General features: G+C 68.5%; 50 protein-coding genes and 2 pseudogenes (1 of these 52 cut by a window edge). 40 read left to right on the top strand and 12 right to left on the bottom strand.

The genetic code is table 11. From position 1 onward, the window contains the following. Window positions 1-111: 111 nt before the first annotated feature. Window positions 112-3,249: an isoleucine--tRNA ligase gene (gene ileS, locus G6N07_RS11195; RefSeq protein WP_085187718.1), complete on the top strand. Its 3,138-nt coding sequence runs from the start codon at window positions 112-114 to the stop codon at window positions 3,247-3,249. A gap of 3 nt (window positions 3,250-3,252) precedes the next feature. Here the strand turns inward: ileS and G6N07_RS11190 are convergent, their stop codons facing one another. Next, entirely contained in the window at window positions 3,253-3,471 is a 219-nt protein-coding gene (locus tag G6N07_RS11190) for an RNA-binding S4 domain-containing protein (RefSeq protein ID WP_085187721.1), read from the bottom strand. 36 nt (window positions 3,472-3,507) lie between these two features. On the opposite strand from G6N07_RS11190, the gene G6N07_RS11185 reads away from it, so the two are divergent. After that, window positions 3,508-4,875: a DNA polymerase IV gene (locus G6N07_RS11185; RefSeq protein WP_085187723.1), complete on the top strand. Its 1,368-nt coding sequence runs from the start codon at window positions 3,508-3,510 to the stop codon at window positions 4,873-4,875. Between the two features lie 86 nt (window positions 4,876-4,961). On the opposite strand, the gene G6N07_RS11180 is transcribed toward G6N07_RS11185, so the two are convergent. Beyond that, window positions 4,962-5,894 (bottom strand): asparaginase, encoded by a 933-nt coding sequence (locus tag G6N07_RS11180; protein ID WP_085187725.1) that lies wholly within the window; start codon window positions 5,892-5,894, stop codon window positions 4,962-4,964. A gap of 84 nt (window positions 5,895-5,978) precedes the next feature. Here G6N07_RS11180 and lspA point away from each other — a divergent pair, with 84 nt between their 5' ends. From lspA to G6N07_RS11155, 5 genes and pseudogenes are all read left to right on the top strand, one after another. Further along, the gene (gene lspA / locus G6N07_RS11175; RefSeq protein WP_099050113.1) at window positions 5,979-6,596 is read left to right on the top strand and encodes a signal peptidase II; all 618 of its coding nucleotides are present in this window, start codon (window positions 5,979-5,981) and stop codon (window positions 6,594-6,596) included. 14 nt (window positions 6,597-6,610) lie between these two features. Then, entirely contained in the window at window positions 6,611-7,525 is a 915-nt protein-coding gene (locus G6N07_RS11170; protein ID WP_179959979.1) for an RluA family pseudouridine synthase, read from the top strand. A gap of 378 nt (window positions 7,526-7,903) precedes the next feature. Beyond that, window positions 7,904-8,479: a TetR/AcrR family transcriptional regulator gene (locus G6N07_RS11165; protein WP_235849509.1), complete on the top strand. Its 576-nt coding sequence runs from the start codon at window positions 7,904-7,906 to the stop codon at window positions 8,477-8,479. Window positions 8,480-8,491: 12 nt separating this feature from the next. Beyond that, window positions 8,492-12,043, top strand: a complete 3,552-nt coding sequence (gene dnaE / locus G6N07_RS11160) for a DNA polymerase III subunit alpha (protein ID WP_085187735.1) — start codon at window positions 8,492-8,494, stop codon at window positions 12,041-12,043. 138 nt (window positions 12,044-12,181) lie between these two features. Continuing rightward, window positions 12,182-12,552: pseudogene (locus tag G6N07_RS11155) on the top strand (SRPBCC family protein). On the opposite strand, the gene G6N07_RS11150 reads toward G6N07_RS11155, so the two are convergent. Further along, complete coding sequence (locus tag G6N07_RS11150) at window positions 12,549-12,779, bottom strand: hypothetical protein (protein WP_085187738.1); 231 nt, start codon at window positions 12,777-12,779, stop codon at window positions 12,549-12,551. The pseudogene G6N07_RS11155 and the gene G6N07_RS11150 sit on opposite strands and share 4 nt — an antisense overlap. Window positions 12,780-12,865: 86 nt before the next feature. On the opposite strand from G6N07_RS11150, the gene G6N07_RS11145 reads away from it, so the two are divergent. Both G6N07_RS11145 and ilvA read left to right on the top strand, forming a co-directional pair. Then, entirely contained in the window at window positions 12,866-13,303 is a 438-nt protein-coding gene (locus tag G6N07_RS11145; RefSeq protein WP_085187741.1) for a nitroreductase family deazaflavin-dependent oxidoreductase, read from the top strand. Between the two features lie 43 nt (window positions 13,304-13,346). Then, a complete protein-coding gene (gene ilvA / locus G6N07_RS11140) occupies window positions 13,347-14,627 on the top strand; it encodes a threonine ammonia-lyase IlvA (RefSeq protein ID WP_085187744.1) in 1,281 nt (426 codons plus the stop codon). Between the two features lie 74 nt (window positions 14,628-14,701). On the opposite strand, the gene treZ is transcribed toward ilvA, so the two are convergent. From treZ to G6N07_RS11120, 4 genes are read right to left on the bottom strand one after another with little or no spacing between them, the layout of a single operon-like run. Next, window positions 14,702-16,438, bottom strand: coding sequence for a malto-oligosyltrehalose trehalohydrolase (gene treZ / locus G6N07_RS11135; RefSeq protein ID WP_085187946.1), 1,737 nt, complete (start codon window positions 16,436-16,438; stop codon window positions 14,702-14,704). Then, a complete protein-coding gene (gene treY, locus G6N07_RS11130; protein ID WP_085187747.1) occupies window positions 16,431-18,722 on the bottom strand; it encodes a malto-oligosyltrehalose synthase in 2,292 nt (763 codons plus the stop codon). Before treY ends, treZ begins: the two co-directional genes overlap by 8 nt. Continuing rightward, entirely contained in the window at window positions 18,722-20,854 is a 2,133-nt protein-coding gene (glgX, locus tag G6N07_RS11125) for a glycogen debranching protein GlgX (RefSeq protein ID WP_085187750.1), read from the bottom strand. The genes treY and glgX overlap by 1 nt, the downstream gene beginning before the upstream one ends. 1 nt (window position 20,855) lies before the next feature. After that, a complete protein-coding gene (locus G6N07_RS11120; RefSeq protein WP_085187752.1) occupies window positions 20,856-23,006 on the bottom strand; it encodes an acetyltransferase SucT in 2,151 nt (716 codons plus the stop codon). A gap of 92 nt (window positions 23,007-23,098) precedes the next feature. Between G6N07_RS11120 and G6N07_RS11115 the strand changes: the two genes are divergently transcribed. The 4 genes from G6N07_RS11115 to G6N07_RS11100 all read left to right on the top strand — a co-directional run bounded on the left by G6N07_RS11115 (window position 23,099) and on the right by G6N07_RS11100 (window position 26,856). After that, on the top strand, window positions 23,099-24,397 hold the full coding sequence (locus G6N07_RS11115) for an adenosylmethionine--8-amino-7-oxononanoate transaminase (protein WP_085187755.1): 1,299 nt from the start codon (window positions 23,099-23,101) through the stop codon (window positions 24,395-24,397). An 82-nt stretch (window positions 24,398-24,479) separates the two neighbouring features. Then, the gene (locus G6N07_RS11110) at window positions 24,480-25,628 is read left to right on the top strand and encodes an 8-amino-7-oxononanoate synthase (RefSeq protein WP_085187758.1); all 1,149 of its coding nucleotides are present in this window, start codon (window positions 24,480-24,482) and stop codon (window positions 25,626-25,628) included. Between the two features lie 16 nt (window positions 25,629-25,644). Next, window positions 25,645-26,334 carry a dethiobiotin synthase gene (gene bioD, locus G6N07_RS11105; protein ID WP_085187761.1) on the top strand — a complete coding sequence of 230 codons (690 nt, stop codon included), beginning with the start codon at window positions 25,645-25,647 and terminating at the stop codon, window positions 26,332-26,334. Next, window positions 26,335-26,856 carry a 2'-5' RNA ligase family protein gene (locus G6N07_RS11100; protein WP_085187764.1) on the top strand — a complete coding sequence of 174 codons (522 nt, stop codon included), beginning with the start codon at window positions 26,335-26,337 and terminating at the stop codon, window positions 26,854-26,856. It abuts the gene before it with no gap. Here the strand turns inward: G6N07_RS11100 and G6N07_RS11095 are convergent. Continuing rightward, window positions 26,849-27,427: a TetR/AcrR family transcriptional regulator C-terminal domain-containing protein gene (locus tag G6N07_RS11095; RefSeq protein WP_085187767.1), complete on the bottom strand. Its 579-nt coding sequence runs from the start codon at window positions 27,425-27,427 to the stop codon at window positions 26,849-26,851. The two genes, G6N07_RS11100 and G6N07_RS11095, sit on opposite strands and share 8 nt — an antisense overlap. A gap of 21 nt (window positions 27,428-27,448) precedes the next feature. Between G6N07_RS11095 and G6N07_RS11090 the strand changes: the two genes are divergently transcribed. The 4 genes from G6N07_RS11090 to G6N07_RS11075 are packed head-to-tail and all read left to right on the top strand — an operon-like array spanning window position 27,449 to window position 29,434. Further along, window positions 27,449-27,598: a hypothetical protein gene (locus tag G6N07_RS11090; protein ID WP_163784175.1), complete on the top strand. Its 150-nt coding sequence runs from the start codon at window positions 27,449-27,451 to the stop codon at window positions 27,596-27,598. After that, entirely contained in the window at window positions 27,595-28,590 is a 996-nt protein-coding gene (gene bioB / locus G6N07_RS11085) for a biotin synthase BioB (protein ID WP_085187770.1), read from the top strand. Before G6N07_RS11090 ends, bioB begins: the two co-directional genes overlap by 4 nt. Further along, window positions 28,590-28,790: a biotin synthase auxiliary protein BsaP gene (gene bsaP / locus G6N07_RS11080; protein ID WP_085187949.1), complete on the top strand. Its 201-nt coding sequence runs from the start codon at window positions 28,590-28,592 to the stop codon at window positions 28,788-28,790. Before bioB ends, bsaP begins: the two co-directional genes overlap by 1 nt. After that, window positions 28,727-29,434 (top strand): DUF2567 domain-containing protein, encoded by a 708-nt coding sequence (locus G6N07_RS11075; RefSeq protein ID WP_085187772.1) that lies wholly within the window; start codon window positions 28,727-28,729, stop codon window positions 29,432-29,434. The genes bsaP and G6N07_RS11075 overlap by 64 nt, the downstream gene beginning before the upstream one ends. 229 nt (window positions 29,435-29,663) lie before the next feature. On the opposite strand, the gene G6N07_RS11070 is transcribed toward G6N07_RS11075, so the two are convergent. Further along, window positions 29,664-30,032 (bottom strand): hypothetical protein, encoded by a 369-nt coding sequence (locus G6N07_RS11070; RefSeq protein ID WP_133055513.1) that lies wholly within the window; start codon window positions 30,030-30,032, stop codon window positions 29,664-29,666. Between the two features lie 61 nt (window positions 30,033-30,093). Further along, a complete protein-coding gene (locus G6N07_RS11065) occupies window positions 30,094-30,765 on the bottom strand; it encodes an NUDIX hydrolase (protein WP_179960036.1) in 672 nt (223 codons plus the stop codon). A 65-nt stretch (window positions 30,766-30,830) separates the two neighbouring features. Here G6N07_RS11065 and nadA point away from each other — a divergent pair, with 65 nt between their 5' ends. From nadA to nadC, 3 genes are read left to right on the top strand one after another with little or no spacing between them, the layout of a single operon-like run. Continuing rightward, a complete protein-coding gene (gene nadA, locus G6N07_RS11060; RefSeq protein WP_099050110.1) occupies window positions 30,831-31,844 on the top strand; it encodes a quinolinate synthase NadA in 1,014 nt (337 codons plus the stop codon). Then, window positions 31,841-33,487, top strand: a complete 1,647-nt coding sequence (locus G6N07_RS11055) for an L-aspartate oxidase (RefSeq protein ID WP_085187780.1) — start codon at window positions 31,841-31,843, stop codon at window positions 33,485-33,487. The genes nadA and G6N07_RS11055 overlap by 4 nt, the downstream gene beginning before the upstream one ends. After that, a complete protein-coding gene (gene nadC, locus G6N07_RS11050; protein ID WP_085187783.1) occupies window positions 33,478-34,344 on the top strand; it encodes a carboxylating nicotinate-nucleotide diphosphorylase in 867 nt (288 codons plus the stop codon). The genes G6N07_RS11055 and nadC overlap by 10 nt, the downstream gene beginning before the upstream one ends. A gap of 92 nt (window positions 34,345-34,436) precedes the next feature. On the opposite strand, the gene G6N07_RS11045 is transcribed toward nadC, so the two are convergent. Beyond that, complete coding sequence (locus G6N07_RS11045) at window positions 34,437-34,820, bottom strand: nitroreductase family deazaflavin-dependent oxidoreductase (protein WP_085187786.1); 384 nt, start codon at window positions 34,818-34,820, stop codon at window positions 34,437-34,439. A 35-nt stretch (window positions 34,821-34,855) separates the two neighbouring features. Here G6N07_RS11045 and hisD point away from each other — a divergent pair, with 35 nt between their 5' ends. Genes hisD through hisI form a run of 8 tightly spaced genes read left to right on the top strand, consistent with a single transcriptional unit; the run spans window position 34,856 to window position 41,365 of the window. Continuing rightward, window positions 34,856-36,211 (top strand): histidinol dehydrogenase, encoded by a 1,356-nt coding sequence (gene hisD, locus G6N07_RS11040; protein WP_085187789.1) that lies wholly within the window; start codon window positions 34,856-34,858, stop codon window positions 36,209-36,211. Then, window positions 36,208-37,341: a histidinol-phosphate transaminase gene (locus tag G6N07_RS11035; protein ID WP_085187792.1), complete on the top strand. Its 1,134-nt coding sequence runs from the start codon at window positions 36,208-36,210 to the stop codon at window positions 37,339-37,341. The genes hisD and G6N07_RS11035 overlap by 4 nt, the downstream gene beginning before the upstream one ends. Then, on the top strand, window positions 37,338-37,964 hold the full coding sequence (gene hisB / locus G6N07_RS11030) for an imidazoleglycerol-phosphate dehydratase HisB (protein ID WP_085187795.1): 627 nt from the start codon (window positions 37,338-37,340) through the stop codon (window positions 37,962-37,964). The genes G6N07_RS11035 and hisB overlap by 4 nt, the downstream gene beginning before the upstream one ends. Window positions 37,965-37,966: 2 nt before the next feature. Continuing rightward, window positions 37,967-38,584 (top strand): imidazole glycerol phosphate synthase subunit HisH, encoded by a 618-nt coding sequence (hisH, locus tag G6N07_RS11025; RefSeq protein WP_085187798.1) that lies wholly within the window; start codon window positions 37,967-37,969, stop codon window positions 38,582-38,584. Window positions 38,585-38,630: 46 nt separating this feature from the next. Next, window positions 38,631-39,377 (top strand): bifunctional 1-(5-phosphoribosyl)-5-((5-phosphoribosylamino)methylideneamino)imidazole-4-carboxamide isomerase/phosphoribosylanthranilate isomerase PriA, encoded by a 747-nt coding sequence (priA, locus tag G6N07_RS11020; protein ID WP_085187954.1) that lies wholly within the window; start codon window positions 38,631-38,633, stop codon window positions 39,375-39,377. A gap of 8 nt (window positions 39,378-39,385) precedes the next feature. After that, the gene (locus G6N07_RS11015; RefSeq protein WP_085187801.1) at window positions 39,386-40,201 is read left to right on the top strand and encodes an inositol monophosphatase family protein; all 816 of its coding nucleotides are present in this window, start codon (window positions 39,386-39,388) and stop codon (window positions 40,199-40,201) included. Next, entirely contained in the window at window positions 40,201-40,986 is a 786-nt protein-coding gene (gene hisF, locus G6N07_RS11010) for an imidazole glycerol phosphate synthase subunit HisF (protein ID WP_085187804.1), read from the top strand. The genes G6N07_RS11015 and hisF overlap by 1 nt, the downstream gene beginning before the upstream one ends. Window positions 40,987-41,017: 31 nt before the next feature. Further along, the gene (hisI, locus tag G6N07_RS11005) at window positions 41,018-41,365 is read left to right on the top strand and encodes a phosphoribosyl-AMP cyclohydrolase (protein ID WP_085187807.1); all 348 of its coding nucleotides are present in this window, start codon (window positions 41,018-41,020) and stop codon (window positions 41,363-41,365) included. Window positions 41,366-41,384: 19 nt separating this feature from the next. Here the strand turns inward: hisI and G6N07_RS11000 are convergent. Beyond that, window positions 41,385-41,675: pseudogene (locus G6N07_RS11000) on the bottom strand (peroxiredoxin); the annotation flags it as partial. Window positions 41,676-41,733: 58 nt separating this feature from the next. Here G6N07_RS11000 and G6N07_RS10995 point away from each other — a divergent pair. The 12 genes from G6N07_RS10995 to G6N07_RS10940 form a co-directional block, all read left to right on the top strand. Continuing rightward, a complete protein-coding gene (locus tag G6N07_RS10995) occupies window positions 41,734-43,293 on the top strand; it encodes an anthranilate synthase component I (protein WP_085187957.1) in 1,560 nt (519 codons plus the stop codon). Next, the gene (locus G6N07_RS10990) at window positions 43,290-43,886 is read left to right on the top strand and encodes a TIGR02234 family membrane protein (protein ID WP_085187809.1); all 597 of its coding nucleotides are present in this window, start codon (window positions 43,290-43,292) and stop codon (window positions 43,884-43,886) included. The genes G6N07_RS10995 and G6N07_RS10990 overlap by 4 nt, the downstream gene beginning before the upstream one ends. An 84-nt stretch (window positions 43,887-43,970) precedes the next feature. After that, window positions 43,971-44,789, top strand: coding sequence for an indole-3-glycerol phosphate synthase TrpC (trpC, locus tag G6N07_RS10985; RefSeq protein ID WP_085187812.1), 819 nt, complete (start codon window positions 43,971-43,973; stop codon window positions 44,787-44,789). Window position 44,790: 1 nt separating this feature from the next. Further along, entirely contained in the window at window positions 44,791-46,053 is a 1,263-nt protein-coding gene (gene trpB, locus G6N07_RS10980) for a tryptophan synthase subunit beta (protein WP_085187815.1), read from the top strand. Further along, on the top strand, window positions 46,050-46,838 hold the full coding sequence (gene trpA / locus G6N07_RS10975) for a tryptophan synthase subunit alpha (RefSeq protein ID WP_085187817.1): 789 nt from the start codon (window positions 46,050-46,052) through the stop codon (window positions 46,836-46,838). Before trpB ends, trpA begins: the two co-directional genes overlap by 4 nt. Further along, the gene (lgt, locus tag G6N07_RS10970) at window positions 46,835-48,607 is read left to right on the top strand and encodes a prolipoprotein diacylglyceryl transferase (protein ID WP_085187824.1); all 1,773 of its coding nucleotides are present in this window, start codon (window positions 46,835-46,837) and stop codon (window positions 48,605-48,607) included. The genes trpA and lgt overlap by 4 nt, the downstream gene beginning before the upstream one ends. A gap of 122 nt (window positions 48,608-48,729) precedes the next feature. Further along, window positions 48,730-49,140 carry an NINE protein gene (locus tag G6N07_RS10965; protein WP_085187827.1) on the top strand — a complete coding sequence of 137 codons (411 nt, stop codon included), beginning with the start codon at window positions 48,730-48,732 and terminating at the stop codon, window positions 49,138-49,140. Then, window positions 49,130-49,543 carry a DUF2752 domain-containing protein gene (locus tag G6N07_RS10960; RefSeq protein WP_085187830.1) on the top strand — a complete coding sequence of 138 codons (414 nt, stop codon included), beginning with the start codon at window positions 49,130-49,132 and terminating at the stop codon, window positions 49,541-49,543. Before G6N07_RS10965 ends, G6N07_RS10960 begins: the two co-directional genes overlap by 11 nt. An 80-nt stretch (window positions 49,544-49,623) precedes the next feature. After that, complete coding sequence (gene gltB / locus G6N07_RS10955; RefSeq protein ID WP_085187832.1) at window positions 49,624-54,180, top strand: glutamate synthase large subunit; 4,557 nt, start codon at window positions 49,624-49,626, stop codon at window positions 54,178-54,180. Continuing rightward, on the top strand, window positions 54,173-55,681 hold the full coding sequence (locus tag G6N07_RS10950) for a glutamate synthase subunit beta (protein WP_085187834.1): 1,509 nt from the start codon (window positions 54,173-54,175) through the stop codon (window positions 55,679-55,681). Before gltB ends, G6N07_RS10950 begins: the two co-directional genes overlap by 8 nt. Before the next feature lie 27 nt (window positions 55,682-55,708). After that, window positions 55,709-57,127: a pyruvate kinase gene (pyk, locus tag G6N07_RS10945; protein WP_085187836.1), complete on the top strand. Its 1,419-nt coding sequence runs from the start codon at window positions 55,709-55,711 to the stop codon at window positions 57,125-57,127. Window positions 57,128-57,137: 10 nt separating this feature from the next. Beyond that, window positions 57,138-57,671 carry the 5' portion of an acyl-CoA thioesterase II gene (locus G6N07_RS10940; RefSeq protein WP_085187839.1) on the top strand. Its footprint extends 330 nt past the window's final position, so only the first 534 of its 864 coding nucleotides appear in the window; its start codon is at window positions 57,138-57,140; the stop codon falls past the right edge of the window.

Here is a 57,671-nt window from a genome sequence, read left to right as displayed (position 1 = left end):
CAAGCGGGGTGGTACCGCGGCGCTCACGCATCGGCGTGACGTCGTCCCCGTGCCGGATCGTTTCAGGCTTCCGAGGCCGGAGGCCGCAATTTGGCACAGGAGACAACGCGAGTGACCGCCTACCCCAAACCGGCCAGTGGAGCGCCGAACTTCCCCGAACTGGAAGCCGACGTCCTGCGTTACTGGGACAGCGACGACACCTTCCGTGCCAGCATCGCGCGGCGCGACGAGGCGCCCGAGTACGTTTTCTACGACGGGCCTCCGTTCGCCAACGGGCTGCCGCACTACGGACACCTGCTGACCGGGTACGTCAAGGACATCATCCCGCGCTACCGCACCATGCGCGGCTACAAGGTGGAACGCCGCTTCGGCTGGGACACCCACGGCCTGCCCGCCGAACTCGAGGTGCAGCGCCAGCTCGGCATCACCGACAAGGCCGACATCGACGCCATGGGCATCGAGAAGTTCAACGACGCCTGCCGCGCCTCGGTGCTCAGATACACCGACGAGTGGCGCACCTACGTCACCCGCCAGGCGCGCTGGGTCGACTTCGACAACGACTACAAGACGCTGGATCTCGGCTTCATGGAGTCGGTGATCTGGGCGTTCAAGCAACTGTGGGACAAGGGCCTGGCGTACCAGGGTGTGCGGGTGTTGCCGTACTGCTGGAACGACGAGACGCCGCTGTCGAGCCACGAGCTGAGGATGGACGACGACGTCTACCAGAGCAGACAGGACCCCGCGATCACCGTCGGCTTCCGGGTGGTCGACGGCCCGCTGGCCGGATCGCACTTGCTGGTGTGGACGACGACACCGTGGACGCTGCCGTCGAATCAGGCGGTCGCGGTCAACCCGGACGTGACCTACGTACAGGTCTGCGCCGGGGAGGGGCGCCGCTATGTCCTGGCTGAGGCCCGGTTGGCCGCCTACGCCCGCGAACTCGGCGAGCAACCCCAGGTGCTGGCCACCGTCACGGGCAGCGAACTGCTCGGCACCCGCTACCTGCCGCCGTTCCCGTACTTCACCGACGAGCCCGAGGCGCACAACGCCTGGCAGGTGCTGCGCGGCGACTTCGTCACCACCGAGGACGGCACCGGCATCGTCCACATGGCACCGGCGTACGGCGAGGACGACAAGGCGACCACCGACACCGTCGGCATCACCCCGGTCACCCCGGTCGATCCCAAGGGCAGGTTCGACGCAAGCGTGCCGGACTACCGGGGGCAGCACGTCTTCGACGCCAACCCACAGATCATCCGCGACCTGAAGAACGGGACCGGATCCGCCGGGGCGAACGGTGCCGTCCTGGTTCGGCACGAGACCTACGAGCACTCCTACCCGCACTGCTGGCGCTGCCGCAATCCGCTGATCTACCGGGCCGTGTCGTCGTGGTTCGTCAAGGTCACCGACTTCCGCGACCGCATGGTGGAACTCAACCAGGAGATCACCTGGTATCCCCAACACGTCAAGGACGGTCAGTTCGGCAAGTGGCTGCAGGGCGCCCGGGACTGGTCGATCTCGCGAAACAGGTACTGGGGCACGCCGATCCCGGTGTGGACGTCAGACAATCCGCAATACCCGCGGATCGACGTCTACGGCAGCCTCGACGAACTCGAACGGGATTTCGGGGTGCGGCCGACCAACCTGCACCGGCCGTTCATCGACGAGTTGACCCGGCCCAACCCCGATGACCCCACCGGGCGCTCGACGATGCGCCGCATCGAGGACGTGCTCGACGTGTGGTTCGACTCCGGGTCGATGCCCTACGCGCAGGTGCACTATCCGTTCGAAAACCGGGACTGGTTCGACGGCCGGGAGGGGCAGGACCCGCATTTCCCCGGTGACTTCATCGTCGAGTACATCGGCCAGACCCGCGGCTGGTTCTACACCCTGCACGTGCTGGCGACCGCGCTGTTCGACCGACCGGCTTTCAAAACCTGTGTGGCGCATGGCATCGTGCTCGGTAACGACGGCCAGAAGATGAGCAAGTCGCTGCGCAACTATCCCGACGTCACCGAGGTGTTCGACCGTGACGGCTCGGATGCGATGCGCTGGTTCCTGATGGCCTCGCCGATCCTGCGCGGCGGCAACCTGGTGGTCACCGAACAGGGCATCCGTGAGGGTGTGCGGCAGGTGCTGCTGCCGTTGTGGAACGCGTACACCTTCCTGGCGTTGTATGCGCCACAGAAGGGAACCTGGCGCACGGACTCCACCCATGTGCTCGACCGGTACATCGTCGCGAAGCTGGCGCACCTGCGTGACGACCTCACCGAGTCACTGGATGTCTGCGACATCTCGGGTGCATGCGAAGAACTGCGGCAGTTCACCGAGGCGCTGACCAACTGGTATGTGCGGCGCTCGCGTTCGCGGTTCTGGGAGGAGGATGCGGACGCGATCGACACGTTGCACACCGTGCTCGAGGTGACCGGACGACTGGCCGCGCCGCTGCTGCCGTTGATCACCGAGGTGATCTGGCGCGGGGTCACCGGTGAGCGTTCGGTGCACCTGACCGACTGGCCGTCGGCTGACGAACTGCCGAAGGACGCGGCGTTGGTCGCCGCGATGGACCAGGTCCGCTCGGTGTGCTCGACTGCGTCGTCGCTGCGCAAAGCCAAGAAGCTGCGGGTCCGGCTACCGCTGCCGAAACTGATTGTCGCCGTCGATGACCCATCTCAGCTGGCGCCCTTCGCCGATCTGATCGCCGACGAGTTGAACGTCAAGGCGGTCGAGCTGACCGACGACATCGACACCTACGGCCGCTTCGAGCTCACGGTGAACGCCCGCGTCGCCGGTCCACGCCTGGGTAAGGACGTGCAGGCGGCGATCAAGGCGGTCAAGGCAGGGGAGGGTGTGGTCAACGCTGACGGCACGCTGACCGCCGGCCCCGCGGTGCTCCAGCCCGGTGAGTACACCTCCCGGCTGGTGGCCGCCGACGCCGACTTCACCGCGGCGCTGCCCGACGGCGCCGGTCTGGTGGTGCTCGACGGCACCGTGACACCGGAGCTCGAAGCGGAGGGCTGGGCCAAGGACCGCATCCGCGAACTGCAGGAACTGCGCAAGTCGAGCGGTCTCGAGGTCTCGGACCGGATCAGCGTGGTGATGTCGGTGCCACCGGCGCACGAGGAGTGGGCGCGCACTCACCGTGACCTGATCGCCGGAGAAATCCTGGCGACTGCGTTCGAATTCGGCGAGCCCACCGACGGCGCGGAGATCGGCGACGGGGTGCGGGTGGCGATCACGAAGGCCTGACGGTCAGCCGCGCGTGACGCGCGCGGACTCCTCGCCCAGCGTCACGGTGTCACCTGGATGCAGTTGCCGTCCCCGGCGAACCTCTATGTCGCCGTTTACGGTGACATGCCCGTCGGCGATCGCCGATTTGGCGTCCGCCCCGCTGTCGATCAGCGAGGCAAGTTTGAGGAACTGCCCGAGACGGATCGTCTCGTCACCGATCGGAACCTCGCGCGCCGCCATGGAGGTCAGGCTAACAACGCCCTAGCATCGGCAGATGTGGACGCGCGCTGGGTCCTGCACCTGGACATGGACGCGTTCTTCGCGTCGGTCGAGCAGTTGACCCGGCCCACCCTGCGGGGCCGGCCGGTGCTGGTCGGCGGTCTCGGCGGACGCGGTGTGGTGGCCGGCGCCAGTTACGAGGCCAGGGTGCACGGCGCGCATTCGGCGATGCCGATGCACCAGGCCCGCCGCCTGGTCGGCGCCTCTGCGGTGGTGCTGCCGCCGCGGGGCGTGGTGTACGGCGTAGCGAGTCGCCGCGTGTTCGACACCGTGCGGACGGTTGTCCCGGTGCTCGAGCAGCTGTCGTTCGACGAGGCGTTCGGCGAACCGCAGGAGTTGGCCGGCGCGTCGGCGGCCGACGTGGAGATGTTCTGCGAGCGGTTGCGCGCGCGGGTACTGCACGAGACCGGGCTGGTAGCCTCGGTCGGCGCAGGCTCGGGTAAGCAGATCGCCAAGATCGCCTCCGGGCTGGCCAAACCGGACGGCATCCGGGTGGTTCCCCGCGGCGACGAGCGTCATCTGCTCGGCGGATTGGCGGTGCGTAAGTTGTGGGGGATCGGGCCCGTCGCCGAGGACAGACTGCACCGCCTCGGCATCGAGACCATCGGTCAGCTCGCGGCGCTCTCGGAGGCCGAGGTCGCCGACATCCTCGGTGCCACGGTAGGTCCGGCCCTGCACCGCCTCGCCCGCGGCATCGACGACCGGCCCGTCGCCGAACGGAGCGAGGCCAAGCAGATCAGCGCCGAATCCACCTTCCCGCAGGACCTCGTCACCCTGGATCAGGTCCGCGAGGCGGTCGGACCGATCGCCGAACACGCCCACCGGCGGCTGGAGAAGGACGGGCGCGGGGCCCGCACCGTCACCGTGAAGTTGAAGAAGTGGGACATGAGCACGCTGACCCGGTCGGCCACCCTGCCGTCGGCGACCACCGACGCGGCGACGTTGAGCGCCACTGCCCGCCGCCTGCTGATCGACCCCGTGGAGATCGGCCCGATCCGCCTTGTCGGCGTGGGCTTTTCGGGCCTGTCGGAGGTTCGTCAGGAGTCGCTGTTCCCGGGCCTCGAACTCGTGGAGGACGAACCCGCCGCCCGTCCGGCGGTGCCGCTGTCGGTGAGCCAGGCGGCCGCCGTGCCGCCGGCGTGGCGGGTCGGCGACGACGTCGCGCATCCGGAACTGGGGCACGGCTGGATCCAGGGAGCCGGCCACGGCGTCATGACCATCCGGTTCGAGACGCGCAGCACCGGGCGCGGGTTGGCCCGCACGTTCCCCGAGCACGTGCCGGATGTCGTGCGGGCGAATCCGGTGGACAGCCTCGACTGGCCGGAGTACGTCCGGCGCTTGGATGACTACCAGAGGCTGCCATAGGGGCGGAAACGGTGACACCGCGGCCGCTCGGCGGCTCCGCGACCTGCTCGTGTGCGCAGATCCATGGTCCCCACGGTGTCACGCCCTCAACCCCATTCGGCGAGTACGTCGGCGGCCGGTATGTCCGCCGCGAGCGCGGCCATCAGCAGCACCCGGGCCTGTGCTGGCCGCAGCGTCGGCACCATGAGCGCGCCGGCGTCGGCGAGGTCGCGGCCGGGCCCGTAGACCGGGCGGACCCGCCCGCCCGGCACCCGGGTGGACACCGCCACCACCACCCCGTCGGCGCAGAGCCGGCGTACCCCGTCGATCACCGGTTGGCCGGCGTTGCCGGTACCCAGCGCCTCGAGCACGACCGCTCGCGCGCCCGCGCCCGCGCAGGCGTGCAGGGCGACAGCGTCACCGCCCGGGTAGGTGGTGACGATGTCCACCCGCGGTGCGCGCTCCGCCGACAGGGCGCCGAGATAGGGGCGTCGTTTGGGCCCGGTGACGGTGAACTCGCCGTCGGCCACCCGCCCGACCACCGCTCCGTCGAATCCGTCCAGGTCGTCGGTCGCCACCTTGCGCACGCCGAGCGGCTGGCGGACGGCGCCGGCGAAACCGACGAGCACGCCGAGACCGCGGGCGTCGGCGTGGCCGGCGACCGTCAGCGCGTCGCGCAGGTTGGCCGGGCCGTCGGCGTCGGGGGCGTCGGCGCCGCGCTGGGCACCGGTCAGCACCACCGGGGCGGTGCCGTCGTAGGTGAGTTCGAGCCACAGCGCCGTCTCCTCCATGGTGTCGGTGCCGTGGGTGACGACGACGCCGTGGGCCCCGGTCTCCCGCACCGCGTCACGGATGCGGTCCCAGTCGGCAGGGCTGAGTTCGGAGCTGTCCTTGTTGAGCACGTCGACGACTTCCACGTCGGCGGCCGACGCGCCCACGCCGGCGGTCAGCTCGGCGCCGCGGCGAGTCGGCCGGCGCACACCGTCGGTGTCGGTGCTGGTGGCGATCGTGCCGCCGGTGGTGATCACGACGAGGCTCACGTACGGAATTGTCCCGTATCAGTCGTTTGGGACCCCGTATCAGTCGTTTGGGACCCCGTATCAGTCGTTTGGGACAATGATGTGGTGACTGACGAGACATCGGGCAAGGCATCGGACGAGCTGAAGCCCACGACCGACGCAGTGGAGCCGCCGGACGCCGGTGTCGACCCGGTACCCCGGCCGCGGCGACGCCTCGGATTGCTGCTGTCGGTCGCGGCGGTGGTGCTCATGCTCGACATCGTGACGAAGGTCCTCGCAGTGCGGCTGCTGACGCCCGGTCAACCGGTGTCGATCATCGGTGACACGGTGACCTGGACGCTGGTCCGCAACTCCGGCGCAGCCTTCTCGATGGCCACCGGGTACACCTGGGTGCTCACGTTGGTCGCGACCGGTGTGGTGATCGGGATCATCTGGATGGGCCGACGGCTGGTGTCGCCGTGGTGGGCGCTCGGCCTCGGCCTGATCCTCGGGGGCGCGATGGGCAACCTGATCGACCGCTTCTTCCGGTCGCCCGGACCGCTGCGCGGCCACGTCGTCGACTTCCTCTCCATCGGATGGTGGCCGGTGTTCAACGTCGCCGACCCGTCGGTGGTCGGCGGGGCGATCCTGTTGGTGGTGTTGTCGCTGTTCGGCTTCGACTTCGACACCGTGGGCCGGCGCCGGTCCGAACCGGCGGCCCGCGTCGAGGCCGACCCGTCATAGTGTCCATACGGTCGATGCCCGTGCCGGAGGGGCTGGGCGGAATGCGGGTCGACGCCGGCCTGTCGCGGCTACTCGGGCTGTCCCGGACCGCGGCGGCGGCGATCGCCGAGGACGGCGGGGTCGACATCGACGGCGCGCCTGCGGGTAAGTCGGACCGGCTCACCGCCGGCGCATGGCTCGAGGTGCGGCTGCCGGAGGCGCCGGCCGCGGTGGAGAACACCCCGGTCGAGATCGAGGGAATGGCGGTGCTGTACTCCGACGACGACATCGTGGCCGTCGACAAACCCCCCGGGGTGGCCGCCCACGCGACCGTCGGATGGCACGGACCCACCGTGCTCGGCGGACTCGCCGCGGCCGGCTTCCGGATCAGCACCTCGGGGATCCACGAACGTCAGGGCATCGTGCACCGCCTAGACGTCGGGACCTCGGGCGTCATGGTGGTGGCGCTGTCCGAACGCGCCTACACGGTGCTCAAGCGGGCGTTCAAGGAGCGCACCGTCGAGAAGCGATACCACGCGTTGGTGCAGGGCCACCCCGACCCAAGCAGCGGCACGATCGACGCTCCGATCGGGCGGCACCGGGGCCACGACTGGAAGTTCGCCGTCACCGAGGGCGGTAGGCACAGCGTCACCCACTACGACACACTAGAGGCATTCCAGGCGGCGAGCCTGCTCGACATCGAACTCGAAACCGGCCGCACACACCAGATCAGAGTCCACTTCGCCGCGCTGCACCATCCGTGCTGCGGCGACCTGACCTACGGCGCCGATCCGACCCTGGCCCGTCGCCTGGGGCTCGACCGCCAGTGGCTACACGCCCGCTCGCTGGCGTTCGCGCATCCAGCCGACGGTCGCCGGGTCGAGATCACCAGCCCCTATCCGGCCGATCTGCAGCACGCCCTCGACGTCCTGCGTCGACACGCGCGGTGACCGATACCCGCCGCGACGGCCTGCGCTACGGCATCGTGGGTCGACTTCCACCCGGCCACCCACTCTCACGTGGCGCAGCTAGCAAACACGTGGCGGAGGTGGCAAACGCTGTCCCGCTGCGGGTACGTCATCCACCAGCAAATGCTGAACTGTCGACAAGCTTGGGCAACGCCGACCGCGGAAACCGCTCGATCGTTTGCCGGACGAGTGTTTGCCTGCTGTAGAGCTATGTCATAGCGTTTGCTACGTGGACGGGAAGGGGCGGGCCAGGGCGGCGGCGCGCGCCCGGGGGCGTCCGGTCGGGGCCGATTCCGCGGAAACCCGTAGGCAGATCGTCCGCGCCGGGCGCGTGGTCCTGATCGAGCGCGGCACTCCGGAATGACCTTTCAGGCCATCGCCGAACGCACTGGTCTGAGCCGGCCGACACTGCACTACTACTTCGCCACCCGCCAAGAGGTCTACGAAGGCATCATCACGGAGGTGCGCGAGGTCGTCATCGACTGTGTCGAGCTCTCGCTGCAGCAGGACCGGTTACTCGACCGGTTGGCGGCTTTCGTCGCCGAGGTGCACCGGATAGACGCTCGGGATCCGTCGATCGTGCCGTCCCTGATCAGCGCACGCCTCGAACCGCAGCGCAATGCTGAGTTGCGGGCGTTCAGCGATTCGCCGGTCCGGGCGTTCCTGGTGCGGGTGGTCTCGGACGCGATCCGCCGGGGAGAACTCGACGAGGACACCGACCTCGAAGGTGTCTGCGACCTGCTCCACGTCATCCTCTACGGGATGGCGTTCTATTCCGGTTTCACCGACGGTCCCGCGGACCTGGGGTCGATTGCCATGCAACTGATCGAACTGTTCGCCCATGGCCTGGTCCCTGCGCAGCCCGGGATGGGACCCGCCGGGCGAGGCGGAGACACGCATCGCGACACGCCGAAGGGTGTCGGAAAGCGGTCCTAGACTGGCGACCCTATGAGTGCTTCCGATATGCGGTCCTCGGGGTCTTTTGTCCACCTGCATAACCACACCGAGTACTCGATGCTGGACGGCGCCGCCAAGGTCAAGCCGATGCTCGCGGAGGCCCAACGGCTGGAGATGCCCGCGATCGGCATGACCGATCACGGAAACATGTTCGGCGCCAGTGAGTTCTACTACGCGGCTACCGACGCCGGCATCAAACCCATCATCGGGATCGAGGCGTACATCGCACCGGCCTCGCGGTTCGACACCAAGCGGGTCCTCTGGGGTGATCCGAGCCAGAAATCCGACGACGTCTCCGGCAACGGCTCCTACACCCACATGACGATGGTCGCCGAGAACGCCACCGGTCTGCGCAACCTGTTCAAGCTATCGTCCCTCGCCTCGTTCGAGGGTCAACTCGGCAAGTGGTCGCGGATGGACGCCGAGATCATCGCCGAACACGCCGAGGGCATCATCGCCACCACGGGCTGCCCTTCGGGCGAGGTGCAGACCCGCCTGCGGCTGGGACACCAGCGGGAAGCGCTGGAGGCGGCCGCCAAGTGGCGGGAGATCTTCGGGCCGCAGAACTTCTTCCTCGAGTTGATGGACCACGGCCTCGACATCGAACGCCGGGTGCGCGAAGGCCTGCTCGAGATCGGGCAGAAGCTGGGTATCCCGCCGCTGGCGACCAACGACTGTCACTACGTGACCCGCGACGCCTCGCAGAACCACGAGGCACTGCTGTGCATCCAGACCGGTAAGACGCTGTCGGACCCCACTCGCTTCAAATTCGACGGCGACGGTTACTACCTGAAGTCGGCGGCGGAGATGCGCGCGCTGTGGGATGCGCAGGTGCCCGGCGCCTGCGATTCGACGCTGCTGATCGCCGACCGCGTGCAGTCCTATGCCGACGTATGGGCGCCGCGCGATCGGATGCCGACCTTCCCCGTCCCCGAGGGCCACGATCAAGCGTCTTGGCTGCATCACGAGGTGATGGCCGGCTTGGAACGACGGTTCCCGGGATCGGTGGGGCCGGACTACATCGAGCGAGCCCAGTACGAGATCAAGGTGATCTGCGACAAGGGCTTCCCGTCCTACTTCCTCATCGTCGCAGACCTCATCAACTATGCGAAGTCGGTCGACATACGCGTCGGGCCCGGGCGCGGTTCGGCCGCCGGCTCGCTGGTGGCCTACGCGCTCGGTATCACCAACATCGACCCGATCCCGCACGGTCTGCTGTTCGAACGCTTCCTCAATCCGGAGCGCCCGTCGGCTCCCGACATCGACATCGACTTCGACGACCGTCGCCGCGGCGAGATGCTGCGGTACGCGGCCAACAAGTGGGGCAGCGACCGCGTCGCCCAGGTCATCACGTTCGGCACCATCAAGACCAAAGCCGCGCTGAAGGATTCGGCGCGGGTCCACTACGGCCAGCCGGGCTTCGCGATCGCCGACCGGATCACCAAGGCGCTTCCGCCGCCGATCATGGCCAAGGACATCCCGGTGTCGGGCATCACCGACCCCACGCACGAGCGGTACAAGGAGGCCGCCGAGGTCCGCGCTCTGATCGACACCGATCCCGACGTGCGGACCATCTACGAGACCGCCCGCGGCCTCGAGGGTCTGGTCCGCAACGCCGGTGTGCACGCGTGCGCGGTGATCATGAGCTCCGAGCCGCTGATCGACGCGATCCCGCTGTGGCGCCGCCCGCAGGACGGCGCGGTGATCACCGGGTGGGACTATCCGTCGTGTGAGGCCATCGGCCTGCTGAAGATGGACTTCCTCGGCTTGCGGAACCTGACGATCATCGGCGACTGCATCGAGAACATCAAGGTCAACCGCGGTATCGACCTGGACCTCGAATCGCTGGCGCTCGACGATCGGAAGGCCTACGAACTCCTCGGCCGCGGAGACACCCTCGGCGTGTTCCAGCTCGACGGCGGGCCGATGCGCGACTTGCTGCGCCGCATGCAACCCACCGAGTTCAACGACATCGTCGCCGTGCTGGCGCTGTACCGGCCCGGCCCGATGGGCATGAACGCCCACAACGACTACGCCGACCGCAAGAACGGCCGTCAGCCGATCAAGCCCATTCACCCCGAACTCGAAGAGCCGCTCAAGGAGATCCTGGCCGAGACGTACGGCCTGATCGTCTACCAAGAGCAGATCATGTTCATCGCCCAGAAGGTCGCCTCGTACACCATGGGAAAGGCCGACGCCCTGCGTAAGGCCATGGGCAAGAAGAAGCTCGAGGTGCTCGAGGCCGAGTACAAGGGTTTCCGCGAGGGCATGACCGCCAACGGATTCTCCGAGGCGGCGGTGAAGGCGCTGTGGGACACCATCCTTCCGTTCGCCGGCTACGCCTTCAACAAATCGCACGCCGCAGGCTACGGCCTGGTGTCGTACTGGACGGCCTACCTGAAGGCCAACTACCCGGCCGAGTACATGGCCGGGCTGCTCACCTCCGTCGGCGACGACAAGGACAAGGCCGCAGTGTATCTGGCGGACTGCCGCAGGCTCGGCATCACGGTGCTGCCGCCCGATGTCAACGAGTCGGTGCAGAACTTCGCCTCCGTCGGCAACGACATCCGTTTCGGCCTCGGTGCGGTACGCAATGTGGGCGCGAATGTGGTTGCCTCGCTGGCGAACACCCGAACCGAGAAGGGCAAGTACGCCGACTTCTCGGACTACCTGAACAAGATCGACATCGCGGCGTGCAACAAGAAGGTGACGGAGTCGCTGATCAAGGCGGGCGCGTTCGATTCGCTCGGCCATCCCCGTAAGGGCCTGTTCCTGATCCACTCCGATGCCGTCGACTCGGTGCTGGGCACCAAGAAGGCCGAGGCGATGGGTCAGTTCGACCTGTTCGGCGGCGCCGACACTGCGACGGACTCCGTGTTCAGCATCAAGGTGCCCGACGAGGAGTGGGAGGACAAACACAAACTCGCGCTCGAGCGGGAGATGCTCGGTCTGTACGTGTCCGGACATCCCCTCAACGGGGTGGCGCACCTGCTGGCCAACCAGGTGGACACGCAGATCCCCGCCATCCTCGACGGTGACGTGGCCAACGACGCGCAGGTGCTCGTCGGCGGCATCCTCGCCTCGGTCAACCGCCGGGTGAACAAGAACGGACTGCCCTGGGCGTCAGCGCAATTGGAGGACCTCACCGGCGGTATCGAGGTGCTGTTCTTCCCGCAGACATACTCGGTGTTCGGCGCGGAGATCGCCGACGACGCGGTGGTTCTGATCAAGGCGAAGGTGGCCGCCCGCGACGACCGCATCGCGCTGATCGCCCACGAACTCGTGGTGCCCGACTTCTCCAGCGCGCAGACCCATCGGCCGCTGGCGGTCAGCCTGCCCACCCGGCAGTGCACGGTCGACAAGGTCACCGCGCTCAAGCAGGTGCTGGCCAACCATCCCGGCACGTCTCAGGTGCACCTGCGGCTGATCAGCGGGGAACGGATCACGACCCTTGAACTCGACCAGTCCTTGCGGGTGACCCCGTCGTCGGCTCTGATGGGGGACCTCAAGGCGCTGCTGGGACCTGGCTGCCTCGGCGGCTGACGGCGCGCTTCCCGAATTGGGCGAATCCGCGGCGGTGGATCGGTGACCCGGCCGCCCGGCCCCCGGTGTCCCGGGCGTGGTCTGCAGCTGCCCGTTGCAGCCCTGACGAATCGGGCTCGTGCGAAGCGAGAAATCTCGATGGTTGAGGACGGCGTGATGGACGGCGACACCGAGGTTTCCCGGCACATCGCGGTGTGGGCAGCCGGGCTGGCGCGGAGCGGGTTGCGACACAGTCCCCGCGGCTGGGTGGCTGACTCGCCGATGGGTGAGGTGGTCGTGGAGTTCTCGCCGGCCAACGAATTCGGCGTGCTCGACCACGTGGTGCGGATGCTGTCCGGGGATGCGGTTTACAACTCGTTGCGGGTGGTGCCCGCCGGCCCGGGGAGCAGCGTTGCGAGGTGGTGTTCAGCCTGCGGCGACGTGACGACATGACCGAGGAACAGTTCGAGGAGGACGCGGCGGCGGTGGCGGCCGATCTGGAGGCGCTGCGCGCTCTCGTCGAGGATTAGCGGCGGCTCGAGTACACGATGCCGAACGCCACCCAACTGACCGTGGCGGCTGCGGCACCCGACAGCACCGCGGTCGCGGCAGTCGTCGTCGCCACGCCCGCGAGCACGAATACGAGAATCCCGACGAACAGCGCGATCACCTTGTAGGCGGGCCATGGGACCCCGGCGACGCTCACGTCGCACGCCGCGCGAGCGACGGTCGATCGGAAGTTTCCGGCCATGGTCACATCGTCACGATACCTCTAAAGAATCGTTTCGGCTACCCGAAACTCCGGATCAGGACGATTTTCCGTACCCCGCCTAAACTGCTTTCATGCCACTCACCGGAGAATACGAACCCAGCACCATGGGCTGGGCGCGCGAACAGGCCGAGAAGTTCATGGAGTCGGGAGGCACCGAGGGCACCGAACTCAACGGCCGACCGATCATCCTGCTCACCACGGTCGGCGCCAAGACCGGCAAGCTGCGCAAAACGCCGTTGATGCGGGTCGAGCACCAGGGCGAGTATGCCGTGGTGGCATCGCTCGGTGGCGCCCCGAAGCATCCGGTCTGGTACTACAACATCAAGAAGAACCCGCGGGTCGAGCTGCAGGACAAGACCGTCACCAAGGAGTACGACGCGCGCGAGGTGTTCGGTCAGGAGAAGGCCGAATGGTGGGAGCGGGCGGTCGAGGCCTTTCCCGATTACGCCGACTACCAGAAGAAGACCGAGCGGGAGATCCCGGTCTTCGTCCTCACCCCGGTCGAGTGAAACCCGATTCACGCCCGAAACGCGGCAGTGGCACCATTGACCGGTGTCCGCTGAACTGAGCCAAACCCCCCGTACGTCGCCGATCACCGCGGCCGACATCGACGAGGCGGCTCAGCGGATTCTCGACGTCGTCGTTCGCACGCCGCTGCAGTACTCGGAGCGCCTGTCGGAGGTCACCGGCGCCGACATCTACCTCAAGCGCGAAGATCTGCAGGCGGTGCGGTCCTACAAGCTGCGCGGTGCGTTCAACCTGCTCGCCCAGCTCACCGACGAGGAGATCGCTGCTGGTGTGGTGTGCTCGTCGGCGGGCAACCACGCGCAGGGCTTCGCCATGGCGTGCCGGACGATGGGCATCAAGGGCCGGGTGTACGTCCCGGCGAAGACGCCGAAGCAGAAGCGCGACCGCATCCGCTATCACGGCCGCGAGTTCATCGAGTTGATCACCGTCGGGACCACCTACGATCTGGCGGCCGCGGCCGCGATCGACGACGTCGCCCGCACCGGCGCCACCCTCGTTCCCCCCTACGACGACGTGCGGACCATGGCGGGGCAGGGCACCATCGCCGCCGAGATCCTCGAGGACCTCGACGACGAACCGGATCTGGTGATCGTTCCGGTCGGTGGCGGTGGCTGCATCGCCGGCATCACGACCTATCTGGCCGAACGTACGACCGGCACCGCCGTGCTGGGCGTCGAGCCGGCCGGTGCGGCGTCGATGATCGCGGCGCTGAGTGCCGGTGAGCCGGTGACCCTGGACCACGTCGACCAGTTCGTCGACGGTGCGGCGGTCAACCGCGCCGGGCGTCTTCCGTTCGCCGCGCTGCAGGCTGCCGGCGACATGGTGTCGCTGACCACCGTCGACGAGGGCGCGGTCTGTACCGCGATGCTGGACCTGTACCAGAACGAGGGCATCATCGCCGAGCCCGCGGGCGCACTGTCGGTGGCCGGACTGCTCGAGACGACCGTCGACCCGGGTTCGACGGTGGTCTGCCTGATCTCCGGCGGCAACAACGACGTGTCCAGGTACGGTGAGATCCTCGAGCGCTCGCTGGTGCACCTTGGCCTCAAGCACTACTTTCTGGTCGACTTCCCGCAGGAGCCGGGTGCGTTGCGCCGGTTCCTCGACGAGGTGCTGGGTCCGAACGACGACATCACGCTGTTCGAGTACGTCAAGCGCAACAACCGGGAGACGGGGGAGGCGCTCGTCGGGATCGAACTCGGCTCAGCCGCCGACTTCGACGGGCTATTCAGCCGTATGCGTGACTCCGACATGCACGTCGAGGCGCTGGAGCCCGGTTCGCCGGCCTACCGCTACCTGCTCTGAGTGGGCTGGACGTGAGGTTGTGCGCGAGTTCGGCGTCAACCGAGGCCTAAGCACACGTCCGACGGAGATGACGGTCAGGCGGTTCGCAGCACCGCGAAGGAATGCCCATCCAACCGCGTCCCGTCGCCGTCGGCGGCCGGGTCGCCCCAGGCGAGCACCACCTCACCGCTGACCGGCACGGTCACCGCGTCGGCGCCGAGATTGCACGCGATCGACAGGTCGCCCCGGTGCATCACGATCCAACGCTGCGCCTCGTCGTGGTCGATCCGCAGATGGTCCAGCCACGGGTCGGCCAAGTCCGGCTCGTTGTGCCGCAGCGCGATCAGGTCCCGGTAGAGCGCGAGCAGGCGGCCGTGGTCCTCCTCGTCGACCTCGTCCCATTTCAGCTTCGAGCGCAGGAAAGTTTGCGGATCCTGGGGATCGGGGATCTCGTCGGCGTCCCACCCGTGTTCGGCGAACTCGCTCTTGCGTCCCTCGGCGGTCGCGCGGGCCAGTTCCGGTTCCGGATGGCTGCTGAAGAACTGGAACGGTGACGACGATCCCCACTCCTCGCCCATGAAAAGCATTGCGGTGTAAGGCGATCCGAGGGCAAGGGCGGCCTTGACGGCGAGTTGGCCGGTGTCGAGGTTCTGCGACGGCCGGTCGCCGACCGCCCGGTTGCCGACCTGGTCGTGGGTGAGGGTGTAGGCCAGCAGCCGCGTGGCCGGGATGGTGGCGGTGTCCAGTGGGCGGCCGTGGCGGCGCTGCCGGAACGACGAGTAGGTCCCGGCGTGGAAGTATCCGTTGCGCAGGGTCTGTGCCAGCGCCTCGACGCTGCCCCAGTCGCGGTAGTAGCCCTGCGTCTCACCCGACACCGCGGCATGGATGGCGTGGTGGATGTCGTCGTCCCACTGCGCGGTCATGCCGAGGCCACCCTGGTCGCGCGGCGTGATCAGGCGGGGGTCGTTCATGTCGCTCTCGGCGATCAGCGAAAGCGGCCGGCCCAGCTCGCGTGCCAGCGCATCGGTTTCGGCGGACATCTCTTCGAGGATGTGGATCGCGGTGGTGTCGACCAGTGCGTGCACCGCGTCCAGCCGTAGACCGTCGGCGTGGAAGTCGCGCATCCACCGCAGCGCGCAGTCCAGGATGTAGCGGCGCACCTCGTCGGCGCCGGCGTCGGCGAGGTTGATCGACTCGCCCCACGGATTGCTGCCCGACGACAGGTACGGGCCGAACTTGGGCAGGTAGTTGCCCGACGGTCCGAGGTGGTTGAACACCGCGTCGATCAGTACACCGAGCCCGCGGCGATGGCAGGCGTCGATCAACCGGATCAGCGCGTCGGGGCCGCCGTACGGTTCGTGCACGGCGTACCAGAGCACCCCGTCGTACCCCCAGCCGTGGCTGCCGCCGAACGCGTTGACCGGCATCAGTTCGACGAAGTCGACGCCGAGGTCGACGAGGTGGTCGAGTTTGTCGATGGCGGCGTCGAACGTGCCGTTCGGGGTGAAGGTACCCGTGTGCAGTTCGTAGATCACTTGACCTTTTTCGGACCCCTCGATGTTGCGGCCCGCCCAGTCGCCGTCGGTCCAGGCGTCGGGAGCCGGCTGCCACAGCTGGGACCGCCCGTGCACGCCGTCGGGCTGACGCGGCGAACGCGGGTCGGGCAGTACCTTCGGGTCGTCGTCGAGGACGAAGCCGTACCGGGCGTCGGGTGCGGCGTCCACCTCGGCGCGCCACCAGTCGTCGTCACCGCGCGTCATCGGGTGCAGCACGCCGTCGACGTCGAGCTGGACACGCTCGGGCAGCGGCGCCCACACCGCGAATTCAGGCATCATCACGCTCCAGCAGCACGGCGGGCAGTTCGGCGAACAGGTCGGCAGCAGTGGCGGTGCCGGTGAACGTGGCGCCGGTGATGCGGTCGGTCCAATCCCCGTCGGGAAGGGTCAAAGCGGTATCCCCCCACCCGGTCTCCCGTAACCGCACGGTGTGGCGGCTGACCGCGGTCAGCACGTCCCCGCCCCGCAGGAACGCGACCACGTGGTCGGCGGCCGCTCCGCGCGCGAGCAGCGGTGTATAGCCGCCCTCGAGGAACGTGGCCGGCCGGTCGCGGCGGGCGTGCAGAGCGGCGCGCATCACGCGCATCTTCGGATGTCGCAACGCCTGCAGTTCGGTGCGGCGAGCCGGGTAGTCGACCGGACGGCGGTTGTCCGGATCGACCAGGCTGTCCTCCCACAGTTCGGTGCCCTGGTAGACGTCGGGGACGCCGGGCCCGGTCAGCGCCAGGAGCTTCTGGCCGAGGCTGTCGTTGCGGGCATGCGGGTCGAGTTGTTCGACGAGTCGGGTGAGTTCTGTGCCGACCGGGCCGTCGATCACGCTGTCGAGCCACGCATGCACGCCGCTTTCGAACTCGCTGTCCGGATCGTTCCACGTGGTGTGGGTGGCCGCCTCGCGGATCGCCTTCTCGGCGTAGGCGTGTAACCGCTCACGAAGCTCGTCGGTCACGACACCGTCGACCGGCCAGACCCCGAAGATGTTCTGCAGCAGGAAAAGCCCCGTGCCGGAATCGGGCGGCGGAGTGCGCTCCGCCCAGGCTCGAACGTACTGTGCCCACAGCGAGGGCACTTGGGACAGCACGCCGATGCGGGCCCGCACGTCCTCACCGCGTTTGGTGTCGTGGGTCGACAGTGTCGTCATCGCATGCGGCCACATGGCCGCCCGGGTTGCGGCGCGCTGATGGAACTCCGCGGTGCTGACGCCGAACCACTCGGGTTCGCCGCCGACCTCGTTGAGCGAGACCAGGCGGGCGTCCCGGTAGAACAGGCAGTCCTCCATGGCCTTCGCGGTGGCCGCGCCGCACAACTGCTGGAACCGCACCGCGGTCTCCCGGCTACCGGACATCGCCGCCGACATGATCTGCAGGGACGGTGCGAAGCGTGGCTGCTCGGTAAGAGTTTCGGCGATCGCCACCGGTAGCACCGTCGCCAGCGCCGGATAGTCGGATCGGTACACGCCGAGGTGGCTGATCACCGCGGCGACCGCGTCCGGCAGGTCGTCGTGATCCTGACCGGTGGCGGCGACGATCGTGCGGCACAGTCGGGCCAGCTCACTGCCCAGCGTGGCGCTCACGGCCTGCACTTTGAGCGCCCGGGCGGTCCGCGCCATGTCGGCGTAGGCCACACCGGTGGACTCGTAGAGTGTGCCGAGCGCTTCGGCGCCGGCCGGGTCGACGAACACCCCGCCGACCTCGCGCAGCGCGTCGTACCCGGTGGTGCCCGCCACCGGCAGTGTCGGATCCAGCGGTTCGTCTACAGCGAGGATCTTTTCGATCACGATCCACGCTTGCGGGCCGACGAGTTCCCGCAGCCACCCCAGATAGCCCGGAGGGTCGGACAGACCGTCGGGGTGGTCGATGCGGATGCCGTCGACGAGCTCTTCGGTGAACCACCGCTTGACCTCGGTGTGGGTCGCATCGAACACCGCGCGGTCTTCCTGGCGCAGTCCCGCGAGGGAGGTGATCGAGAAGAATCGGCGGTATCCGCAGATGCCGCGTTTCCACCCGATCAGCCGGTAGTGCTGGTGGTCGTGGACATCGGGGCCGGCGCCCTCACCGGTGCCCGGTGCGATGGGGAACACCAGGTCGCCCAGGCGCAGCGTGTCGCCGTCCACGCTGAGATCCGCGACGTCGCCGTCGGACCCCAGCACGGGAAGCAGAATCCTGCCGTCCGGGTCCGCGGTCCAGTCGACGTCGAAGTAGTCCGCGTATGTGGAATCGCGGCCGTGGGTGAGCAGATCCCACCACCAGGTGTTCTGGGTCGGATCGTCGACGCCGACGTGGTTGGGCACGATGTCGACCACCAGGCCCATTCCACGAGCCTTCGCCGCCGCCGACAGCGACGCGAGCGCCTCGGCGCCGCCGAGAGCAGCCGACACCGTCGTGGGATCGGTGACGTCGTAGCCGTGGATCGAACCCTCGACGGCGGTCAGGATCGGGGACAGGTAGAGATGCGAGATCCCGAGGTGGTCGAGGTAGTCCACCAGGGCCTCGGCGTCCGCGATGGTGAAGGCGTCACCGCGCATCTGTAACCGATAGGTCGACAGTACCGGGCGGGCGGGCATCAGGCGGTCTTCCGGAGCACGAGCAGCGATCGGGGTTGCACCGAGATCTTCTCGCCGGCCGGGACGACGACGTCGGTGTTCCCGGTCGGATCGGCGGTGTCCAGGTCGGCGGTCCACATCTCGGCGTAATCGCCGTCGGGGGTAACGAAGTCCTGCGCGTGGTCGTGGGCGTTGAAGCACAACAGGAACGAATCGTCGACGACCCGTTCGCCGCGTTCGTTCGGGGTCGGGATCGCCTGGCCGTTGAGGAAGACCGCCACGCACCTGCCCAGGCCGGTGCCCCAGTCCTCGGGGGTCATCTCGGTGCCTGCGGGTGTCAGCCAGGCGATGTCATGGAACTGCCCGGCACTGCGGATCGGTTTACCCTCGAAGAACCGCCGGCGCCGGAACACCGGGTGACGCTTGCGGAACGCGACCACCTTGCGGGTGAACTCCAGCAGGTCGGCGTTCGTCTCGCACAGCGACCAGTCCATCCAGGACAGTTCGGTGTCCTGGCAGTAGACGTTGTTGTTGCCGTGCTGAGTCCGGCCGATTTCGTCCCCGTGGGCGATCATCGGGGTGCCCTGGCTGCACATCAGCGTCGCCAGCATGTTGCGCATCTGCCTGCCGCGCAACGCGTTGATTCTCGGATCGTCGGTGGGACCTTCCACCCCGCAGTTCCATGACCGGTTGTGGCTCTCGCCGTCGCGGTTGGCCTCGCCGTTGGCTTCGTTGTGTTTCTCGTTGTAAGACACCAGATCGTGCAACGTGAAGCCGTCGTGGCAGGTGACGAAGTTGATCGACGCACTGGGGCGCCGTCCGGTGGCCTCGTAGAGGTCTGATGATCCCGTCAGCCGGGAGGCGAATTCGCCCAGGGTTGCGGGCTCTCCCCGCCAGTAGTCGCGCACAGTGTCGCGATACTTCCCGTTCCACTCGGTCCACAAACCCGGGAAGTTCCCGACCTGATAGCCGCCCTCGCCGACATCCCAGGGCTCGGCGATGAGCTTCACCTGACTGACCACCGGATCCTGCTGCACCAGGTCGAAGAACGCGCTCAGCCGGTCCACGTCGTGCAGCTCGCGGGCCAGCGTCGAGGCCAGGTCGAAGCGGAACCCGTCGACATGCATCTCCACCACCCAGTACCGCAACGAATCCATGATCAGCTGCAGCGTGTGCGGGTGGCGGGCGTTGAGGCTGTTGCCGGTCCCCGTGAAGTCCTTGTAGAGTCGCAGGTCCCCGTCGAGCAGCCGGTAGTAGGCGGCGTTGTCGATACCGCGGAAGTTGACGGTGGGCCCGAGGTGGTTGCCCTCGGCGGTGTGGTTGTAGACGACATCGAGGATGACCTCGATACCCGCCGCGTGGAAGGATCGCACCATGGCCTTGAACTCGGCGACCGCACCGCCCGCGTGCTGGTTGGCGGCGTACTGGTCATGCGGGGCGAAGAAGCCGAAACTGTTATAACCCCAGTAGTTTCGCAACCCGAGATCGAGCAGTCGGTGATCGTGCATGAACTGGTGTACCGGCATGAGCTCGATGGCGGTGACGTTGAGCGACTCGAGGTGGTCGATGATGGCCGGGTGGCAGAGCCCGGCGTAGGTGCCGCGCAACTCCGCGGGGATGGCGGGATGCCGCTGGGTCATCCCCTTGACGTGGGCTTCGTAGATCACGGTGTCGTGGTAGGGGGTGCGCGGCGGGCGGTCGGAACCCCACTGGAAGAACGGGTTGATCACGACGCTGGTCATCGTGTGCCCGAGCGAGTCCATCCGTGGCGGAATGCCGCCCGAGGCGAGATCCTCGGCGTCGAGGTCGTAGGAGTACAGCGCCTGGCCGAAACGGAAGGCGCCGTAGAACGATTTGCCGTACGGATCGAGCAGCAGCTTGCTGGCGTCGCACCGGTGTCCTGCCCGCGGATCCCACGGTCCGTACACTCGGAACCCGTAGCGCTGGCCGGGAGTGACGGTGGGCAGGTACGCGTGCCAGACGTACCCGTCGACCTCGTCGAGGTTGACGCGTTCCTCGCTACCGTCCTTGGCGATGAGGCACAACTCGACGCGATCGGCGACCTCTGAGAAGAGCGAGAAGTTGGTGCCCGCCCCGTCGTACGTCGCGCCCAACGGGTAGGCCTCACCGGGCCAGACGGTGTGCGGGCTCACGTCACCACCAGCCGGTGGCGGCGGCGATCTGACGTCCCAGTTCGGCGGTCATGGTGCGCATGTAGGTCGTGGAGATGTGGTGAGCGTCGTGGTACAGCAAGACATTTCCCTCCACCACGCGGCAGTAGTCCTTCCGACACACCGCGTCGCTCATGTCCAGCGGTTTGAGCATCGGGAACCGGTTGACATAGGCAAGTGTCGGATTGTCGTCGGAGAGTACCTCGGAGCGCTCGATGCCGCAGGACACCGCATCACCGCCGTCGGCCAGGCAGTCCGCGGGGACGTACGGTTGGCCGTCGCGCACCAACCACGGAGTGTCTCGCATCGCCAGAATCGGGATGTTGTTCCTCGACAGGGCTTCCCAGATGCCGAGGTATGTCGACGGCATCACATCGCCGTCCTTGATGTTCCACGGCCGCGTCGAGGTGGTGAACACATAATCCGGTTTGTCGGCAAGCAGTTTCGGCATGACCCGCGAGTTCCACTCGTGGCACTTGGGATACGGCCGGTTGTCGCCCATCACCAGCGGCGTCTCCTCGGTGGTCAGCGGGCAGCCCATCTTGAGGTAGGTGACGACCTTGAAATCGTGGGTCCTGCCGAGCCGGTCGAGCGCGGTGATCCAGTGCTCGGCGTGGGAGCCGCCGGCCAGCGCGATGGTCCGCGGCGCCGTCTTGTCGCCGTAGGTGCAGTTGATGACCCCGACATTGTCGAAGTCGCTGATGCAGCCGTCGATGGTGCTGGCGGGCAGGTCCTTCTTGGCCTCGAGCACCGACGGGCGCATCGGCAGCTTGGCCACCCGAACCTTGTCGATCAGGGCCATCGCCCCCGGATAGTCCTGCGTGGAGAGGCTGACCAGTTCCTCACCGTTGGCGCGTTGGACGGTGACGTGCTCGCGCCAGGTGAACGACGTCGCGGTCAGCGCCACGCCCAGCAACGCGACCACCGAGCCCAGCGCGATCGTGGGTCTGCGCAGCCGAGCCCGCAGCGGTGCGGTCGCGACGGCGGGCGCGGGGCCGCGGTAGCGTAGTGGTTCCTCGATGTAGTGCATCGTCAGCCACGCCAACGCCGCGGACACGGCGAGCACCGCGGCGCCCTGCCAAAAGTCGACACGGGATTCCCCGGTGTAGGCCAGCCAGAAGATCAGGAGCGGCCAGTGCCACAGGTACAGCGAGTAGGCCATCGACCCCAGCGTCACGAATACTCTGGTGGCCAGTAACCGGTTGGGGGTCGGCAGGCGGCCGGCCGGCCCGCGGTTGGCGGCCGACAGAATGAAGGCGATGGCGGCCCCGACCGGGACCAGCGCCCACGGACCGGGGAACTCCTCGACACCGTCGACGAACCAGCCGCACGCCAGGATCGCCGCCAGCGCGACGGTGGCCACGATGCTGCGCAGCCACATCGGCCACCGGATGTAGGGCACGAGCGCCCCGGCCAGCGCACCGAGCAGCAGCTCCCACGCCCTGGCGAAGCTGTTGTAGTACGCCGTGGCCTGGTCGTCGTTGTGGGCGACGACGGCGTAGACGAACGAGGCGATGGTGAGCGTGGTCAGGAGCACCACCAGGATCGTGCGCAGGTGCCGGTGCAGAATCCGCCGAAACAGCAGCCCGACGGTGAAGATCAGGGCCAGGAAGGCGATGTAGAACTGACCCTGCACCGACATCGACCAGATGTGCTGCAGGGGGCTGACCGTCTCACCGGCCCGCAGGTAGTCCGACGAGGTGATCGCCAGCTCCCAGTTCTGGTAGTACCCGAGGCTGGCCAGGCTCTGGTCGGCGAACGTCTCCCACCGGGTCTCCGGCTGGATGAGGATGGTCAAGACCGCCGACGCCGCCAGCACCACCACCAGCGCGGGCAACAGCCGCCGCACCAGCCGGGACAATTCGGGGAAGGGGCGCATCGGGGCGCCCTGGGTCAACACCATGCGTAGCAACCGGCCGCCGAAGAAGAACCCCGACAGGGCCAGGAAGACGTCGACGCCACCGGAGACGCGACCGAACCATACGTGGAAGACCGCGACGAGCGCGATCGCGACACCGCGCAAACCGTCCAGGTCATGGCGGTAGAAGCCCGAAGACCGGGTCCCCGTCGCGGTGGGCCGGACGGTTCCCGCGTCGGTGCCAGCCGCCGGCCGGTGGGGGGCGAGGGTCATCATGGTCGGCGGCCAATTTACCGAATGACGCGGCACTCCTCATGCCACCCATCGTGGGGATGCCGCGGCGAGCAGAGGCGTTAGTGTCGATTCTCATGGCCGCGTTGACCCCCGACCAGATCAGCGCCCTGGATGCGGCGCATGTCTGGCATCCCTACAGCACCATCGGCGCCGGCGGGTTGACCCCCGTAGTGGCGCTGGCCGCCAAGGGGGCGTGGATCACCATCGCCGACCCTGCCGACGGGACCTCTTTGGACGTCATCGACGCGATGAGCTCCTGGTGGACGGCGATCCACGGCCACGGCCACCCGGTGCTGGACGCGGCGATCACCCGGCAGCTGTCCACGATGAATCACGTCATGTTCGGCGGCCTCACCCACGAACCCGCCGCCCGGCTGGCGCAGCTGCTGGTGCGGATCACCCCGCCGGGCCTCGACACCGTCTTTTTCTCCGACTCCGGATCGGTGTCGGTCGAAGTGGCCGTGAAGATGGCTCTGCAGTATTGGCGGGCCGCCGGACGGCCGGACAAGACCCGGCTGATGACCTGGCGTGGCGGCTACCACGGCGACACGTTCACGCCGATGAGCGTGTGCGATCCCGAGGGTGGCATGCACGAGCTGTGGACCGACATCCTGACCCGCCAGGTGTTCGCTCCGCCGGTGCCGCGGGACTACGACCCCGACTATGTGTCGGCCTTCGAGCGCCAACTCATCGAGAACGTCGACGAACTGGCCGCGGTGGTCGTCGAACCGGTGGTGCAGGGCGCCGGGGGAATGCGGTTCCACGATCCGCGCTACCTGCGTGATCTGCGGGCGCTGTGTGACCGGCATGGCGTGCTGCTGATCTTCGACGAGATCGCCACCGGTTTCGGGCGCACCGGCGAGCTGTTCGCCGCCGACCATGTCGGGGTGAGCCCCGACATCATGTGTGTCGGGAAGGGCCTCACCGGCGGCTACCTCACGCTGGCCGCGACATTGTGCACCGCCGAGATCGCCCACACGATCAGCACCGGTGAGGCCGGTGCGCTCATGCATGGTCCGACGTTCATGGCCAACGCGCTGGCCTGCGCGGTCGGCGTGGCGGCCGTCGAACTGCTGCTGGCCGGTGACTGGCGGGACACCATCGCGTCGATCCAACGCGGATTGGCCGAGGGTCTGCGGCCGGCGCGCGAGTTGCCGGGCGTCGCCGACGTGCGGGTGCTCGGCGCGATCGGCGTGGTCGAGATGGAACGTCCGGTTGACATGGCGACGGCGACCGCCGCGGCGCTGCGCCACCGGGTGTGGTTACGGCCGTTCCGCAACCTCGTCTACGTCATGCCGCCCTACATCTGCACCGCCGAGGAGATCGAGCAGATCACCTCCGGCGTCCTGGGCGTAGCGCGTGCACTAGCCTGAACGGTGTTCAATTGTCGGTTCACCGACGTGTTCAATTGTCGGTTCACCGACGTGTTCAAGTGTCGGTTGGAGGAGGGCGCCTGTGACCCGCGCCGGTCTGTCGCCACTGGCCTGGCTCGACGACGTCGCCGACCAGCGTCGCGCCGCCGGGCTGCGCCGCGCACTGCGCACCCGACCGGTCGGCGGCAGCGCGGTGGATCTGGCCTCCAACGACTACCTCGGCCTCTCCACTCATCCGCGCGTCGTCGAAGGGGGGGTACACGCACTGCGCCAATGGGGCGCCGGTTCGACCGGTTCACGGCTGGTCACCGGCAACACCGAACTGCATGAGGGCTTCGAGCGTGCGCTGGCCGCATTCACCGGCGCGGAGTCCGCGCTGGTGTTCTCCTCGGGCTACACTGCCAACCTCGGCGCCGTGGTGGCGCTGTCCGGCCCCGGTTCGCTCCTAGTCTCCGATGCCTTGACTCATGCGTCGCTCGTGGACGCCAGCCGGCTGTCGCGGGCGAGGGTCGTGGTCACCCCGCACTGTGACGTCACCGCGATCGAGGCCGCACTGGACGCCCGCGACGAACAGCGGGCCGTGGTGCTGACCGATTCGGTGTTCTCCGCCGACGGGGTGCTGGCGCCGCTGCGGGAGATGCACAAGGTGTGCCGCCGTCACGGCGCACTGCTCGTGGTCGACGAGGCGCACGGCCTCGGCGTGCGCGGCGCCGGTGGCCGCGGGCTGCTCGACGAGGTGGGACTCGCCGGCGCGCCGGACGTGGTGATGACCACCACGCTGTCCAAGGCCTTGGGCACCCAGGGCGGCGTCGTGCTCGGGCCCGCCGCCGTGCGCGACCACCTCATCGACGCCGCGCGCCCGTTCATCTTCGACACCGGCCTCGCGCCGGCCGCGGTCGGTGCGGCATGGGCGGCGCTCGAGGTGCTCATCGACGAACCGTGGCGTGCCCGCGCCGTGCTCGACCACGCCGCCGAACTGGCGCAGGCATGTGACCTTCCCGGGCGACCTGACTCCGCCGTCGTTTCGGTGATCCTCGGGCGACCCGAGGTCGCGCTGGCGGCAGCGACGGCGTGCCTCGAACAGGGCCTGCGCGTCGGATGTTTCCGGCCGCCCGCCGTGCCCCCGGGCACCTCCCGGCTTCGCCTGGCCGCGAGGGCGTCGCTGACCCCCGATGAGCTCGGCACCGCCCGACGGGTGCTGACCGACGTTCTGACGGAGGCCCGCCGATGAGCGTCCTCCTGGTGAGATGAGCGTCCTCCTGGTGACCGGGACCGACACCGGCGTCGGCAAGACCGTGGCCACTGCGGCGCTGGCCTGCGCTGCCCGCGTGGCCGGAATCGACGTCGCGGTGTGCAAGCCCGTCCAGACCGGGACCGGACCGGCCGGCGGGACGGGTGACGACGACCTCGTCGAGATCGGCCGGCTGGCCAGGGTCGGGGCCCTGCACCCGGGATGGCGTTACCCGGACCCGTTGGCGCCGGTGGCCGCCGCGCAACGGGCGGGCGCCGCTCTGCCGACGGGCGACGAGCTGATCGCCATGATCCGCGGCGTCGACGCGCCGGGACGGCTGACGCTGGTGGAGGGTGCAGGTGGGCTCCTCGTCCAACTCGGTCAGGACGGCACCACGCTGCGCGATGTCGCCGCCGAGCTGGCCGCTCCCGTGCTGGTCGTGGTCGCACCGGGACTCGGCACTCTCAACCACACCGCGCTGACCTTGGAGTCGCTTGGCGCTGAGCAGGTCCCGTGTGCGGGACTGGTGATCGGCGCGTGGCCCGCGCAACCGGGCGCGGCCGAGGTAGACAACCGCGACGCGCTGGCGCGGCTGGCTCCGGTGCGCGCGGCGCTGCCGGCAGGCGTCGGTTCGGTCAGCGCGGTCGACTTCGAACGGATCAGCGCGACCGCCTTCGACCCGAACTGGCTGGCGGGCCTGCTGTAGATGGTCCACTCGGTGGAGTTGCTCTTCGACCCCGACGCCGACGCGGCCGTGCGCCGGATCTGGGACGGCCTGAACGCCGTCGGCGTGCGCAGCCAGGCCGCCAACCGCTCCCCGAGCAACCGGCCCCACGTCACGCTCACCGTGGCCCAGGACATGGCGGAGGGGGTGGACGAGGCGCTGCGGCCGCTTCTGGACCTGCTGCCGTTCGACGGGCTGATCGGGGCACCGATGCTGTTCGGGGTCCGCGCGCTGATCCTCGTCCGCCTGCTGGTCCCGTCGGCGCTCCTGCTCCACGTGCAGCGTGAGGCCGACCGGGTATGCCGACCCTTCATCGCCACTGCACCGATGCCGCATACAGCACCCGGACAATGGACCCCGCACGTCACGCTGGCGCGCCGTCTGCCGCCCGAGCAGTTATCCGCCGCGATGGCCGTGCCAGGGCTGGGTACCGATATCCGCTGCCGGCTCGTAGGGCTACGCCACTGGGACGGCAACAACGGCGTCGAGTATCCGATCAGCTGACCTGTGAGATGACTCCCAGGCCGTCGATCAGTAGGCGCAGACCGAATCCGAAGCGACGATCGTGGTCGACGGTGGCCACCGACTCGCCGGAGTCGAGCACACCGGCGGAGTCCCATTGCATCTTCGACTGCTCATCCACGGTGAATCCGAGGACGTAGTAGATGACGGTGCGCGCGGCGAGTTCGGCCTCGGCGGGCGCGACGCCTGCGTCGGCGGCGGCGGAAGACAGGGCGGCGAGGATCTCACCCGCCGCCTGCGACTGTCCGGCGGCGAGACTGGCCGACACGAGTTCGGCCCCGTCGGTGTGTGACAGCAGCGCGTCGCGAAGCGCCGAACACACGGCCATGACGCGGTCGCGCCAGTCACCGGCGATGGGCACCTCGCGGGCCGGGATCAGGATCCGGTCGGCGACCGCGCCGAGAAGCTGCTGTTTGTTGGCGAAATGCCAGTACAGGGCGCCGGGGGAGACGTTGAGCTCGCGCGCGAGCCTGCGCATCGTCAGGTCGGTGATCCCGTAACAGTCCAGGATCGCCGTCGCGGCATCGACGACGTCGCGTTTGTGCAGCTGCACACCGCTACCCTAACCTGAACGGTGTTCAACTGTCGGCCCGCCGACGTGTTCAACTGTCGGCCCGCCGACGTGTTCAACTGTCGGCCCGCCGACGTGTTCAACTGTCGGCCCGCCGACGTGTTCAACTGTCGGCCCGCCGACGTGTTCAACAACTGGAAGGAGCCCGAGTGAGCGACATTCTGACGGTGGCGCGCGAACAGGTGCTGGAGGGTGGAGAAGGTCTGAACCAGGAACAGACGCTGCAGGTGCTGCGACTGCCGGACGATCGTCTCGACGACCTGCTCGCCCTCGCGCACGAGGTCCGAATGTCCTGGTGCGGGCCGGATGTCGAGGTCGAGGGCATCATCAGCCTCAAGACAGGCGGCTGCCCCGAGGACTGTCATTTCTGTTCCCAATCCGGGCTTTTCGCCTCACCCGTGCGCAGCGCCTGGCTCGACGTGCCGAGCCTGGTAGAAGCGGCCAAGCAGACGGCCAAGACCGGCGCGACGGAGTTCTGCATCGTCGCCGCCGTCCGGGGCCCCGATGAGCGGTTGCTGGCGCAGGTCGCCGCCGGCATCGAGGCGATCCGCAACGAGGTCGACATCCAGATCGCCTGCTCGCTGGGCATGCTCACCGCCGACCAGGTCGAGCGCCTCGCCGAGATGGGCGTGCACCGCTACAACCACAACCTAGAAACGGCGCGGTCCTTCTTCACCAACGTCGTCACCACCCACACCTGGGAAGAGCGGTGGGACACCCTGCGCATGGTCGGCGAGGCCGGTATGGAGGTGTGCTGCGGCGGCATCCTCGGCATGGGGGAGACCCTCGAGCAACGCGCCGAATTCGCCGCGAACCTCGCCGAACTGGACCCGCACGAGGTGCCGCTGAACTTCCTCAACCCGCGGCCGGGCACCCCGTTCGGGAACCTGGAGGTACTCCCCGGTGCCGAGGCGCTCAAAGCCGTCGCCGCGTTCCGCCTCGCGCTGCCCCGAACCATGCTCCGTTTCGCCGGCGGCCGCGAGATCACCCTGGGTGATCTGGGCGCCAAGAAAGGCATCCTGGGCGGCATCAACGCGGTGATCGTCGGCAATTACCTGACCACGCTCGGCCGCCCGGCCGAGGCCGACCTTGAATTGCTCGACGACCTGCGGATGCCGATCAAGGCGCTCAACGCCAGCTTGTGATGGTGCCGAAGTTCAACACCTACACTGGCGAACCCGCTGGCGGCGTGGTGCCGACCGCGGCTCAGATGGGTCTGGAGCCACCGCGCTTCTGCGCCGAGTGCGGCCGCCGGATGGTGGTGCAGGTACGTCCGGACGGATGGTGGGCGAAGTGCTCTCGGCACGGCGTCCTGGATTCGGACGACCTGGACACTCAACGGTGAATGCTGCGGCTCCGCGTTTCTCCCGCCGAAAGGCCGCGTCGACCACTGTCGCCGGCTTGGTGGCGGGCGGTGCGGTCACCGGTGCGTTGTGGTCGGTGCTCGCGCCGCCTGTGCACGGCGTCGTCGCGCTGACGCGGGCCGGTGACCGCATCCGCGCGTATCTCGGCAGTGAGGCCGACCACTTCTTCACCTCGGCGTTCCTGTTCGTCGGCATGCTGTCGGTGCTCGGCGTCGTGGCGGCGGTCTGGCTCTGGCAGTGGCGGGCGCACCGCGGTCCCGTACTGGTCACGGCGCTCGCGGTCGGTGGCGCGGGTGCGGCCGCGGCGGCGGCCGGCGTCGGGGCGGCGCTGATGCGCATGCGGTACGGCACGGTCGACGTGGCCGGCGCGCCCGTGACGCCTGAGCGCCGGGTGCACTACGTCGTCGAGGCGCCCGGGGTGTTCTTCGGACACACGCCGCTGCAGATCGCATGTTCGCTGGTGTTCCCGGCCGCCCTCGCCGCGTTGGTCTATGCGATATGCGCGGTCTCGACCGCCCGCGACGACCTCGGCGGCTGGCCGCCGCAGGACCACCAGCCGGTCAGCGGCCGAACTGAGACAGTGGACGGCGCTCTACCCGTTGGCCCGCAATCACCTTCGCAATGATCGTCGCGAGGCCGCAGCATGCCGCGGTAGCGGTGGGTTCAGCAGTCGGCCACTTGGTGTTGGTGCGGGTAGGTGACGCCGGCGTCGCGGTGCGAGCTCGATGCTGTGGAGACGTGCTGAACCTCCGGGTCTGCAGGACGTCCGATACCGCCGGTCGACCAGCTTGCCCATGCCCATGCCGGCCCACCGCGGCACCGCATCGCCGCAGACCCGAGTGGAGGCTGCACGTTCAGCCGGCGGAACGCGTTGCCGAGATCGGGCGCCGGCGAGCCGACACCGCGCCGACCACGTCGAGTTCGGGGCGTAGGTGTCGCAGGTCTCCGCCGCCGGCGGTTGCCAGTCCGCCGGAGTAATCCCACAGGTCCACCGGTGCCTCCGTCGACAGCGCGAGGCGGGCGAGGCCATGACCCCGTCGAACGCGTGGTAGCCGGGTCGCGGGGCCGGCCCCAGATGCCGTGCGCGCCCCCATGGGTTGCGCGTATTCGAAACCGGCTGGCGGGTCGTAGAACTGGTTCGCCGGGACAGACGGCCGGGCACCTCGGGCGACGTGCTCGTGGTGCGGCTGGCCGATCCACTCGGCGCCGGTGTCCCGCGCCATGCGGCCCAAGTCCATCCGGCGAAGGACTACTTACTGTAAGAATCTATGAGATCCACTCGCCTCACCCGGGGGGACGAAGCGCGGCAAATTCGTCGGTCACCCGGTAGCGGGATTCGGTGAACCGGTACAGGGCCGGCGGTCGGCCCCCCGCCCGTCCCGAGCGGGCGGTGGAACCGGTTCTGGTGATGACGTTGCGGCGTTCCAGCACGCGCTGCAGGTTGGTGGCGTCCACCTGGTAGCCGAGCGCCGCGCAATAGATGTCCCGCAGCGTCGATATCGCGAAATCGGTTGGTGTCAAGGCGAATCCGATGTTTGTGTACGACAGTTTGGCCGCCAGCCGGGTGTGGGCGTGTTCGACCATCGGGCGGTGGTCGAACGCCATCTCGGGCAGCTCGGAGACCGGGTGCCAGCAGGTGTCCGACGGCAGTGCCGGGGTGGCGGCCGAGGGCACCAGGCCCAGGAACGTCGAGGCGATGGTCCGCCCGCCGGGAACGCGTGCCGGATCGGAAAACACGGCGAGTTGCTCGAGGTGGGCTATCTCACGCAGGTCCACTTTCTCGGCCAGCTGGCGCCGCACGGAGGTGGTGAGGTCCTCATCGTGGCCGAGCCGGCCGCCTGGTAGGGACCATCGGCCCCGCTCGGGGTCGAGCGCGCGTTGCCACAGCAGCACGTGTAGGGCCGGCTGGCCCTCGCCGGAGTCGACGCCGCGAACCTGGAATACGACGGCGAGCACTTCGTGGGCGGTGCTACCATAAGTCATGTTTTCGATTGTAAGTCGAAAACCGGGAGGAGCTCATCGTGACGCTGCTTGACGAGACGTTTCCGGCGAAGTTCGGCGATGACGTCGCGCCCACCGAGGAGTGGGCCGACGAGATCCGCCGGCTGGCCCGGCAGCGTGGGGCCACCGTGCTCGCGCACAACTATCAGCTGCCGGCCATCCAGGACGTCGCCGACCACGTCGGGGACTCCCTGGCGCTGTCGCGCATCGCGGCCGAGGCGCCGGAGGACACCATCGTGTTCTGCGGTGTGCACTTCATGGCAGAGACCGCCAAGATCCTCTCGCCGGACAAGACGGTGCTGATCCCCGACGCCCGGGCGGGCTGCTCGCTGGCCGATTCGATCACCGCGGACGACCTGCGTGAGTGGAAGACGGAGTACCCCGGCGCGGTTGTCGTGTCGTACGTCAACACCACCGCCGCGGTGAAGGCAGAGACCGATGTCTGCTGCACGTCCTCGAATGCCGTCGACGTCGTCGCGTCCATTCCCGCCGACCGCGATGTGCTGTTCTGCCCCGACCAATTCCTCGGCGCCCACGTCCGCCGCGTCACCGGCCGGACCAACATGCACATCTGGGCCGGCGAGTGCCACGTGCACGCCGGCATCAACGGCGACGAACTCGCCGACCAGGCCCGCGCGCATCCGGACGCCGAACTGTTCGTGCACCCCGAATGCGGATGCGCAACCTCGGCGCTCTACCTCGCGGGTGAGGGGGCATTTCCGGCCCACCGGGTGAAGATCCTGTCTACGGGAGGCATGCTCGACGCGGCCCGCGACAGCCAGGCGAGCCAGGTCCTGGTCGCCACCGAGGTCGGGATGCTGCACCAACTGCGTCGTGCGGCTCCGGAGATCGACTTCCAGGCGGTCAACGACCGGGCTTCGTGTCGGTACATGAAGATGATCACGCCAGGTGCGCTGCTGCGCTGCCTGACCGGCGGCACCGACGAGGTCCACGTCGACCAGGACACCGCACGGCTGGCCCGGCGCAGCGTGCAGCGGATGATCGAGATCGGGCAGTCCGGCGGCGGGGAATGACCGGACCCGGGAGCAGGAGCGCAGCGACCGCGGGGAAGCCTTCCAGTCGCGGCTGCGGCGGCACCACGTACTGGCACCAGCGCGCTGACGTCGTCGTGATCGGGACCGGCGTGGCCGGTCTGGTGTCGGCGCTGGCCGCGCACCGCCGCGGCCGCCGGGTCATCGTGCTGAGCAAGGCCGCCGAACAGGCCGGGTCGACGGCCACCGGGTACGCCCAGGGTGGAATCGCCGTGGTGCTGCCGGCCACGTTGCGGGAGGACGGCGATTCGGTGGACGCCCACATCGCCGACACACTCACCGCCGGTGGCGGGTTGTGTGACGCCGATGCGGTGCGGTCCATCGTGGCCGACGGCTACCGAGGGGTGCGCGACCTCGTCGGCGACGGCGCCCGCTTCGACGAAGCCGCCCCTGGCCGCTGGTCCCTTACGCGCGAAGGCGGACATTCCCGGCGGCGGATCATCCATGCCGGCGGCGATGCCACCGGCGCCGAAGTGCAGCGCGCCCTCGACCACGCGGCGCGGGTACTCGACGTCCGCCACAACCACGTGGCGGTCCGGGTGCTGCGCGACGACGCGGGGGTGACCGGCGTGCTGGTCCTCAACGAGGACGGGCCCGGCATCGTGCACGCCCCCGCGGTGATCCTCGCGACCGGCGGCCTCGGCCACCTCTACGCCGCCACCACGAACCCGCAAGCATCCACCGGCGACGGAATCGCGCTGGCTCTGTGGGCCGGCGTGCCGGTCAGCGACATCGAATTCGTCCAGTTCCATCCGACCATGCTGTTCGACGGGTGCACCGGTGGCAGGCGTCCGCTGATCACCGAGGCGCTGCGCGGAGAAGGTGCCCGACTCGTCGACGCACACGGAGATCCGGTGACGGCCGCGGTGCATCCACTGGGTGATCTGGCGCCGCGTGACGTGGTTGCCGGCGCGATCGACGCGCGGATGAAGGCCAGCGGCGAACCGTGCGTCTACCTTGACGCCCGCCACCTCAGCGGGATCGCGCACCGTTTCCCGACGGTCACTGCCGCGTGCCTACAGGCCGGTATTGACCCCACGCGTCAACCCATCCCCGTCGTGCCCGGAGCGCACTACAGCTGCGGTGGTGTGGTCACCGATGTCGACGGCCGCACCGCACTACCCGGTTTGTTCGCGGCCGGCGAGGTGGCCCGCACCGGTATGCACGGCGCCAACCGGCTGGCGTCGAACAGCCTGCTCGAGGGTCTGGTCGTGGGCGGCCGGGCAGGGCGCGGTGCCGCCGACCACGCCGCCGCGGTGGGTCCCACCCGCGCCGTCGCTCCTGACCGCCTCGTGGGCGAGGCGCTCGGCCGGCGGAACCTGCAGGTGGCGATGAGCCACGACGCCTCGGTGGTGCGCGACGCCGCGGGGCTGCTGCGGCTGGGCGACGTGCTGGCGAGGGCGACCTCACGCCCGCTGCGCTCCCTCGCCGACGTGGAGGACACCGCGCTCACCCTGACCGCGCGGGCGGTGTCCGTCGCCGCGCTGCAGCGCGCCGAGTCGCGGGGTTGCCACCACCGCGCAGACCACCTTGACGCCGACCCCGCACACGCCGTCAGCGGTGCGGTTGACCTCGACGAACACGGACACCTACGACTGAAGGTGAGGGCAGACGCGTGCTGCTGAGTCAACTGTCGAAAGCGGAGATCGCCGAGGCGCATGCGGTCGTGTCACGTGCACTCGAGGAGGATCTGCGATACGGGCCGGACGTCACCACACAGGCGACCGTGCCGCCCGACGCGGCCACGACCGCGTCGATGCGCACCCGTGAATCAGGGGTGGCCGCGGGAGTCGACGTGGCACTGTTGGTGCTCGACGAGGTACTCGGTCCCGACGGCTACCGCGTGACCGATCGGGTCGAGGACGGCGCCCGTCTCCAGCCGGGCGCGGCGCTGCTCACCCTGCAAGCCCCCACCCGAGGTCTGTTCACGGCCGAGCGCACGATGCTCAACCTCGTGTCACATCTGTCTGGAATCGCCACCACGACCGCTCAGTGGGTCGACGCGGTGGCGGGTACCGGCGCCAAGATCCGCGACACCCGCAAGACGTTGCCGGGCCTACGGGCATTGCAGAAGTACGCGGTGCGGGTCGGTGGTGGCGAGAACCACCGCATGGGTCTTGGCGATGCGGTGCTGATCAAGGACAACCATGCGGCGGCCGCCGGTTCCGTGGTGGCCGCGCTACGGGCCGTGCGGGCCGCGGCGCCCGGACTGGCGTGTGAGGTCGAGGTGGATTCGCTCGAGCAACTCGACCAGGTGCTCGCCGAGGACGTCGAGTTGGTACTGCTCGACAACTTCCCGGTCTGGCAGACCCAGATCGCGGTGCAGCGTCGTGACTCGAACTCGCCGGCCACCAAACTGGAATCCTCCGGCGGGCTGTCTTTGGGGACGGCGGCCGAGTACGCGGGCACCGGCGTCGACTACCTCGCTGTCGGGGCGCTGACCCACTCGGTGGGTGTGCTCGACATCGGACTGGACGTCTGATTCATTGACCGGCAGGGCAAATGGCGTTGCCGGAGCGGGTCGCGGCCGAACGACGGCGAGTAGTCCCACTGGCAGGACACCCGTGCCAGCGGTCAGCTCACGTCGGCGACGAAAACCGCAAGGTTACGGGCCTGCCGGCGCGCGAACGACGGCAGGGCCGTGACCTCACGCCCGTTGGGCACGATCCGGGGGTTCACGATGTGCAGTTCGTCACGGAAAAGCTTGATGTCGGCCTCGCCCGCGGCGATCGCGTTACGCGCCCAGTCGGTCATCCCGTGGCCGAGGACGATCGCGATCTCGCTGCCTTTGCGGTAGGCCGTCACGGGTGTCTCGAAGCGTCGCCCGGAGCGTCTACCAGTGTGTTTGATGAGCGCCAGGCCGGGTAGGTGCCCGGCCAGCGGCCTGATGACCGGATTGAAGTAGGTGCTCTGAAGGCGATCCAGCCACTCCGGGAACATCTTCGGTAATTCCGACACGACGGCTCCAATACGATTTGGCCTGCTCTGGGACAATGGACAGCGTGAATGTATCGCCGGTGACGATGGCCCGCATTGACTTGCGCGGCAGGACGCTGTCCACCGCGCAGTTGCGGTCGGCGCTGCCTCGCGGCGGTGTCGACGTCGACGCCGTCGTGCCGAAGGTGCGCCCGATCGTCGACGCCGTGGTCGACCGCGGCGCCGAGGCAGCGCTGGAGTACGGCGAGGCGTTCGACGGCATCCGTCCCGGTGCGGTACGTGTACCGGCCGAGCGGCTGGCCGCGGCGCTGGCCGCCCTCGACGCCGACGTCCGCGCGGCGCTGCAGGTAGCGATCGACCGCGCCCACGCCGTCCACGCCGACCAGCGCCGCACCGACACCACGACCACCCTCGGGCCGGGGGCGACCGTCACCGAGCGGTGGGTGCCCGTCGAGCGGGTCGGCCTCTACGTGCCGGGCGGCAACGCGGTCTACCCGTCGAGCGTGGTGATGAACGTGGTGCCCGCCCAGACCGCGGGCGTCGACTCACTGGTCATCACCAGCCCGCCGCAGGCGAACTCGCAGAGCCGGTTCAAGGGCCTGCCGCACCCCACCATCCTGGCAGCCGCCGCGTTGCTCGGCGTCGACGAGGTGTGGGCGGTCGGCGGCGCCCAGGCTGTCGCACTACTGGCCTACGGCGGCATCGACACCGACGGCACCGAACTGGCGCCGGTGGACATGATCACCGGACCGGGCAACATCTACGTCACCGCGGCCAAGCGCATCTGCCGCTCGCAGGTCGGTATCGATGCCGAGGCAGGGCCGACCGAGATCGCCGTGCTAGCCGACCACACCGCCGATCCCGTCCACGTCGCGGCTGATCTGATCAGCCAGGCCGAACACGACGAGATGGCCGCCAGCGTGCTCGTCACCACCAGCACCGACCTGGCCGACGCCACCGACCGCGAACTGCGGCGGCAACTGGAGACCACGGTGCATCGGCAGCGTGTCAGCACGGCGCTGACCGGCGAGCAGTCCGCGATCGTGCTCGTCGACGATCTCGAGGCCGGGGTGCGGGTCGTCAACGCATACGCCGCAGAGCATCTCGAGATTCACACCGTGGACGCCGCGCGGGTGGCCGGCCGAATCCGTTCTGCCGGTGCGATCTTCGTCGGGACGTACGCACCGGTCAGCCTCGGCGACTACTGCGCGGGGTCGAACCACGTCCTGCCGACGGCGGGGTGCGCCCGCCACTCCAGCGGACTGTCGGTGCAGACCTTCTTGCGCGGCATCCACGTCGTCGACTACACCGAAGCGGCGCTCAAAGACGTGTCACGCCACGTCATCACGCTGGCGCAGGCCGAGAACCTGCCCGCCCACGGTGAAGCGGTGCGACGGAGGTTCGAGAGATGACGGCGGGGGAGCGGGTCACCCTGGCCGACCTGCCCCTGCGGGAGGACTTAAGGGGCAAGTCACCCTACGGCGCACCGCAACTGCGGGTGCCGGTGCGGCTGAACACGAACGAGAACCCACACCCGCCGAGCCAGGCACTCGTCGCTGACGTGACCCGCTCGGTGGGTGAGGCGGCGGCACATCTGCACCGCTATCCCGACCGGGACGCCGTGGCGCTGCGCAGCGACCTCGCCGATTATCTGAACCTTCGGACCGGCGTCGAGCTGAGCATGCAAAACCTCTGGGTGGCAAACGGTTCTAACGAGGTGCTGCAGCAGCTGCTGCAGGCTTTCGGTGGCCCGGGCCGCAGCGCGATCGGATTCGTGCCGTCGTATTCGATGCACCCGATCATCGCCGACGCCACCCACACCGAATGGCTGCAGGCGTTGCGCGCCGACGATTTCGGTCTCGACACCGACACCGTCGTGCGTGAGATCACCGCCCGGCGGCCCGACCTGGTGTTCCTCACCAGCCCGAACAACCCGTCCGGGCAGAGCGTTCCGCTCGACGACCTCCGCCGATTGCTCGACGCCATGCAGACCGGGATCCTCATCCTCGACGAGGCCTACGGTGAGTTCTCCTCGCAGCCTAGCGGTGTAGCGCTGATCGACGAGTACCCCGCCAAGCTTGTCGTCAGCCGCACCATGAGTAAGGCCTTCGCGTTCGCCGGCGGGCGCCTCGGCTATCTGGTCGCCGCCCCAGCCGTCATCGACGCGATGCTGCTGGTGCGGTTGCCCTATCACCTGTCGTCGCTGACCCAGGTCGCCGCCCGCGCGGCGCTGCGGCACGCCGAGGACACGCTGGCCGGCGTCGCCACCCTGATCGCCGAACGCGACCGGGTCGCAATCGGATTGAGCCAGCTTGGTTTCCGCGTCGTGCCCAGCGATGCCAACTTCGTCCTGTTCGGCGAGTTCGCCGATGCGCCCGCCACCTGGCAGCGCTACCTCGATCAGGGTGTGCTCATCCGGGATGTGGGCATACCCGGCTACCTGCGGGCCACCACCGGGCTGGCCGAAGAGAACGATGCGCTGCTGGCCGCCTCAGCCCGCCTCGTCGAGACCGAACTCGCGGCAAGATTAGGAGCCTCATGACCGACATGCTGACCGGCACCCGCCGCGCCCGCGTCGAACGCAAGACCAAGGAATCCGACATCCTCGTCGCTCTCGATCTCGACGGCACCGGAATCGTCGACATCCGCACCGGTGTGCCCTTCTTCGATCACATGCTCACCTCGCTGGGCAGCCACGCCAGCTTCGACCTCACCGTGCACGCCACGGGCGACATCGAGATCGAAGGCCACCACACGGTCGAGGACACCGCGATCGTGCTCGGGCAGGCGCTCGGACAGGCGCTCGGCGACAAGCAAGGCATCCGCCGCTTCGGTGACGCGTTCATCCCCATGGACGAATGTCTCGCCCATGCCGCCGTGGACGTGTCCGGTCGACCATACTTCGCGCACACCGGTGAACCCGACTACATGGTGGAGTTCACCATCGCCGGGTCGGGCGCGCCGTACCACACGGTGATCAACCGGCACGTCTTCGAATCCCTGGCCTTCAACGCCCGTATCGCACTGCACGTGCGCACGCTCTACGGCCGCGATCCGCACCACATCACCGAGGCGCAGTACAAGGCCGTGGCGCGGGCGTTGCGCCAGGCCGTCGAACTCGACCCACGTGTGACCGGGGTGCCGTCCACGAAAGGCTCGCTGTAGACATGTCGAAGAAGGTCACCGTCCTCGACTACGGCTCGGGCAACCTGCGGTCGGCCCAGCGGGCGGTCGAGCGGGCCGGTGCCGACGTCGAGGTCACCGCGGACGCCGACGCCGCACTGAACGCCGACGGCCTGGTCGTGCCGGGCGTCGGGGCGTTCCAGGCGTGCATGGCCGGCCTGCGCGAGGTCGGCGGAGAGAAGGTCATCGCCGAGCGCATCGTGGCGGGCCGACCGGTCCTCGGCGTGTGCGTGGGCATGCAGATCCTGTTTTCGCGCGGCGTCGAATTCGGTGTCGAGACCGCCGGATGCGGCCAATGGCCGGGATCGGTGGTGCGCCTCGACGCCCCGGTGATCCCGCACATGGGCTGGAACGTCGTCGACGCCCCGGCCGGGACCACGCTGTTCCGCGGGCTCGACCCCGACACCCGGTTCTACTTCGTGCACTCCTATGCCGCGCAGCAGTGGGAGGGCAATCCTGACACCCTGCTGACGTGGGCGACCCACCACGTTCCGTTTCTCGCCGCCGTCGAGGACGGTCCGCTGTCGGCCACCCAGTTCCACCCGGAGAAGAGCGGCGACGCAGGTGCCACGCTGCTCCGCAACTGGGTCGAGGGGCTCTGATCTAAGGTTGTCCGCCGTGTCCCAGAACTCCCTGCCAGAGAAGTCGGTGTCCGGAAACAAGCCGTTGATCCTCCTCCCCGCCGTCGACGTCGTCGAAGGCCGTGCCGTGCGCCTGGTCCAGGGCAAGGCCGGCAGCGAGACTGAATACGGGTCGGCGCTCGACGCCGCGCTAGGTTGGCAGCGCGACGGGGCGGAGTGGATTCATCTCGTGGACCTCGACGCCGCCTTCGGTCGCGGTTCCAACCGCGAACTGCTCGCCGACGTCGTCGGGCGGTTGGACGTGGCGGTAGAACTGTCCGGGGGCATCCGCGACGACGACTCGCTCGAGGCCGCGCTGGCCAGCGGGTGCGCCCGGGTCAACATCGGCACCGCCGCGCTGGAGAACCCACAGTGGTGCGCGAAGGTCGTCGCCGAGTACGGCGACAAGGTGGCGGTCGGCCTCGACGTGTTGATCGTCGACGGGGCACACCGGCTGCGCGGCCGCGGGTGGGAGACCGACGGCGGCGATCTCTGGGAGGTGCTCGACCGCCTGGATTCCGAGGGTTGCTCGCGCTACGTCGTGACCGACGTCACCAAGGACGGCACCCTGGAAGGGCCGAACCTCGATCTGCTCGGCCGTGTCGCCGACCGCACCGATGCGCCGGTGATCGCCTCCGGCGGGGTGTCAAGCCTCGGCGATCTGCGCGCGATCAGCACGTTGACCGGGCGTGGCGTCGAGGGTGCGATCGTCGGAAAAGCGCTGTACGCCGGGCGATTCACGCTGCCCGAGGCGCTGGCAGCGATGGGGCAGTAGGGCGTCGGATGGCACTGGACGAGACCGACCTGCTGGGTCTGGTCGACGAGGCGGCGGCGATACTCGACGCCGCTTCCGAACCCTTCATCAGTGGGCACCGCGCCGAATCCGCGGTGCAGAAGAAGGGCAACGACTTCGCCACCGAGGTCGACCTCAAGATCGAACGCCAGGTGGTCGACGCACTCACCGCTGCAACCGGCATCGAGGTGCACGGTGAGGAGTACGGCGGTGCCGACATCGACTCACCACTGGTGTGGATCCTCGACCCGATCGACGGGACCTTCAACTACGCCGCCGGGCTGCCCACCGCCGCGATCCTGCTCGGTCTGCTGCGCGACGGCGAGCCGGTCGTGGGGCTGACATGGCTGCCGTTCATGTCGCAGCGCTACACCGCTGTGATCGGGAATCCGCTGTACGTCAACGGTGTCGCGCAACCTGCGCTGCAGAGCGGGGCGCTGTCGGACTGTGTCGTCGGGACCGGGACGTTCAACATCGACTCGCGGGGGCGCTTCCCCGGCCGCTGGCGGGTGGCGCTGCTGGAAAATCTGAGCAGACAGTGCAACCGGATACGGATGCACGGCGCCACCGGACTCGACCTGGCGTACACGGCCGCCGGCGTTCTCGGTGGGTCGATCAGCTTCGGCCATCACATTTGGGATCACGCCGCCGGTGTCGCGCTGGTGCGGGCGGCTGGTGGTGTGGTCACCGACCTGGCCGGGGCGCACTGGACCCCCGAGTCGAGATCCGTGCTCGCCGGCTCACCACAGGTGCACGGTGAGATCCTCGACATCGTCGCGTCCGTCGGCGCCCCGGAGGAGTTCTGATGGCCGCCGACCGAGAACTCGCCGTCCGGGTGATCCCGTGCCTCGACGTCGACGCCGGCCGCGTCGTCAAAGGGGTCAACTTCGAGAACCTGCGCGACGCTGGTGATCCGGTGGAACTGGCCGCCGTCTACGACGCCGAGGGTGCCGACGAGTTGACGTTCCTCGACGTCACCGCATCGTCGTCGGGTCGTTCCACGATGCTCGACGTGGTGCGCCGCACGGCCGAACAGGTGTTCATCCCGCTGACCGTCGGTGGTGGAGTGCGCGCGATCGCCGACGTCGACGCGTTGTTGCGGGCCGGCGCCGACAAAGTTTCGGTGAACACCGCGGCCGTCGTTCGCCCGGAACTACTGGCCGAACTGGCCCGACAGTTCGGGTCGCAGTGCATCGTGTTGTCGGTGGACGCCAGAACTGTGCCCAAGGGAGAACCGCCCACCCCGTCCGGGTGGGAGGTGACCACCCACGGCGGTCGACGCGGCACCGGGATCGACGCCGTCGAATGGGCAACGCGCGGAGCCGAACTCGGCGTGGGCGAGATCCTGTTGAACTCCATGGATTTCGACGGCACCAAGGCCGGGTTCGACCTGCCGATGCTGCGGGCGGTGCGGGGCGCGGTCAGCGTGCCCGTGATAGCCAGCGGCGGCGCCGGCGCGGTGGAGCACTTCGCCCCCGCGGTGCACGCGGGCGCCGACGCGGTGTTGGCCGCCAGCGTCTTCCACTTCAAGGAACTGACAGTTGGTCGGGTCAAGGCGGCGATGGCGGCCGAAGGGATCACGGTGCGGTGATGAGCGCCTGCGCGAAGAACAGACAACCCTGATGGCTCTCGACCCGGAGCTCGCCTCGCGGCTCAAACGCGACGCCGACGGCCTCTTCGTCGCGGTCGCCCAGGAGCGGGGCACCGGTCAGGTGCTGATGGTGGCGTGGATGGACGACATCGCGCTGGACCGCACGCTGCGCACCCGCAAGGCCACCTACTGGTCCAGGTCGCGCGGTGCGCACTGGGTCAAGGGCGAGACGTCAGGGCACACCCAGTTCGTGCACTCGGTCCGGTTGGATTGCGACGGCGATACCGTGCTGCTCGAGGTGGACCAGACCGGCGCCGCATGCCACACCGGCGCCCACACCTGTTTCGACGCCGACGCGCTGCTGACCCCCGAGGCTTAGCCCTAGCTTTGGCGGTCTGGCGCCGGCGCAACACGGTCAGCGCCTTGTCGGCGTGGGCCTCCATGTTGAGTTCACTGGAGAACACCTCGAGCAGCGGTCGGTCGGTGTCGATGACGAACGTCGTGCGCTTGACCGGCATCAACTTGTCGAGCAGGCCGCGCTTGACGCCGAATTGCTGCGCGATCGCGCCGTGGGCGTCGGAGAGTAACGGATAGTCGAAACGCTGGGTCTCGGCGAAGCGGGCCTGCTTGTCGACCGTGTCGGTGCTGATGCCGACGCGCGATGCGCCGACGGCGGCGAACTCGGCGGCGTTCACGCTGCGCCTCCTGATGGCGAACGGGCCTGCAGCGGTCTGGGAGAATCGCGGGGTGCAGACGACCGCAGATTCCGCCCGAGGCTCCTCGCGGGAGCGCTCGTCGCTCGCGGCGACGACCTCCCGCGAGGACTTCCGGGCACTGGCCGCCGAGCATCGTGTGGTCCCGGTGCTCCGCAAGGTGCTCGCGGACAGCGAGACGCCGCTGTCCGCGTACCGCAAGCTCGCCGCCAACCGGCCCGGGACGTTCCTGCTCGAATCCGCCGAGAACGGCCGGTCGTGGTCGCGGTGGTCGTTCATCGGGGCGGGAGCCCCCTCGGCACTGACGGTCCGCGACGGCGAGGCGGTGTGGCTTGGTGTGACGCCGAAGGACGCGCCGAGCGGCGGTGATCCGCTGCAGGCGCTGCGGTCGACGCTGGCCCTGTTGGAGACCGCTCCGCTGCCGGGTCTGCCGCCCCTGTCGAGCGGTCTGGTCGGGTTCTTCACCTACGACATGGTGCGCCGGCTGGAGCGGCTGCCGTCGCTGGCCGTCGACGACCTCGGCCTGCCCGACATGTTGCTGCTGCTGGCCACCGACATCGCCGCCGTGGACCACCACGAGGGCACCATCACCCTGATCGCCAACGCGGTGAACTGGAACGGCACCGACGAGAACGTCGACGCGGCCTACGACGACGCGGTCGCCCGTCTCGACGTGATGACCGAGGCGCTGGGGCAGTCGCTGCCGTCGGCGGTGGCCACGTTCGTCCGGCCGGCTCCGACGCACCGGGCGCAGCGCACGGTCGAGGAGTACAGCGCGATCGTCGACAAACTCGTCGGAGACATTGAGGCCGGTGAGGCGTTTCAGGTGGTGCCGTCGCAGCGGTTCGAGATGGACACCGCCGCCGATCCGCTCGATGTGTACCGGATGCTGCGGGTCACCAACCCCAGCCCGTACATGTACCTGCTCAATGTGCCGGATGAGAGCGGGGGACTGGATTTCTCGGTGGTCGGGTCGAGTCCGGAGGCATTGGTGACCGTCGCCGACGGAAAGGCCACCACGCATCCGATCGCCGGCACCCGCTGGCGCGGCGACACCGAGGAAGAGGACGTGCTGCTCGAGAAGGAGTTGCTCGCCGACGACAAGGAACGCGCCGAGCACCTGATGCTGGTGGATCTGGGCCGCAACGACCTGGGCCGGGTGTGCGAACCCGGCACCGTCCGCGTCGAGGACTACAGCCGCATCGAGCGGTACAGCCACGTCATGCACCTGGTGTCGACGGTCACCGGGCGTCTCGCCGACGGCAGGACCGCACTCGACGCGGTGACCGCCTGTTTCCCGGCCGGCACGTTGTCGGGTGCCCCCAAGGTGCGGGCCATGGAGCTCATCGAGGAGGTCGAGAAGACGCGCCGCGGGCTCTACGGCGGGGTCCTGGGCTACCTCGACTTCGCCGGCAATGCCGACTTCGCGATCGCGATCCGCACCGCGTTGATGCGTGACGGGGTCGCTTACGTGCAGGCCGGCGGGGGCGTCGTGGCCGACTCGAAAGGTCCCTACGAGTTCAACGAGGCGGCCAACAAGGCCAAGGCGGTACTCGCCGCCGTCGCCGCCGCCGAGACCCTGCGCGAACCATGACCCGGATCGCCCAGCTCCTCCTCGTCCTCGGCGCCGCGGTGCTGTGGGCGGCGTCGCGCTTGACGTGGGTGGACGTGCGATCGTCCGACGGCCTCGGCCAGCCGAAGACGTCGACGCTGACCGGTGGCGAGTGGTCGTCGGCGCTTATTCCGCTGGCCTTGTTGGTGCTGGCGGCGGCCGTCGCGGTGCTGGCGGTACGGGGCTGGTCGCTGCGGATTCTCGCCGTCGTCGTCGCGGCGGCAAGCGGGGGGACGGCGTACCTGGCGATCCGGTTGTGGGTGATCGTCGACATCGCACCGGAGGCGGCCGCGCTGGCCGAGGTTCGGGTCGCGGATCTGACCGGGACGCAGCGCCACTTCACCGGCGCGGTGCTCACACTCGTGGCGGCTGCTCTAGTGCTCGCGGGTGCCGTGATGTTGATGCGTGCGGCGGTGAAGGGAACCCCGGTGACGAGCAGGTACGCGGCGCCGTCGGCGCGGCGCGGCGCGGCGGTGAAGCAGCACGAACAGGCGGAGCCGATGTCTGAACGCATGCTGTGGGATGCGCTCGACGAGGGCCGCGATCCCACTGATCGCGACACGAAGGGCCGGTGACAGCCGATGGGGCGGCTGCGACTACCCTTCGATGAGGACCATTCGGCAGCTGTCGGCGACGTACCAGAGGGGGATCGACGGGCTATGAGTTCGGCGACCGTGCTCGACTCCATCATCGAGGGAGTCCGCGCCGACGTTGCCGCTCGAGAGGCCGTGGTGAGCCTCGCCGAGATCAAGGAACGGGCGCAGCGCGCGAAGCCTCCGCTGGACGTGATGGCCGCCCTGCGCGAGCCCGGTATCGGGGTGATCGCCGAGGTAAAACGGGCAAGCCCGTCGCGCGGCGAGCTCGCGTCGATCGGGGATCCCGCTGACCTGGCCGGTGCCTATCAGGACGGCGGCGCCCGGGTGATCAGCGTGCTGACCGAACAGCGACGGTTCCACGGCTCGCTCGACGACCTCGACGCCGTCCGCGCCGCGGTCTCGATTCCAGTTCTGCGCAAGGACTTCATCGTCCGGCCGTATCAGATCCACGAGGCGCGCGCACATGGAGCGGACATGTTGCTACTCATCGTGGCCGCGCTCGAGCAGCCCGTGCTGGAGTCGTTGCTCGAACGCACCGAATCGCTGGGGATGACGGCGCTGGTGGAGGTTCACACCGAAGCCGAAGCCGACCGCGCACTACAGGCCGGTGCCCGGGTGATCGGTGTCAACGCCCGTGACCTCAAGACGCTGTCGGTGGACCGGGACTGCTTCGCGCGGATCGCCCCGGGGCTGCCGTCCAATGTCATCCGCGTCGCGGAATCCGGCGTGCGGGGCCCTGCCGACCTGCTGGCGTACGCCGGTGCAGGCGCCGATGCCGTGCTCGTCGGCGAAGGTCTGGTCACCAGCCGTGACCCGCGCACCGCGGTGTCTGACCTGGTGACCGCCGGAACGCACCCGTCGTGCCCGAAGCCGTCCCGATAGCGTGGCCGAACTCCTCGACTCGGACCTGCCGCGCTCGAGTGCGGCCGTCGCCGAACCCACCAGCCACGACCCGGACGCCCGCGGTCACTTCGGCGCGTACGGCGGACGCCTCGTTCCCGAGGCGCTGATGGCGGTCATCGAGGAGGTCACCGCCGCCTACGAGAAGGCTCGCGGAGACCAGACCTTCCTCGACGAACTCGACCGGTTGCAGCGGCACTACAGTGGCCGCCCCTCGCCGCTGTACGAGGCGACCCGGCTAAGTGAACACGCCGGCGGCGCGCGCATCTTCCTCAAGCGCGAAGACCTCAACCACACGGGTTCTCACAAGATCAACAACGTGTTGGGGCAGGCTCTGCTCGCCCGTCAGATGGGCAAGACCCGGGTGATCGCCGAGACGGGCGCCGGCCAGCACGGCGTCGCGACGGCCACCGCCTGTGCGCTGCTCGGACTGGAGTGCGTGATCTACATGGGCGCGGTCGACACCGCGCGCCAGGCGCTCAACGTGGCGCGCATGCGGTTGCTCGGTGCCGAGGTGGTCTCCGTGGAGGCCGGTTCGAAGACGTTGAAGGACGCGATCAACGAGGCGTTCCGCGACTGGGTCACCAACGCCGACGAGACGTACTACTGCTTTGGCACCGCGGCGGGTCCGCACCCGTTCCCGCTGATGGTGCGCGACTTCCAGCGGATCATCGGACTCGAGGCACGGGCGCAGATCCAGGCGCAGGCCGGCCGGCTGCCGGACGCGGTGACCGCGTGCGTCGGGGGCGGATCGAACGCGATCGGCATCTTCCACCCCTTCATCGACGACCCCGGCGTGCTGTTGATCGGTTACGAGGCGGCCGGTGACGGGGTCGAAACGGGGCGGCATGCCGCCACGTTCACCGGCGGGTCACCCGGCGCGTTCCAGGGATCCTTCTCCTACCTGCTGCAGGACGAGGACGGCCAGACCATCGAATCGCATTCGATCTCGGCAGGTCTGGATTACCCGGGAGTGGGTCCCGAGCATGCGCTGCTCAAGGACATCGGCCGGGCGGAGTATCGGCCGATCACCGACACCGAGGCCATGGACGCGTTTTCGCTGCTTTGCCGCACCGAGGGCATCATCCCGGCCATCGAATCCGCGCACGCGGTCGCCGGTGCGATCGAACTCGGCCCGGAACTCGGGTCGGGTTCAGTCATCCTGGTCAACCTCTCCGGGCGCGGTGACAAAGACGTCGAGACCGCGGCGAAATGGTTCGGCCTGCTGGACAAAGGCGGTTCATGAGTCGGTTGGGTGACTTGTTCGACGCTTGTCGTGCGGAGCAGCGTGCGGCGCTCATCGGATACCTGCCGACTGGGTTCCCCGACGTGCCGGTGTCGATCTCGGCGATGACGACGTTGGTCGAATCCGGATGCGACATCGTCGAAGTGGGCATCCCGTACTCCGATCCGGGTATGGACGGCCCGGTCATCGCCGCCGCCACCGAGGCGGCGCTGCAGGGCGGTGTTCGGGTGCGTGACACCCTGGCCGCGGTCGAGGCCATCAGCAACGCCGGTGGGCGCGCAGTGGTCATGACGTACTGGAATCCCGTCCTACGGTGGGGGATCGACGCGTTCGCGAGGGATCTTGCGGCCGCGGGGGGGCTGGGCCTGATCACCCCTGATCTCATCCCGGAGGAGGCCGACGAGTGGATGGCCGCATCGGATGCCCACGACCTCGATCGCATCTTTCTGGTGGCGCCGGCCTCGACGCCGGAGCGGCTGGCCAAGACGGTCGAGGCGGCCCGGGGATTCGTCTACGCCGCATCGACGATGGGCGTCACCGGTGCCCGCAACACGATCTCGAGTGCCGCGCCTGAACTCGTCGCCCGCGTGAAAGAGGTCTCCGACATCCCGGTCGGCGTGGGCCTCGGCGTGCGGTCGCGGGAGCAGGCAGCCGAGATCGGCGCGTACGCCGACGGGGTGATCGTCGGATCGGCGCTGGTTTCGGCGCTCAAGGAGGGATTGACCGCAGTGCGAGCGCTGACCGAGGAACTCGCCGAGGGAGTGCGCCAGAGGGTCACCGCGTGACGAACACACTGGCCTACATTCCCAGTCCCCCGCAGGGTGTGTGGGAACTCGGGCCCTTCCCGCTGCGGGCCTACGCGGTGTGCATCATCGCCGGCATCATCGTGGCGCTGGTCCTCGGTGACCGCCGCTGGGAAGCTCGTGGCGGTGAGCGCGGCGTCATCTACGACATCGCCCTGTGGGCAGTCCCGTTCGGGTTGATCGGTGGCCGGCTCTATCACGTCCTGACCGACTGGCAGACCTATTTCGGGCCGGGCGGCGCCGGCCTGATCGCCGCGTTCCGGATCTGGGAAGGTGGTCTGGGCATCTGGGGTGCGGTGGCGCTCGGCGGGGTCGGGGCGTGGATCGCCTGCCGCCGTCGCGACATCCCGCTGCCCGCGTTCGGCGACGCAATTGCGCCGGGGATCATCCTCGCGCAAGCGATCGGCCGGCTCGGGAACTACTTCAACCAGGAGCTCTACGGGCGCGCGACCACCGTGCCGTGGGGCCTCGAGATCTACGAGCGGGTCGACGCCAGCGGTGCGCGCAACGACCTGACCGGAGTGTCGACGGGCCGCGTCGTCGAGGTTGTCCATCCCACGTTCCTGTACGAATTGGTGTGGAATCTGCTGGTTTTCGCGGTCCTGATCTGGGCGGACCGACGATTCAATCTGGGCCATGGCCGGTTGTTCGCGCTGTATGTGGCGGGCTACTGCCTCGGACGGTTCTGGATCGAGCTGCTGCGCAGTGACGCGGCCACCGAGCTGGCGGGGATCCGGGTCAACTCGTTTACGTCGATGTTCGTGTTCATCGGTGCGGTGGTGTACCTCATGGTGGCTCCGCGGGGCCGGGAGGATCCGGCGACCCTGCGGACCGAGCCGGCGGAAGACGCGGGGGAGGCCGAACCTGGGGAGCGCGCGGCCGAGGACGTCGAGCCGGAAGACGCCGAGACTGAGGACAGCGCGACCCGGGAGTTGGTCAACCACCTTGTGGCCGGAGTCGCGGTCACCTCAGGACTCGGAATCGCGGCCAATGCGGCCGCAGACGAGGACGAGAAGGGCGCAGAAGCCGCGGAGGGTGAGGAAGCCGACGACAAGGCGGAGCCGGTGGCCGAGGCAGAGGCTCTGGCTGAGGATGTCGAGTCGGCGTCGTCGCACGACATTGCTGAGGCGGTGGCGTTCGCGGAAGCGGGTGAGGCGCCTGATCGTGAGCCGTTGACGACGGCGGGTGCGGTCGAGGGGGAAGACGCGGTGGCGGCCGAGGAGTCGGCTCAAGAGGCGCATGAGGCGGCGGTCGAAGGTGCGGAGGAAGCTGAGGCGGTCGCCGACGAGGTCGCTGCTGAACCCGGTGACGCGGCGGTGCCGGTGGACGAGTCGGAGACTTCGGCTGAAGACGTGGAATCGGCGTCGTCGGAGGACACCGCCGAGGCGGGCGAGGCCGCCGATAGTGAGCCGGTGACGACGGCCGGTGCGGTCGACGATGAGGACGCCGTCGGGCCCGAAGAGGACCTCGAGGCAGCAGTGAAACGCGCTGACGAGGCCGAGGCTGTCGCCGAGGGGACCGCCGCCGACACCGCCGACACCGCCGACACCGCCGAAGAAGAGGTGCTGGACGGTTCGGATTCACCGGGCGAGGACATCACCGATACCGGTGAGGCCGGCGATATCACCGACACCGGTGACGAACCCGCAGAACCCGGCGAGGACGTCGCGACCGACACGTCTGCCTACCAGATCATCACAACCCCGGAGGCCAGGGAGACGCGTCGCCGGTGGTGGCGTCGCCGCAAGTGATCGCGTAGACCGCTTCCGCCTGCGCCGAATGTGCACTCACCGCGAAATATCACCTCCTTACTTTGCGTTTGCTCCACACTCGTCGCAGTACCGACGCACGGGGCTTCTGGCATGCTGATCACATGACCGATCCCTCCCAGTTCGGTAACACGCCCGGCGGCCCACCGCCCCCGCCGCCGGGAGGGTACTCACCGTCATATCCCCCGCCGGGGAACTATCCGCCGCCACCGGGCAATTACCCGCCGCCCTACTACGATCCCTCAGCCCCTTACGGCAGGCATCCGATGACCGGAGAGCCGTACTCGGACAAGTCGAAAGTCGCCGCGGGCTTGCTCCAGCTCGTGGGCCTGCTCGGAATTGTCGGGATCGGGCGCATGTACCTCGGCCAGGTGGGCCTGGGTGTCGCCCAACTGGTCGTCGGCCTAGTCACCTGCGGTATCGGCGCGGTCATCTGGGGGATCGTCGACGCGGTCCTGATCTTCACCGACAAGGTCCGCGACCCGAACGGTCTCCCGCTGCGCGATGGAACCTGACGCACCCGCACCGAGTCGTACGCCGCTCTATCTCACCGTCGGCGCCGGCGCCCTATTTGCAGGAGCGCTCACCTACATAGGTGTGGCCGACCCGCACCGACCGGGCTTTCTCGCACCGCTCTGCCCGTTCAAACACCTGACCGGTTGGGACTGTCCGGCGTGCGGGGGCCTGCGCATGACCCACGATCTTCTGCACGGTGATCTTGCGGCGGCCGTGGCAGACAACGTCTTCCTGCTCGTCGGTATCCCACTGCTGGCCCTGTGGACTCTCCTTCGACGACGTCAGCGCAAAGCGGTCATGCCGGTGACCGCGATCGTCGTCGTCGCGGTCGCGGTGGTCAGCTGGACGGTGGTGCGCAATTTGCCCGGGTTTCCGCTGGTCCCGACACTGCTCGGCGGGTAGGCCCTTATGCGCTGATACACTGACACTCGGGCCGCCGCAGTCCCGGCAACGATGTTCTGGAACTGCGGAGGTATAACTCGATGCTTTATTCGGCCAGCCCCGGCGCGCAGGGCCTCTACGACCCCGACAACGAAGCGGACTCGTGTGGCGTCGCCATGATCGCCGACATCCAGGGCCGACGGTCGCACGCCATCGTCGCCGACGGCCTTGTCGCCCTGGAACACCTCGACCACCGCGGCGCGGCGGGCGCCGAGACCAACAGCGGTGATGGTGCCGGCATCCTGCTGCAGCTTCCGGTCGAGCTCTTCTCCGAAGTCGTCGACTTCGACCTCCCGGAACCCACCGCCGAGGGCTGCAACACCTTCGCGGCCGGCATCTGCTTCTTGCCGCAGGACCCGGTGGCACGGGCCGGCGCCACCCGGCGGGTGGAGGCACTCGCCGCCGAGGAGAACCTCCAGGTCCTCGGGTGGCGTTCTGTTCCCGTCGACCCTGACGGCGCCGACGTGGGGCATACCGCGCTCGGCTGCATGCCCTACATGGCCCAATTGTTCGTCGCCGCACCGGAAGTCGACGGCGTCCGTCCCGGCGGTATCGAGCTCGACCGGCGTGTGTATCCGCTGCGCAAACGCGCCGAGAAGTCCGCCGACGTCTACTTCCCGTCCCTGTCGAGCCGAACCGTCGCCTACAAGGGCATGCTCACCACGGCGCAGTTGCCGCTGTACTTCAGCGACCTGCGTGACGCCCGGTGCACCAGCGCCATCGCGATCGTCCACAGTCGCTTCTCCACCAACACCTTCCCGTCGTGGCCGCTGGCGCACCCGTTCCGGTTCGTCGCACACAACGGCGAGATCAACACCGTGCGTGGCAACCGCAACCGGATGCACGCCCGCGAAGCGATGCTCTCCAGCGCCGACATCCCGGGCGACTTGAGCCGGCTGTCGCCGATCTGCACGGCCGACGCCTCGGACTCGGCCAGTCTCGACGAAGTCCTCGAACTGCTCCACCTCGGTGGTCGCAGCCTTCCGCACGCCGTGCTGATGATGATCCCCGAGGCGTGGGAGAACGACGCGTCGATGGGCGCCGACGAGCGTGCCTTCTGGCAGTTCCACGCCTCGCTGATGGAGCCGTGGGACGGTCCCGCCTGTGTCACCTTCACCGATGGCACTTTGGTCGGAGCCGTGTTGGACCGCAACGGGTTACGGCCAGGCCGCTGGTGGCGCACCATCGACGACCGGATCATCCTCGCCAGCGAGAGCGGTGTCCTCGACGTGCCGCCCGCCCAGATCGTCGCCAAAGGCCGCCTGCAGCCCGGCAAGATGCTGCTGGTCGACACGGCGGCGGGCCGCATTGTCGGCGACGACGAGATCAAGCAAGAGCTGTCGCACGCCGAGGCCTACGGTGAATGGTTGCACGCCGGGCTGCTGGAGCTCGGCACACTCCCGGACCGCGTGCGCGTGCAGCCCAACCACGAGTCCGTGGTACGCCGCCAGATCTCGTTCGGCTACACCGAAGAGGAACTGCGAATCCTGATCACCCCGATGGCCGCCTCCGGTGGCGAACCGTTGGGGTCGATGGGCACCGACACGCCGCTGGCGGTCCTCTCCGAACGGTCCCGGCCCCTCTACGACTACTTCGTCGAACTCTTTGCTCAGGTCACCAACCCGCCGCTCGACGCCATCCGCGAAGAGTTGGTGACCAGCATGGCCCGGGTCATGGGGCCGGAGCAGAACCTGCTCGAACCCACGGCCGGCTCGTGCCGGCAGATCCTGCTCAAGTGGCCGGTACTCGACAACGACGAACTCAACAAGATCGTCCACATCAACGACGACGGTGAGCATCCGGGTTTGCGCGCCACGGTCCTACAAGCACTGTACGACGTCGAGCGCGGCGGCGACGGCCTGGCCGAAGCCCTCGGCGATCTGCGCGCCCGAGCAAGCGAAGCCATCGCCGACGGTGCCCGAACCCTGGTCATCTCCGACCGCGACTCCGACCACACCCGGGCCCCGATCCCGTCGCTGCTCGCCGTGTCCGCGGTGCACCACCACCTCGTACGCACCAAACTGCGCACCAAGGTGGCGTTGGTGGTGGAGTCCGGTGACGCCCGCGAAGTGCACCACGTCGCGATGCTCATAGGCTTCGGCGCCGCCGCGGTCAACCCGTACCTCGCCTTCGAGACGATCGAGGACCTCATCCGCGAGGGTGAGCTCACCGGCATCGAAACCGCTGCTGCGGTGCGCAACTACCTCAAGGCGCTTGGCAAGGGGGTGACGAAGGTGATGAGCAAGATGGGCATCTCCACGGTCGCCTCCTACACAGCAGCGCAGGCGTTCGAGGCTGTCGGGATCGACCGCGACGTCATCGACGAGTACTTCACCGGCACGCCGACCCAATTCGGAGGCATCGGTCTCGACGTGATCGCCGCGGAAGTCAAGATACGGCACCGCCGCGCCTACCCGGAGAACCCGACCGAACGCGTGCACCGCCGGCTCGAGGTCGGCGGGGAGTACGCGTTCCGGCGCGAGGGTGAACTGCACCTGTTCAGCCCCGAAGTGGTATTCCTCCTCCAACATTCGACCCGCACCGGCCGCGAGGACGTCTTCCGGCGATACTCCGAGGAAGTCAACCGACTGTCCCGTGAAGGCGGCACCCTGCGGGGGCTGTTCGACTTCAAGACGGGGGCTCGGCCGCCCGTGCCGCTCGACGAGGTGGAATCCGCGAGTGAGATCGTCACACGCTTCAACACCGGTGCGATGAGTTACGGCTCGATCAGCGCCGAGGCGCACGAGACCATGGCGATCGCCATGAACAACCTCGGCGGGCGCTCCAACTCCGGGGAGGGGGGCGAGGATGTCGACCGGCTCTACGACCCGCGACGGCGCAGTGCGGTCAAGCAGGTCGCCAGCGGCCGGTTCGGTGTTACCAGCGACTACCTGGTCAACGCCACCGACATCCAGATCAAGATGGCCCAGGGCGCCAAACCCGGTGAGGGCGGCCAATTGCCGGGCTACAAGGTGTACCCGAACATCGCCAAGACCCGGCACTCGACACCCGGCGTGGGTCTCATCTCGCCCCCGCCCCACCACGACATCTACTCGATCGAAGACCTCGCCCAGCTCATCCACGACCTGAAGAACGCCAACGACCGCGCCCGCATCCACGTCAAGCTGGTCAGCAGTGTCGGCGTGGGGACGGTCGCGGCTGGCGTGTCCAAGGCGCACGCAGACGTCGTCCTCATCTCCGGCCACGACGGCGGCACCGGGGCCGCCCCGCTCACCAGCCTCAAGCACGCCGGTGCGCCCTGGGAGATCGGCCTGGCCGACGCTCATCAGACACTGGTGCTCAACGGGCTTCGCGACCGCATCACCGTGCAGTGCGACGGCGGGATGCGCACCGCCAGAGACGTGGTGGTCGCAATGCTGTTGGGTGCCGAGGAGTTCGGGTTCGCCACGGCCCCGCTGGTGGTCGCCGGGTGCATCATGATGCGGGTGTGCCACCTCGACACCTGCCCGGTCGGAGTCGCCACCCAAAACCCGGAGCTGCGGGCGCGGTTCAACGGAAAGCCGGAGTTCGTCGAGAACTTCTTCCGCTTCATCGCCGAGGATGTCCGCCGCCACCTCGCCGAGCTGGGTTTCCGCAGCGTCGACGAGGCCGTCGGCCACGCCGAGATGCTTCACACCGCCACGGGTGTTGCGCACTGGAAGAGCAAGGGGCTGGACCTTACGCGGATCTTCGCCGTCCCAACCGATGCGCACAGCGGGAAAACCCAGCGGCGCAAGGTGAAAGACCAGTACCACGCACTCGACCAGGCCCTCGACCAGACTTTGATCCAGTTGTCCGAGGGCGCCCTCGAAGACGCCCACCGGGTGACGCTCGAACTGCCGATCCGCAACGTCAACCGTACCGTCGGAACCCTGCTCGGCGCCGAGGTGACCCGTCGGTACGGGGGGGCGGGACTCCCGGACGACACCATCCGCGTCAAGCTCACCGGGTCGGCGGGGCAGTCGATCGGCGCGTTCCTTCCGCCCGGCATCACGATCGAGCTGACCGGTGACGCGAACGACTATGTCGGCAAGGGGCTTTCCGGCGGCCGGATCATCGTCAAACCGGCCGACGACGTCTCGTTCCTGCCCGAGGACAACGTGATCGCCGGCAACACCCTGCTCTACGGCGCGACGTCCGGGGAGGCGTTCCTACGCGGTAAGGTGGGCGAGCGGTTCTGCGCACGCAACTCCGGTGCCCTGGCGGTCGTCGAGGGCGTCGGTGACCACGCCTGCGAGTACATGACGGGTGGCCGGGTGGTGGTGCTCGGTGAGACCGGGCGCAACATGGCCGCCGGCATGTCGGGCGGTATCGCATACGTACTCGGGCTGGACCCGGACCAGATCAACACCGCGATGGTCGAATTGCAGCGGCTCGATCAGGAGGACCTGATCTGGCTGCACGACGTCGTGGCGAGTCACGCCAGGCACACCGGCAGCACGGTGGCCAACTCGGTGCTCTCGGACTGGCCGCGGCGCAGCGCCCAGTTCACCAAAGTCATGCCCACCGACTACCAGCGCGTCCTGGAGGCCACCCGGATGGCCAAGGCGGAGGGACGCGACGTCGACAACGCGATCATGGAGGCCAGCCGTGGCTGATCCCACCGGATTTCTCAAGGTCCCGAAGGTCGACGCGCCCAAGCGGCCCGTCGACGAGCGCGTCGGCGACTGGCACGAGGTATACGAACGCCAGAGCCTGCCCGAACGCGCCGAAGAGGTCTCACAGCAGGCACGGCGCTGTATGGACTGCGGTATCCCGTTCTGCCACTCCGGTTCTGCCGGGTGCCCACTGGGCAACCTGATCCCAGAGTGGAACGATCTGGTGCGTCGCGGGCGCTGGGACGCCGCCAGTGAACGCCTGCACGCCACGAACAACTTCCCGGAGTTCACCGGGCGGCTGTGCCCGGCACCCTGCGAGGCGGCGTGCGTGCTGTCGATCAGCGAGGAGCACACCGGCGGTAGCGTCACGATCAAACGCATCGAGAACACCATCGCCGATCAGGCGTGGGCGCTGGGCCTCGTCGATCCGCAACCGGCGTCGATCCGCACCGGTAAGCGCATCGCCGTGGTGGGTTCCGGTCCTGCGGGGCTCGCTGCTGCACAACAGCTCACGCGCGCCGGCCACGACGTCACGGTCTTCGAACGCGACGACCGCATCGGCGGGCTGATGCGCTATGGCATCCCCGAGTACAAGCTGGAGAAGAGAACCCTCGATCAGCGGTTGGCGCAGATGCGCGCCGAAGGAACCAGGTTCGTCACCGAATGCGAAGTGGGCGTCGACCTGACTGTGGAGCAGCTTCGCGAGCGGCACGATGCGGTGGTAATGGCGGTCGGTGCGCTGCGTGCCAGGGACAACGACGTCGAGGGCCGGCACCTCCAGGGCGTGCACCGGGCGATGGAGTATCTGGTGCCGGCCAACAAGGAATGCGAGGGTGACGGCCCGTCGCCGTTGTCGGCGCGCGACAAACACGTCGTGATCATCGGCGGCGGGGACACCGGCGCGGACTGCCTCGGCACCGCGCACCGCCAGGGCGCGAAATCGGTCACCCAACTCGACTACAACCCGGAACCGCCCGAGACCCGCGACGACACCCGCACCCCGTGGCCGACGTGGCCGCTGGTCCTGCGGACCCGGCTGTCTCCGGCGCATGCCGAGGGCGGACAGCGCCGCTACCAGGTCGCCGTCCAGCGCTTCCTGGCCGACGAGCAGGGGCGCGTGCGCGGCATGGAGATCGCCGAGGTGAAAGTGGAGCGTGACGCCGAGGGCCGCAGGCGGATCGTGCCGGTCGGCCAGACGCTGGAGATCCCCTGCGATTTGGCGTTGCTCGCCATCGGATTCGACGGGGTCGAGCACATGCCGTTGCTCGACGGGCTCGGGCTGCGCCTCAACAATCGTGGCGCGCTGCCCTGCGGCACTGACTGGCAAACCGACGCGTCGGGAGTGTTCGTGTGCGGTGACGCCCACCGTGGTGCGTCGCTGATCGTATGGGCGATCGCCGAAGGGCGTAGCGCCGCCCACGCCGTGGACGCCTATCTGATGGGAGAGTCGGACCTGCCGGCCCCGGTGCGGCCTGGCGCGCTGCCGCTGGCCGTGGTCTGAATCGGTCAACGACTACGATGAGTCAACGTGGATAGACGCGCGAAGATCGTCTGTACCCTCGGTCCGGCCACCGCGTCCGACGAGGCCGTCCGGAAGCTGGTCGAGGCCGGGATGGATGTCGCGCGGCTGAATTTCAGCCACGGCGACTACCCCGATCACGAAGCCAACTACAAACGTGTCCGCGCGGCCTCCGACCACACCGGACATGCGGTCGGCATCCTCGCCGACCTGCAGGGCCCCAAGATCCGGCTGGGCCGATTCTCCGACGGCCCCACGGTGTGGGACGACGGGGAGACCATCCGCATTACGGTCGACGACGTCGAGGGCACCCACGACCGCGTGTCGACGACCTACAAGCGGTTGGCCGAGGACGCCACACCCGGCGACCGCGTCCTGGTCGACGACGGCAACGTCGCGCTGGTGGTCAAGACGATCGAGGGCAACGACGTCGTCTGCGAGGTCACCGAGGGCGGCCGGGTCAGCAACAACAAGGGCATGTCGCTGCCCGGGATGAACGTCTCGGCGCCGGCGCTGTCGGAGAAGGACATCGAGGACCTCGAGTTCGCGGTGCGCCTCGGGGTCGACCTCGTCGCGTTGTCGTTCGTGCGTTCCCCGGCCGACGTCGAGCTCGTGCACGAGGTGATGGACCGCGTCGGACGGCGGGTGCCGGTCATCGCCAAACTCGAGAAGCCCGAGGCGATCGACAACCTCGAGGCGATCGTGCTGGCGTTCGACGCGATCATGGTCGCCCGAGGTGATCTGGGCGTCGAACTGCCGCTCGAAGAGGTTCCGCTGGTGCAGAAGCGGGCGATCCAGATGGCCCGCGAGAACGCGAAACCCGTGATCGTCGCGACCCAGATGCTCGAGTCGATGATCGAGAACTCCAGGCCCACCCGCGCCGAGGCGTCCGACGTCGCGAACGCGGTGCTCGACGGGGCCGACGCCGTCATGCTCTCGGGTGAGACGTCGGTCGGCAAATACCCGTTCGAGGCGGTGCGCACGATGGCGCGCATCATCACCGCCGTCGAGGAGAACTCGGTGGTCGTTCCGCCGCTGACCCATGTGCCCCGCACCAAGCGCGGCGTGATCTCCTACGCCGCCCGCGACATCGGGGAGCGGTTGGACGCCAAGGCGCTGGTGGCATTCACCCAGTCCGGCGACACGGTGCGGCGTCTCGCACGGCTGCACACGCCGCTGCCGGTGCTCGCGTTTACCGCGCTGCCCGAGGTGCGCAGCCAGTTGGCATTGACCTGGGGCACCGAGACGTTCATCGTGCCGCAGATCGGCACCACCGACGGCATGATCCGTCAGGTGGACAAGTCGCTGCTCGAACTCGGCCGATACAAGCGGGGCGATCTGGTGGTCATCGTCGCGGGGGCACCGCCGGGCACAGTAGGCTCCACGAACCTGATCCACGTGCATCGGATCGGGGAGGACGACGTCTAGAGGAGGGCCAGTGTCAAGCTCCGACTTCCAGGAGCTACTCGGCATACTTGACCTCCGGCGCATCGGCGACGACCTGTTCGCCGGTTCCCACCCGAGCAAGAACCCGGTCCGCACGTTCGGCGGCCAGCTGATGGCACAGGCCTTCGTGGCGGCCAGTCGCACCGTCGATGACCGGATCTCACCCAGCGCGCTGTCGGTGCATTTCATCGCCGGCGGTAACCCGGGCAGCGACCTCGAATTTCGGGTGGTGCGGCTGCGCGACGAACGGCGGTTCGCCAACCGCCGGGTCGACGTCTGCCAGGGCGACGACCTGTTGACCACAGCGATGGTGTCGTACATGAACGGCGGCCGCGGCCTCGAACACGGCGTCGAACCTCCCGATGTCCCGGGGCCGGACGAGCTGCCGAGGATCGATGAGCTGCTGCACGGCTACGAGGAGACCGTGCCGCACTTCGTGAACGCGCTGCGGCCGATTGACTGGCGCTACACCAACGATCCGGCATGGGTGATGCGTGACAAGGGCGAAAGCCTCCACCACAACCGG

Origin of the sequence: Mycolicibacterium doricum (assembly GCF_010728155.1) — a bacterium.
Classification (GTDB): domain Bacteria; phylum Actinomycetota; class Actinomycetes; order Mycobacteriales; family Mycobacteriaceae; genus Mycobacterium; species Mycobacterium doricum.
The sequence above is the reverse complement of the archived record's forward strand: the minus strand, read 5'-3'. Positions and strand labels throughout refer to the sequence as shown.

Coding starts and splice junctions, on each gene's coding strand:
- hisD (WP_085187789.1), top strand. CDS start 34,856: ATGGACAGCGTGAATGTATCGCCGGTGACGATGGCCCGCATTGACTTG.
- G6N07_RS11190 (WP_085187721.1), bottom strand. CDS start 3,471: ATGGCGGCGCGCGAGGTTCCGATCGGTGACGAGACGATCCGTCTCGGG.
- hisH (WP_085187798.1), top strand. CDS start 37,967: ATGTCGAAGAAGGTCACCGTCCTCGACTACGGCTCGGGCAACCTGCGG.
- hisB (WP_085187795.1), top strand. CDS start 37,338: ATGACCGACATGCTGACCGGCACCCGCCGCGCCCGCGTCGAACGCAAG.
- G6N07_RS11120 (WP_085187752.1), bottom strand. CDS start 23,006: ATGATGACCCTCGCCCCCCACCGGCCGGCGGCTGGCACCGACGCGGGA.
- bsaP (WP_085187949.1), top strand. CDS start 28,590: ATGGTGCCGAAGTTCAACACCTACACTGGCGAACCCGCTGGCGGCGTG.
- G6N07_RS10965 (WP_085187827.1), top strand. CDS start 48,730: ATGACCGATCCCTCCCAGTTCGGTAACACGCCCGGCGGCCCACCGCCC.
- G6N07_RS11145 (WP_085187741.1), top strand. CDS start 12,866: ATGCCACTCACCGGAGAATACGAACCCAGCACCATGGGCTGGGCGCGC.
- G6N07_RS10990 (WP_085187809.1), top strand. CDS start 43,290: ATGACCCGGATCGCCCAGCTCCTCCTCGTCCTCGGCGCCGCGGTGCTG.
- hisF (WP_085187804.1), top strand. CDS start 40,201: ATGGCCGCCGACCGAGAACTCGCCGTCCGGGTGATCCCGTGCCTCGAC.
- G6N07_RS11115 (WP_085187755.1), top strand. CDS start 23,099: ATGGCCGCGTTGACCCCCGACCAGATCAGCGCCCTGGATGCGGCGCAT.
- bioD (WP_085187761.1), top strand. CDS start 25,645: ATGAGCGTCCTCCTGGTGACCGGGACCGACACCGGCGTCGGCAAGACC.
- G6N07_RS11015 (WP_085187801.1), top strand. CDS start 39,386: ATGGCACTGGACGAGACCGACCTGCTGGGTCTGGTCGACGAGGCGGCG.
- G6N07_RS11035 (WP_085187792.1), top strand. CDS start 36,208: ATGACGGCGGGGGAGCGGGTCACCCTGGCCGACCTGCCCCTGCGGGAG.
- G6N07_RS11170 (WP_179959979.1), top strand. CDS start 6,611: ATGCCCGTGCCGGAGGGGCTGGGCGGAATGCGGGTCGACGCCGGCCTG.
- treZ (WP_085187946.1), bottom strand. CDS start 16,438: ATGCCTGAATTCGCGGTGTGGGCGCCGCTGCCCGAGCGTGTCCAGCTC.
- gltB (WP_085187832.1), top strand. CDS start 49,624: ATGCTTTATTCGGCCAGCCCCGGCGCGCAGGGCCTCTACGACCCCGAC.
- G6N07_RS11055 (WP_085187780.1), top strand. CDS start 31,841: ATGACCGGACCCGGGAGCAGGAGCGCAGCGACCGCGGGGAAGCCTTCC.
- dnaE (WP_085187735.1), top strand. CDS start 8,492: ATGAGTGCTTCCGATATGCGGTCCTCGGGGTCTTTTGTCCACCTGCAT.
- hisI (WP_085187807.1), top strand. CDS start 41,018: ATGGCTCTCGACCCGGAGCTCGCCTCGCGGCTCAAACGCGACGCCGAC.
- treY (WP_085187747.1), bottom strand. CDS start 18,722: ATGCCCGCCCGCCCGGTACTGTCGACCTATCGGTTACAGATGCGCGGT.
- G6N07_RS11075 (WP_085187772.1), top strand. CDS start 28,727: ATGGTGGGCGAAGTGCTCTCGGCACGGCGTCCTGGATTCGGACGACCT.
- G6N07_RS11100 (WP_085187764.1), top strand. CDS start 26,335: ATGGTCCACTCGGTGGAGTTGCTCTTCGACCCCGACGCCGACGCGGCC.
- G6N07_RS11070 (WP_133055513.1), bottom strand. CDS start 30,032: ATGGCGCGGGACACCGGCGCCGAGTGGATCGGCCAGCCGCACCACGAG.
- trpA (WP_085187817.1), top strand. CDS start 46,050: ATGAGTCGGTTGGGTGACTTGTTCGACGCTTGTCGTGCGGAGCAGCGT.
- G6N07_RS11165 (WP_235849509.1), top strand. CDS start 7,904: ATGACCTTTCAGGCCATCGCCGAACGCACTGGTCTGAGCCGGCCGACA.
- trpC (WP_085187812.1), top strand. CDS start 43,971: ATGAGTTCGGCGACCGTGCTCGACTCCATCATCGAGGGAGTCCGCGCC.
- G6N07_RS10960 (WP_085187830.1), top strand. CDS start 49,130: ATGGAACCTGACGCACCCGCACCGAGTCGTACGCCGCTCTATCTCACC.